Consider the following 57,671-nt stretch of genomic DNA (forward strand, 5'->3'; position numbering starts at 1 on the left):
CGTCGGCGACCGCACCCAGTCCTGACGGGTCGAGCAGCAGCGGGCGGCCGGTGCGGCGGAGTTCGGCGAGCCGCACCACCCCGTCCGTGGTGGTCACGGACATCTCCGGCGCCAGCCGCCCGACCAGCGGATGATCCGACTCGAAGTACCGGGTGTCGTTGCCGGACATGGTGTCCACGATGTGCTGCCGGACGTCGACGGACTCCAGGAGCTCCTCGAACAGGGTGCGCAGCGCGGTGACCTTGGTACCGGGGGCCAGCAGGGCGGACTGGGACTGGGTCTGCATGGCCACGCGAGAGGCCACCGGATGCCGCTCCGAGTGATACGTGTCGAGCAGGCCGGCCGGCGCCCAGCCCTGCACCGCCGCGCCGAGTTTCCACGCCAGGTTGGCGGCATCCTGCAACCCCATGTTCAACCCGGGCCCGCCGATGCCGGCGTGCACATGGGCGGCGTCGCCGGCCAGGAACACCCGGCCGCGCCGGAACTGCGAGGCGATGCGGGTGTTGTTGCCGGCGTTCCGGCGCATGACCAGCGGCCGGTCCAGCACCGCCAGCTCCATCGGCACGTCCACCCCCAGCACCCGTTTCACGCTGTCGGCGAGCTCGTCCAGCGTCAGGGGCACGTCCTCGCCCGGCGCGTCGCCCCACTCCATGGTGGTGACGGTGAGGGCGTCCTCGAGCCGTGCCCAGACGAACACCCCAGTTGTGGTGCGGTGGAAGAAGAACGGCTGGATGTCGCCGTGCCCGGGCACCGGCAGGCCGCCGGGGCCGGCGGTGGGCAGCACGACGTTGGCCGTGCGGGTGACGACGTCGTCGTCGGTGACGCCAGGGAAGTCGATGCCGGCGAGCTTCCGCACGGTGCTCCGGCCGCCGTCGCAGCCGACCAGGTACGCGGCGGTGATCTCGGAGCCGTCGTCGGTCGACACGGTGACATGCGTGCCGTGGTCGACGAAGCCGGTGAGGGTGACGCCGCGCCGGATCTCCGCCCCCAGCCCGAGGGCGTGCTCCTCGAGGATCGGCTCCAGCCGGGTCTGCGGCACCAGCACGGTGTGCATCGGGTTGTCGGGCACGTCCCGCAGGTCCAGCCGCAAGCCGCCGAACATGTAGAACGGCGTCGGCGCAGGCGGCCCGGACCGGCCGCTGACCTTCTCGTACAGCCCGCGGGCGTCCATCAGCCGGGCCACCACGCCGGCCAGGCCGTTGGCCTTGGGCACGGTCGCCCGTTCGGGCAGCCGCTCCAGCACGAGCGGGCGTGCCCCGGCCAGCCGCAGCTCCGCGGTCAGCATCAGTCCGTTCGGTCCACCACCGGCGATCACCACGTCGAAGTCCATGCCGTCCACGGTACAGAAACTTGCGCGCCACGCAAAGATGCGCGGCACGCAAATTTGTGACCGTGTCATTGTCGATCGGTGCCGACCTTGTGGAAGGGTGGGCGGGTGAGTGATCTGCGGGTGACGACCCGCAACGCCCGGTTCCAGCAGTGGGAGTCGCTGCTGGGCAACCGGACCAAGCGACAGCGCACGGGCGAGTTCCTGGTGCACGGCGTCCGACCCATCACGCTGGCCGTCGAGCACGGCTGGCGGCTCTCGGCGCTGCTCTATCCGACCGGCCGCCGGCTGTCGAAGTGGGCGTCGGAGATGCTGGACACCGCCCGCGCGACCACCGTGGCGATGGACCCGGATCTGCTGGCCGAGCTGGGGGACCGCGACGACGACACGGCCCCGGAGATGATCGCCGTCGCCCAGCTGCCGCCCGACGACCTGGACCGCGTGCCGGTGCCGGACGACTTCCTGGGCGTGGTGTTCGACCGGCCGACCAGCCCCGGCAACATCGGCACGGTGATCCGCTCCGCCGACGCCTTCGGCGCGCACGGGGTGATCGTCGCCGGGCACGCCGCCGACGTCTACGACCCCCGCGCGGTGCGGGCCAGCACCGGGTCGCTGTTCGCGCTGCCGGTGGTCCGCGCCGACTCGGCGGCAAAAGTACTCGAATGGATTCGCGCCCAACCCGTAACGGTGCACCTCGTGGGGACCGATGAGAACGGCACAGCGGTGGTCGACCGGCACGATCTGACCGGACCGACGCTGCTCGTGGTCGGCAACGAGACCGCCGGCATGAGCAATGCCTGGCGCTCGGCCTGCGACGACGTGCTGAGCATCCCCATCGGCGGGGCGGCCAGCTCGCTCAACGTGGCCAACGCGGCGTCCATTGTTCTCTATGAGGTAGCACGACAGCGCAGACTGTGATGTATCTGCGGGTCCTCTCCATTCATCTTGGTTTACATTGGGTGTTCACCATGGGGAGGTCGAGAAGGTGGACGACGAGACGAGGCCGGCCGAACGCAGCACGGGGGCTGCGCGGAACCAGGTGCTCCGGGGCCGGCTGGGACGAGCCACGGAACTCGCCGCACAGGCGGTGGCATTAGCCCAGCAGTCACAAGCCCAACCGCAGGCAGGTGCTGGGGAGGACCTGCCCGCCGCGCTCGCCGTGCAGGCGTGGGCGGCCGCGTGGCGCGGCGACTCGCAGCTGGCCGACCAGGCGTCGGCCCGCGCCATGCAACAGCTGGACGCCGCGTGGAGCCGACGACTGCTGGTGGAGCTGCTGGGGGCGCGGCTGCACCTGGGCGACATCGACGGCTGCCTGCGGCTGGCGGCGGCCGCAGGCGTGGACGGCGACCCGGCCCGGATGGCCCCGGTGCTGCGGCCGTGGGTGTGCGAGTCGATGGTGAACGTGGAACTGGTCCGCAGCCGCCCGGCCCGGGCGGCGCTGTGGGCGGAGCACGCGGCGGAGGCCGCGGTGCCCAAGATGTGGGGCCACACCGCCGTGATGCACCTGGCCAACGGCCAGGTCGCGCTGGCCCGCAACGACCTCCAGGTCGCGCAGCTGCGGGCCGGCCGCGCCGCCGAGGCGTTCACCGAGGCCGGCATGCCGGGCTACGCGGCCCGCTCGCACGCCGTGGTCGGCGCCGCGCTGATCGGCATGGGGGAGCGCGACGCGGCGCTGCGCGAGCTGGGCGTGGCCCGCCGGCTGGCCGAGAGCTGCGGGGCCCGGGCCCTGGCCGCCGAGCTGGTCGACTCCCAGCTCAGCCTGTCGGTGCGCCGCACGCCGACGGTGCGCAGCATGGACACGCTGACCGTCCGCGAGCACGAGGTCGCCGAGCTGGCCGTGCGCGGCCTGACCAACCGGCAGATCGCGGAGAAGCTGGTGGTCAGCGTCAAGACGGTGGAGGGCCACCTGTCCCGGGTGTTCACCAAACTGGGCGTGCCGTGCCGCACCGCGCTGGCCGCGCCGCTGCGCAAGATGGACGCCGAACTGGTCGGCTGACCAGCGGGAATTAAATGGACAAAGGGAATATCGTGATCCGGCCGTGCCGGCGTTGATCTTGTCTTACGATCGCGCCGACCGGCCGTTCCACGACCCTGGAGTCCCACCGATGCCCAACCGAGTCGTCATGGCTACGGCGGCGAGCGCGCTGCTGCTGACCATGACCGCCGCCCCCGCGACCGCCTCCCCGCTGCCGGTGCCCTACTGGGGCCACGCCAGCCAGGTCATCACGGTGATCGCCGACAGCCCGACCGCCACCACGGCGACGTTCACCGCCTGGCAGCGCACCGGCGGGCTGTGGGACCACTGGCAGGCGGTGCGCGGGCCGATCACGGCCAACGTCGGCTCCGACGGCATCGGCCAGGCCAGCGAGACCACCTCCAAGACGCCCGCCGGCACCTGGACGCTCACCGAGGCGTTCGGCATCCAGGCCAACGACGGCACCCGGTTGCCCTACCGGCAGGTCGGCACCGCGGACTGGTGGGTGTCGGACGTCAAGTCCCCGCTGTACAACACCTATTACCACTGCGTGCCCGGCACCTGCCCGTTCAACGAGGGCGCCGGCGAGGACCTCGGCGAGGCCGGCCCGGTCTACAACCACGCCGTGGTCATCGACTACAACCGCAACCCGGTCGTGCCCGGCGCCGGCTCGGCGTTCTTCCTGCACATCTCCAGCGGCAAGCCGACCGCGGGCTGCGTGTCCATCCCCGCCGAGGACCTCAAGGCCGTCATGGCCTGGCTCGACCCGGCCCAGCAGCCGGTGATCGACATCGCTGTTCGCTGACCTGGGCACGTCCGCTAGACGCCGGACAGGAACCGGTCGAGGACCCGGACGCCGAACTCCAGGCCCTCGACCGGCACCCGCTCGTTCACACCGTGCGCCATCGCCCGGTAGTCGAAGCCTTCCGGCACCCACAAGGGGGAGAAGCCATAGCCGGGGATGCCGAGCCGGGCGAAAGCCTTGGCGTCCGTGCCGCCGCCCAGGCAGTACGGCACCACCACGGCCGCCGGGTCCGCCCACCGCAGCGCGTCCGCCATCGCGCCGAACCACGGCGAGTCCAGCGGCGCCTGCACCCCCGGCTGCGGGTTGATCAGCTCCCGGCGCACGTGCGGGCCGATCAGCTCGTCCACGGTGGCCAGCAGCTCCGCCTCGCCGCCCGGCAGCACGCGCGTGTCGATCAACGCCTCGGCCGTGCTCGGGATGACGTTGACCTTGTAGCCGGCGGTCAGCGCGGTCGGCGTGGTGCTGTTGCGGATCGTCGACTCCACCAGCGAGGCCGCGCCGCCCAGGCGCGCCACCGTGCCGTCCACATCGGACAGATCAACCTCGACGCCCAGCGCGGCGCCCACCTGCTCGATGTAGGCCTGGACGGACGGGATCAGCCGCACCGGCCAGCGGTGCTCGGCCAGCCGCTGCACCGCCTGCACCAGGCGGGTCACGGCGTTCTCGTCGTTGCGGCGCGAACCGTGACCGGCCCGACCGCGGGCGGTCAGCCGCAGGTGCGAGGAGCCGCGCTCGGCGGTGCCCACCGGATAGAAGTGGATGCCGTTCACGCGATGCGTGTGCCCGCCGGACTCACCGATCGCGGCCACGCAGTCCCGGAACAGGTCGGCGTGCTCGGCGACCAGCCAGTGGGCGCCGTAGTCGCCGGCGTCCTCCTCGTCCGCGACGAACGCCAGCACCACGTCCCGGCGCGGCCGGGAACCTCGTGCCTGCCAGCCGGCGACGACGGTCAGCAGGTTGGCGACCATGTCCTTCATGTCCACCGCGCCGCGGCCCCACAGGTAGCCGTCACGCAGCTCGCCCGAGAACGGGTGCACGTCCCAGTCCGCCGCCTGCGCCGGCACGACGTCCAGGTGGGCCTGGACGAGCAGCGGCGGCAGCGCCGGGTCGCTGCCCTCGACACGGGCGATCACGTTGGTACGACGGGGTTTGCGCTCCAGCAACGTCGGCTCGACACCGGCGGCCGACAGCTCGGCGGCGACGAACTCGGCCGCCTCGCGCTCACCCTCGCTGTCGCCGCCGCCCCGGTTGGTGGTGTCGAACCTGATCAGCCGGGCACACCGCTCGACGACGTCCATGCCACCTCACCCGTAGACCTTCTCCACCGCGCCGCTCGCGATCGCGGTCACGATCTTGAACGTCTTCATCGCCTCGGTCATCGTCGGCGCGTCGTAGCCGACCCGCAACAGCGACAGCCGTTCCACGGTCGGGATCACCTCGGCCGCCGCGGCCAGGTGCGCGGCGTCGAACGCGACCTCCATGCGGTGGCCGGACGCCACCGGCTCGACCCGGCCCGCACGGCCCATCGCCAGCCGCGCCTGCTCCTCGATGAGCTTCGAGCTGCGCGCCGGCGGCAGGCAGATCGCCGCGTACCGGCTCACGCACTCCTTCACTACGGCCTTGCGTGCGTCGGGGGTGTAGTCGTCGGCGTCCTCGCACGTCTTGTCGTCGCCGGTCACCAGCAGCACCGGCACGCCGTGCTCGGCGGCGACCGCGGCGTTGAGCCGGCCCTCGCTGGCCGGCACGCCGTCCAGCCACACCTTGGTCACGGAATTGCCGAGGTACGTGTGCGACAGAACGCCCTCGGCGCCGGCTCCGGTGTGGTACCCAAGGAACACCACGCCGTCCACGTCGGAGTCGATGCCCTGCATCATCGACAGCGGCTTGTGCTTGCCGGTGAGCATGCGCGCCCGCTCGTCGAGCTCCTCCAGCAGCAGGTTGCGCTGAGTGTCGTGAGCCTCGTTCACCAGCACGTCGTCGGCGCCGCCGTCGACCAGGCCGCGGACGCACGCGTTGACGTCGCCGTTGAACATGCGGCGGAACCGTTGCCACTGCTCGGTGCCGGGTTCGCAGTCGGCCGGCCACGTGACTCCGGTCGCGCCTTCCATGTCCGCCGAGATGAGGATTCGCACGCTCGGTACGTTACGGCTTGGCGGCCGTTGTCGACAATTGTTGACATATTGCCTTACCGGGTGGTTACTTCTTGCCAAACATGGGGAAGGGGAGGTGCGCGGACATGCGCATCAGACGTCTCGGCATCGGCGTGATCGCGATGGGGGTCGCGATCCTCAGCGCGCCGGTGGTGCACGCACAGGACACGGCCCAGCCGAAGATCCTACGCGTCGGGGTGACCGGCACGTACGCGACCATGAACCCGTTCACCGCCTACCACCTCGGCGACACCGAGGTGGGCCGGGTGATGTACGCGTTCCTCACGTCCTACTCGCAGCAGGACTACAGCCCCGCGCCGGGCCTGGCCGACAAGTGGCAGGTCTCCTCGGACAAGCTGACCTGGACCTATCACATCCGGTCGGGCATGAAGTGGTCGGACGGCCAGCCGATCACCGCCAAGGACGTCGCCTGGACGTTCAACAAGATCATGACGGACAAGACGGCGGCGACCGCCAACGGGAATTTCGTGACCGATTTCGACACTGTCACGGCCCCCGACGACAGCGACGTCGTCATCAAGACCAAGGCGCCGCAGGCGACCATGCTCGCGCTGGACATCCCGATCGTGCCCGAGCACGTCTGGTCGAAGGTCACCGACGTCGGCAAGTACGACAACCTCCAGTACCCGGTGGTCGGCAGCGGGCCGTTCACGCTGACCAACTTCACCCAGGGCCAGTCCATCACGCTCAAGGCCAACCCGGACTACTACGGCGACAAGCCGGCCTACGACCAGCTCGAGTTCCGCCACTACGACAACGAGGACGCCGCCGTCCAGGGCCTCAAGAACGGCGACGTGGACGTGGTCAGCGGCCTGACCCCGACCCAGTACGCGGCGCTCCAGAACACGCCGAACATCACCGTGAACAAGGCGCGCGGCGGGCGGCAGAACGACCTGCTGGTCAACTACCAGGCGCAGACCAACACCAACCAGCCGGTCGGCGACGCCAACCCGGTGCTCAAGGACCCGAAGGTGCGGCTGGCCATCGCCCAGTCGATCGACGTCAAGACGTTGGTGGACAAGGCCTACGGCGGCCTGGCCGAGCCCGGCTCGGGAATGGTGCCGGCGGTGTTCGGCACCTGGCACTGGAGCCCGGACGCGAGCCAGGAGCAGAAGTTCGACCTGACCGCGGCGGCCAAGACGCTGGACGACGCCGGCTACCAGAAGGGCGCGGACGGCGTCCGGCTGGACAAGTCCGGCAAGCCGATCACCCTGCGGCTGGTCATCGACAGCGGTGTCCCGAACGAGAACGCCAGCGCCCAGTTCATCAAGGGCTGGCTCGGCCAGGTCGGCATCGGCGTCACCGTGCAGGCGCTCAGCTCGGACGCGGTCACCGACGCCGGCAGCAAGGGCCAGTACGACCTCCAGCTCAACGGCTGGACCGGCAACCCCGACCCGGACGCGCTGCTGTCCATCCAGATCTGCGCCAACCGGCCCGACGCCGACGGCAACGGCAACACCGAGAACTTCATGTGCGACCCGCAGATCGACGCCCTGTACAAGCAGCAGCTGTCGGAGACCGACCAGGCCAAGCGGGTCAAGGACGTCAAGGACCTCCAGGCACGGCTGTACTCCCTGGACAGCTCGATCGTGATCGCCTACCCGAACGTCCTGGAGGCCTATCGCTCCGACCGCTGGGCCAGCTTCGGCCTCCAGCCGGCGCAGGGCGGCTCGATCACGCACCAGAACGGCTACTACGGCTACCTGCTGGCCAAGCCCGTGGACTCCGCCGCCGCCGGCGGCGGCAACACCGGCCTGATCGTCGGCATCGTGGTCGTGGTGGTGATCGTGCTGGGCGGCGGCGCGTTCCTGCTGTCCCGCCGGCGCCGGGCGAGCGCCGACGAGCGGGAGTAGCGCATGACGACGCCGGCAACGGCGCCCGAGCTGGCCGAGCCGGGCACGGCCGCGCGCGCAGGCGGCGCGCGGTACGTGCTCGGCAAGGTCGGTGGTGCGGTGGTGAGCCTGTTCGTGGTCGTGGTGCTGGGCTTCTTCCTGTTCCGGGTGCTGCCCGGCGACCCGATCCGGCTGATGTCGCGGAACACGTCGGTCGGCACCAAGCAGGTCGCCGAGCTGCGGCACCAGTTCGGGCTGGACAAGCCGCTGCCGGCGCAGTTCGCGGACTACGTGGTCGCGCTCGCGCACGGCGACCTCGGCGTGTCGCTGAAGTTCAGCCGGCCGGTGTCCGACCTGATCCTCCAGGCGCTGTGGCCGACCCTGCTGCTGGTCGGCGTGGCCACGCTGATCTCCATCCTGCTGGGCCTGTGGCAGGGCACGCGGGCCGGGTGGCGGCGCGGCACCGGCTTCGACCGGTTCTCCACCGGTACCGCGCTGGCGCTGTGGTCCGCGCCGACGTTCTGGCTGGGCATGATCTTCCTGGTGGTGCTCGGCTCGTGGTTCCCCACCCAGGGCATCGTCGACCCGGACACCCCGGCGGGTTTCCTGCCGCAGTTCCTCGACGTCCTGCACCACCTGACGCTGCCGTGCCTGACTCTGGTGGCGGTGCTGTACGCCCAGTACCTGCTGGTGATGCGGTCGTCGGTGGTGGAGGAGATGGACGCCGACTACCTGACCACCGCGCGCGCCAAGGGCCTGCGTGACGACGTGGTCCGCAGCCGGCACGCGGTGCCCAACGCGCTGCTGCCGACCGTGACCCTGATCTTCATCAACCTCGGGTTCGTGGTCGGCGGCGCGGTGTCGGTGGAGGCCGTGTACTCCTGGCCGGGCCTGGGACTGCTGCTGTACCAGTCGATCGCCGACCACGACGGCCCACTGCTGCAGGGGCTGCTGCTCGTGTTGGCCGGCGCGGTGCTGGTGATGAACCTGATCGGCGACCTGCTGCTGCGGGTCATCGACCCGAGGGTGCGTGCCGCATGACCTCTGCCATCGTCTGGCGCCGCCGGCGCGCCGCGGCCGGCCGGCTCTGGGACCAGTTCCGCAGCCAGCGCGGCGGTCTGTTCGGGCTGGTCATCCTCGCCGTGATCGTGCTGCTGGCCCTGCTGGCCCCGGTGATCACGGACCCGTCCGGGCTCGACGTCACGCACGCCACCGGCGGCGCGCTGAAGCCGCCCGGCGACGGGTTCCTGCTCGGCACCGACGAGACCGGCCGGTCGGTGTTGTTGTTGCTGCTGTGGGGATCCCGGGTGTCGCTGCTGGTCGGCTTCGCCGCCACGCTGCTGTGCGTGGGCATCGGCACCATCGTCGGCATCGTGATGGCGCACTTCGGCGGCTGGGTGCAGGCCGTGCTGATGCGCGTCACGGACTTCTTCCTGGTGCTGCCGTCGCTGGTCCTCGCGGCGGTGCTGTCCACCGTGCTCACGCCCGGCATCGGCTCGATCATCATCGCCATCGCGGCGACGGCGTGGCCGACGACCGCCCGGCTGGTCCGGTCGCAGACCCTCGCGGTGGAGTCGCGACCGTACATCGAGCGCTCGTGGGCGCTGGGCGCCGGGCACTGGCACGTGATCGGCAAGCACGTGCTGCCGGCGGTGCTGCCGCTGGTGTTCGCCAACACGACGCTGACCGTCGGCCAGTCCATCATCACCGAGTCCACGCTGGCATTCCTCGGGCTCGGCGACCCGAACTCGGCGTCGTGGGGCGAGATGCTGCACAACGCGCTGCAGGTCGGGGCGGTCACCGCCCGGGCCTGGTGGTACCTGCTGCCGCCGGGCCTGGCGATCGGCGTGGTGGTGCTGGCGTTCATGATGTGCGGGCGGGCCCTGGAGGCCGTGCTCAACCCGCGGCTGAGGGAGCGGTGATGGGCGAGCCGTTGCTGGAGATGCGGTCCGCGACCGTCGACTACCGCACCGCGGGCGGGCTCGTGCCGGCCGTGCGCGGGGTCGACCTGCGCATCGACGCCGGTCAGACGCTCGGGCTGGCCGGGGAGTCGGGCTGCGGCAAGTCGACGTTGGCGATGTCGGTGCTGCGGCTGCTGCCGCGCAACGCCGTCGTCGGCGGCGAGATCCTGTTGGGCGGCGAGAACGTCACCGAGATGGGCTGGGGCCGGCTGCGGGCGGTGCGCTGGGCCGAGGCGTCGGTGGTGTTCCAGGGCGCGATGCACGCCCTGAACCCGGTGCAGCGCGTCGGCGAGCAGATCGCCGAGCCGATTCGCGTGCACGGCAAGGGGCCCGTCGAGCGGCGGGTCGGGGAGCTGTTGGAGCAGGTGGGCCTGCCGGCGCGGCGGGCCCGGGCGTACCCGCACGAGCTGTCCGGCGGGCAGCGGCAGCGGGTGATGATCGCCATGGCGCTGGCCTGCTCGCCGGGCCTGATCATCGCCGACGAGCCGACCACGGCCCTGGACGTGATGGTTCAGGCGCAGGTGTTGGCCCTGCTGTCGAAGCTGGTGGACGAGTTGGACATCGGGCTGCTGATGATCAGTCACGACCTGTCCGTGCTGGCGTCCACCTGTCAGCGGCTGGCCGTGATGTACGCGGGGCGGATCGTGGAGCAGGGGCGGTCGGCCGAGGTGCTGCGGCAGCCGGCGCACCCGTACACCAAGGCCCTGGCCGCGGCGTTCCCGACCATCGGCGATCCCGCGTCCCGGCTGGCGCCGCGCGGGCTGGCCGGCGACCCGCCGGACCCCGCCCAGTTGCCCGCCGGATGCCCGTTCCACCCGCGCTGCCCGTCGGCGATGGCCGAGTGCTCGGTGACGGATGTGCTGCTGCGGCCGGCCGGCGAGGACCGGGTGTCGGCGTGTCTGCTGGAGGTTGAGCCGTGACCCTGCTGCGTGCCGACGACGTGACCGTGCACTTCGGGGCGGCGCGGGCGGTGGACGGTGTCGAGCTGGACATCCGGGCCGGAGAGATCATCGCGCTGGTCGGGGAGTCCGGCTGCGGCAAGACCACCCTGGCCCGGACCCTGTTGGGCTTGCAGACGCCCACGTCCGGGCAGGTGCTGTACGAGGGCGAGCCGCTGCCGTCCGGGATCCGCGGGCTGCGCGAGTACCGGCGGCACGCGCAGTTGGTGTTGCAGGACCCCACCGGCGCGCTGAACCCCCGGCACAGCGTGTACGAGGCCGTCGCCGAAGGCCTGCGCATCCACCGCGTGCCCGGCGACGAGCGGGAGCTGGTCGCTTCCGCCTTGTCCCGCGCCGGATTGCGGCCGCCGGACCGGTTCTTCGGGCGCATGCCGCACGAGCTGTCCGGCGGCCAGCGGCAGCGGGTCGTCATCGCCGGTGCGCTGGCGCTGGACCCCAGCGTGCTCATCGCCGACGAACCGGTGGCCTCCCTGGACGCCTCCGTCCGTGGCGAGATCTTGGCTCTGCTGCTGCGGTTGCGCGACGAGCTGGGGCTGGCGGCCCTCGTCGTCACGCACGATCTGGGCCTGGCGTGGAACATCGCCGACCGGGTCGCGGTGATGTACCTGGGGCGGATCGTGGAGAGCGGGCCCGTGGAGCAGGTCCTCACCGCGCCCCGGCACCCGTACACCCAGGCGCTGCTGTCGGTGCTGCCGGAGTCGGAGACGCCGGCGACCGTGCTGGCGGGGGAGACACCCGATCCCAGCCGCGTGCCCGCCGGCTGCCGGTTCCACCCGCGCTGCCCGCTGCTGGCCGCCGGCCTGCCCGTCGAGGTGGCGACGCGGTGCCGGACCGTGGATCTGCCCATTGTGGACGGTGCCGCCGCCGGCGTCGCCTGTCACGCCGTGAGCGTGGCATCCAGCGCGAAGTAGGAGCCCGAGCCGGCAACGACCCGCTTGAGCGCGAAGCCGCCGTCGGTGAGCAGTTGGCGCCACTCCGACTCGCTGCGCTGGCAGCCGCCCAGCATGCCGAGCATCGTGACGTCGATCGACTTGGTTGGGTGCGGCTCGTCGCTCTCGGGCACCACCATGTCGATGATCACCAGGCGGGCGTCAGGCCAACCGGCCTTCCAGATGTTGCGCAGGATGCGCAGGCTGTCGGCGTTGTTCCAGTCCTGGAGCACCGCCGACAGCACATAGACGTTCGCAGTCGGCACCGTGTCGAAGAAGTCGCCGGCGACGACCTCCATCCGATCCGCCGGTGGTTCGGTGGGCACCACGCTCGGCAGGTCGAAGAGGATGCCGCGGCGGTCGGGATACCTGGCGAGCAGCTCCGTCAGCAGTGTGCCGTCCGCGCCGCCGGTGTCGGCGACCGTGGCTCCCCGGGGCAGGTCGAAGACGTCGAGCAGGTCGCCGCGGGCATCCTGCGTGAACGCGGCCATCGCCTCGTTCTGCAGCGCCGCCATGTCCGGGTGCTCGTTGACCCAGTCGAAGAACGGCTTGCCGTAGTAGATGCTCGCCGCCGGCTCGCCCGTCCGGACCGTGTCGAGCAGGTTCCCGAACGGCGCGTAGTGCGTCTGCCGGAAGTACCGGGCGACGCTGCGCAGCGGGCCGTCCGCCAGCGTGCGACCCAGCTCCGTCAGCTCGATCGTGCCGTCCTTCGTGCGGAAAACCCCGTGCTGCGCGAGGAAACGGATGATCCGCCCCAGCGCGTCCGGATCCGCGCCGACCTCCTTCGCCACGTCCTCCACGCCGCGCGGGCCACTGACCAGCGCCGTCGCCACGTCCAGTTCGGCCACCGCGAACAGCGACTGGGAGAGCTGGAATCCACTGAGCAGCCCGAGCATCACCGCGACCGGGGGCAGTTCCATGGTGCTTCGTCCTTCCGTGAGGTTCACGACCATCACGTATGACCTGGCCCCTCGGCTCTGCCGCTGTTCGTTCGTTGCCGTTAGTGCTCCTGATCGAACACGCCTTTCGGATTACCGGTCGCGCACTACCGTTCGGGCCGTGACGTCACCCCACCACGCCGATCCCGCGCCGCGCCGGCCGTCTGCTCAGCCCCTGTACTTCGAGGCCCCCGACTACTACCGCCCCCAGGCCGTCGACGGTCCCGCCGTCTTTCTCGCCGGCGGCATCACCGGCGCCGGCCGCTGGCAGGACCATGCCGTCACCGTGCTGCACTCGCGGCCCGTGGTCGTCCTCAACCCCAACCGCGCCGCCTTCCCCATCTCCGATCCCGGCGCCGCGTGGGAGCAGGTCAGTTGGGAGCAGCACCACCTGCACCTGCCCACCGTGCTCACCCTTTTCTGGTTCCCCGCCAGCGTCACCGTCCAGCCCATCGCCATGTTCGAGCTGGGCCAGGCCCTCGGCGAAGGCCACCGCCTCGTCGTCGGCGCCCACCCCGGCTTTCCGCGCGAACCCGACGTCCACATGCTCTGCCAACTGGCCCGCCCCGGCCTGCCGGTCTATTCCGACCTCGACGACGTCCTAGCCGCCGCGCTCGCTCAGTTGACGTGAAACCGGGTTCATTTGTCCTTGCCGGAGAAAATGCCGACGAGGTTCTTCGCCACGTCGAGGTGGTCCTTCACCCGCGGATCGAGAATGGTGAGCAGCGTGACCGGCAGATCGGCCAGAAACTCTTTGACCGCCTGAACCGCTTGGGCGAATCGTCGGTCACACATCCGCCGTGTGACCGGATCGGCCGGCCCGCACGACGAACGTAGCCGGTACACGGGGTGGTTGCGACCGCGTCCAAACGGCGGATCAATGTGCGCTTGGACGCCCCGTCGTCGACCGCCTTCAGCGCGACAGACTCCGAACGTGCTGTCAGTGGCGTCCTCGTCGTCGGGCATGCGGAGAGCATCGGGTCGGCCGGAAACAGTGTTGTCCCGGCCGACCCTCCGTCAATCAGCCCGTGCAGCAGGAGTGGCGGCTGCCTGCCACGTAGTGCGGATCGTGCCACCAGAACTCGGCGTTGGACGGGTGGGCGGGCACCGGGGGCAGCATGCGGCTGGTGGCGATGCCGGTGGCGGGCGAGGTGAACGGCTTGAGCAGATCGTCCACAGTGAACAGTCGGCCGTTGCTGACGACGCTGCGGACGTTGGCGGCCTGTTTGATGTCGGAGAGGGGATCGCCGCCGAGGACGGACAAGTCGGCGTACGTGCCGGGGGCGATGCGGCCGAGGGGCTCACCCAGCAGCTCGGCGGAGTTGCGGGTGGCGGTCAGCAGGGCCTCGTACGGGGTGAGCCCGTACCGAACCATCGCCCGCAGGTTCATGTGCGTGCTGACGGCGGTGTGGTCGATGGGCGAATCGGTGCCGGTGACGATGCGGCCGCCGCCACGGACGGTGGTGGCGATCTGTGCGACCTGTTTGGCCAGGTCGGCCAGGGTGGCGGTCTGGTCGGTGGTGGCCGCGGTGTGGGCGGCGGCCGCGAGGGAGGCGTACTCCCAGGCGGGGTAGAGGGTGGTGACCCGCCGGTCGGTGACGAGGCTGGGGTCCTCGCCGAACAGGGCACTGGACACGAACAGCGTCGGCGTTCGGCCGGCGCCGGTCCGGTTGAACAAGTCGATGACGTCCTGGTAGCCGGCGCCGAGCGCGCTGACGGTGCGGGAGTAGCCGAGCCGGTTGGTGGCGCCGATGTGCTCCATGCCGTCGCCACCGAAGGCCAGCGCGGGATAGTGGTAGTGCGACGTCGCCAGCACGCCGCGCTGGTGCGCCCACTCGATCACCTGCCGCTGCCACTCGGGCCGCAGCCGCACGTAGCACTTCATCAGGTCGTAGTCGAGCGCCCCGGCGCGTTCTAGTTCCAGCGCGAGCTGACGTTCGTCGTAGGTGGGCCGCATGAAGTTGTAGAAGATCCGGGAACCGTCGATGGCCTCGCCGGTGGCGAAGTAGCGCGGCCCGATCCGCTTGCCGGACTGGACGGACTCGCGTTCCTCGACCATGTGGTACGCGGGGCTGGCCGGCGACCGGGTGGTGGTGATGCCCAGCGACAGCCACAGCCGACCCTGCCGAGCGCCGTAGCTGTACCCCTGCATCTCACGGTGGTTGTGGATGTCGACGATGCCGGGCATCACGACGCCGTCGCGGGCGTCGATCACCTCGCCGTCGACGCCCGGGCCGCTGGGACGGACGGCGGTGATGCGGTGCCCCTCCACGATGACGTCCACATTGGACTGGAGGGTGGGGCTCTGGCCGTCCCAGAGCCTGCCGGCGCGGATCACCAGCCGCCCGCGCGGCTGGGAGTTGGTCCAGCTCAGCCCCACCGGAACGGTCCGCGGCGCGCCGCCGTCGACGCCGATCAGCCGCAGCCGCCCGTTGTTCAGGTACAGCAGGTGCTGCGAGTCGCCGTGCCAGGTGGGGGCGTCGGTGACCTCGTCGTTGATCGGCTTCGGAGTCCCGGCGAAGGTCCCGTCCGGGTGCACATCGACGACGTGCAGCAGGCTGCCGAGGACGAAGGCCATCTTGGTGCCGTCGGGCGACCAGACCGGGCCGTCGTCGCCGCGGGTCTGTAGCGACCGCTGCGGCAGCGGGTCGACGTATCTGGCGGCGCCGGTGGCCCGGTTGACGAGCAGGATCTTGCTCAGGCCCTCGCGGAAGCGGGCCGAGTGCGGCACGACCGCAGCCAGCGCGATCACGCTGCCGTCGGGCGACCACGTGGGCTTGCCCGGCTCGAACGTCGCGGCGAACACGTTCTGCACCGCGCCGGTGGCGACCTCGACGGTGTGCAACGCGCCGGTCTGGTCCAGGAACGCCAGGAACTTGCCGTCACGGGACCAGGACCCGGAGACGGCGGCCGCGCCGGGCAGGTTGGTCAGCTGCCGGTCCTGGCCGGTGGCCAGGTCGCGCAGCCAGATGTCGAGCTTGCCGGCCCGGTCGGTGGAGTACGACAGGTACCGGCCGTCCGGCGACCAGGCCGGATCCGACTTCCACCAGTCGTCGCCGGTGAGCGGCTTCGGCGGCTGGCCGATGGTCATGGTGTAGATGTCGTTGAGCGCGCGGAAGGCGACCTGCCGGCCGTCCGGCGACAGCACCGGGCTCCCGATGCCGACGACCGGCTTCGGCCGCGGCGAGTCGAAGTCACGCCGGCGCTTGACGTACCGAGCCGGCTCGACGTCGACCGGCGCGGTGAACGCGATGGCGGCGGCCGCCCCGCCGGCCAGCGACCGCCGCCGCAAGGCGCCGTCCGCGCTGTACACGAAGTCGTTGCCGTGGAAGGAAACCCGGAACGGGAACACGTCCTCGCCGGTGACCAGCGGCTTTCCCGACACGTACAGCTCGGTGGTGGCCGGCGGGTTCGGGGGCGGGGGACCGGTGACCAGGTTGTAGACGAGGTCCTTGCCGTCAGGCGTCCACGTCGGGCCGTGCAGCAGCTGAGTGCCCGGCACGGTGATCGCGGTGCTGCGGCTGCCGTCGGCGACCGTGACGACGTCGATGCGGGTGCCGGCGGCCACGAAGGCGACCTTGGCGCCGTCGGGCGACCAGGCCGGCTCGTACTCCTCGACGGGAGTGTCGGTCAGCTGGGTGATCTTGTTGGTGGCCAGGTCGAGCAGGTGGATGCCGTAGCTGCCGGTGAGATCGGACGAGAAGACGATCGTGCGGCCGTCGGGCGAGAACCGCGGCTCGCGGTGGTCGAACGGCCCCTGCGTGAGCTGGCGTAACCCGGTGCCGTCGCGGCGGATCGTCCAGATGTTGAAGTTGCCGTCACGGTAGGACTGGAACGCCAGCGTCCGGCCGTCCGGCGACCAGTCCGGCTGGGCGATGTCCATCAGGTCGTCGGTGAGCCGCTTGGCCGCGCCGCCCGCGGCCGGCAGCAGCCACAGCACGCCGAGCAGGTCCATCGCGATCGTGGCGCCGTCCGGGGAGACCTGCCCGGCGACGTTGGTGCCCTGCCGGACCGCCAGCGGCGTCCCAGCTCGATCGGGCGCGCCGGCCGCGACCGGCGGACTGGGCAGTTCGATGCCGGTCAACGCGGCGGCGCCGGCGACGCCGGCCAGGAATTCCCGCCTGTTCACAGCGGACATGACGTTCCCACCCCCAAGTGAGCCGTTTCCGCCAGGCTAGATCAACTGGTGGAGGGTTCACCGGGCTTTGGCCCATCGGGCGGGCAAAGGCGACCTGATCGATCCTCAGCCGCGGCGTTCGTGGCGTTCGGTCGCCCGCTGCATCCGGGCGACGTGATCACGGAGGTAGTCGACGAGCTCCATCGGCTCCAGCACCTCGAACTCGAAGCCGAGCATGCTGATGAACACCGTCATGCCGACGAGCGAGTCCGCGCCCGCGTGCAGGATGCAGCTGCTGTCGTCGACCGGCTCCAGCTGGCCGGAGGTGGGCGTCACCTTCTCGGCGACCTCGTCGATCGGTGCGTGGATCAGGAACTTGCCCTCGAACTTGTACGCCCGGTTGGTCACGCCACGGGACACGTAGGTGGCGGCGTCGGCCGGCGGTGTGCGGGGCTGGAACCGAGGCCCGGTCGGTGTTTTCGGTTGGACCCGGTCCAGCCTGAAGGTCCGCCAGTCGGCGCGGTCGAGATCCCACGCCAGCACGTACCAGCGCCGCCCCATGTTGACGAGACTGTGCGGCTCGACCTGCCGACGGCTGTCGGCGCCGTCGTGGGTGCGGTAGTCGAAGCGCAGCCGCATGTGCTCCCGGCACGCGCCGGCGACGAGTGCCAGCACCTCGGCGTCCACGCTCGGCCCGTACGAGGACGTGCTGACCACGACCGCTTGCAGCGCCGACACCCGGTGCCGCAACCGTGACGGCAGCATGTGCTCCAGCTTGGTCAGCGCGCGGATTGACGTCTCCTCGATGCCGGTGACGCTGCCGGCCGCGGCGGTGCGCAGGCTGATGGCGACGGCGACCGCCTCCTCGTCGTCCAACAGCAGCGGCGGCAGGGTGACGCCGACGCCGAGCCGGTAGCCGCCGGCGACGCCGGGGGAGGCGTCGACCGGATAGCCGAGGTTGCGCAGCCGGTCCACGTCGCGGCGGACGGTGCGGACGTCCACCTCGAGCCGGGTCGCGAGCTCGGCGCCGGTCCAGTCCTGACGGGCCTGGAGCAGCGACAGGAGGCGCAGCAGCCGCGCGGAGGTCTCCAACACGAACGCCAGTCTGCCACCCATTCCGGACTGACTCTGTCCGCAATGCCGCCTAGGCTGCCGCCATGACCGTGCTGACCCGTCGAGCCCTCAACCGGGCCCTGCTGCACCGCCAACTCCTGCTGCGGCGGTGGAAGCTGTCCCCGGCCAGGGCGATCGAGCGGCTCGCCGGCCTCCAGGCGCAGGCGACGAACCCGCCGTACTACGCGCTGTGGACCCGGCTGGAGGGTTTCCGCCGCGATCAGCTCACTCGGCTGCTTACTGACCGGCGGGTCGTCCGGATCGCGTTGATGCGCTCGACCCTGCACATGGTCACCGCCGACGACTGCCTGGCCTTCCGGCCCACACTCCAGTCCGTGCTGGACCTGTCCTACGCCCGCAGCGTGCACAGCCGGCACGTGCAGGGCATCGACCTCGACGATCTGGCGAAGTTCGCCCGAGACCTCATCGAGGCCGACCCGATGACCAACGCCGACCTCGGCCGCGCGCTGAGCGACCGCTGGCCGGATCGGGACGTGACGGCGCTGCTCAACGCCGTGCGCACGAAGCTCGCGGTCGTTCAGCTGCCGCCGCGCGGCGTGTGGGGCGTCGGCGGCCAGCCGACCGGCACCACAGCGGAAACCTGGCTCGGGCGGTCCCTCGCGCCCATCTCTCCGGACGATCTCGTGCTGCGCTATTTGGCGGCATTCGGTCCCGCCGGCGTGATCGACACCCAGACGTGGTCGGGCCTGACCCGGCTGCGGGAGGTCTTCGACCGGCTGCGCCCGCGGCTGCGGACCTTCACCGACGAGTCCGGCACGGAGCTGTTCGACCTCCCGGACGCGCGCCGCCCGCACCCGGACACCCCGGCGCCGGTGCGGTTCCTGCCGGAGTTCGACAACTCGCTGCTGTCCTATGCCGATCGGACGCGGATCATCGCCACCGAGCACAAGCCGCACGTGTTCACCGTCAACGGCATCATCCGGGGCACGGTGCTGGTGGACGGATTCGTCGCCGCCACCTGGAAGCTCGCGCCGGACGCCCTGACGGTCACGCCGCTGGTACCCCTCAAAGAACGCGACGACGTCGAGGCGGAGGCCCACCGGCTGGCCGCCTTCGCCGACGCCGAGGTGCCGATCCGAGTCCTTGCCAAACCGGCAACATAGTTTGCCGGCGAGCCCGGCCGCGTCGCACGGTGTACGACTGAGACACCGAGGAGGGACGCGATGGCACACGGACACGGCCACGGACATCGGGACGACGACTACGACTGGGCGTCGATCGGCGAGGAGATCGAGCGCAACGCCGAGGTCCACCACGACTACCTGGACCAGGCCATGGACTGGCTGCGGGCACAGGTGGACGAGCCGGCGCGGATCGTCGACGTCGGCAGCGGCCCCGGTGTCGCGGCGTGCGCGCTGGCCGAGACGTTCCCCGGCGCCGAGGTGGTGGCGGCCGACCGCGCACCGGAACTGTTGGCCCGCGCGGCGAAGCGGGCCGAGCGGCTCGGCGTGAAGATCTCGACGCAGGAGGCGGACCTGCCGGCCGCGTTCCCGGAACTCGGCGCGGCGGACCTGATCTGGACCAGCGGGGTGATGCACCACATCGGCGACCAGCAGGACGCGCTGAACCAGCTCGCCGCCCTGCTCCGGCCCGGCGGCGTGCTGGCCGTCGTGGAGGGCGGCCTGCCGCTGAGGTTCCTGCCGCGCGACATCGGCATCGGCCGGCCGGGCCTCCAGTCCCGGTTGGACGCGGCCAACGACGCCTGGTTCACGGACATGCGCAACGGCCTGCCCGGATCGACGCCGATCGTGGAGGACTGGACGGCGATGCTGGCCCGCGCCGGCCTGATGCCCAGCGCCAGCCGCACCTTCCTGGTCGACCTGCCGGCGCCGCTGGACACCGAGCCGCGGCTGCTGCTGCGGGACATGCTTGTGCGGCAACGGGAAATGCTCGGCGACCGGATCGACGCCGAGGACCACGAGGTGATCGACCGGCTGGTGCACGACGAGGACCGGGCGAGCCTGCTGTGGCGGCCGGACGTGTTCCTGCTCAACGCCCGCACGGTGCACTCGGCGCGGCGACTCGGCGGCTGATCAGCTGCACATTGCAGAATGCGAGAGCTGTATCGTTCTCGTAGTGGCGCGCCACTATTTCGGCGACGGCAAGCAATTGTTTTCTGACAGCGTTGTCACCGCCACTGGGCCAATTCCGGCCGGGCGTGCGCCGGGCACGATTCTCGCCCCCGCACCCCGGCCGGCGCCAGTGCCCTGGCGTGACCACTGGCGACGCGCCCGTTTGTGTCCAGACTGGACACTGCTCTATCGGAACTCCTAGTCCGCCGAGGTTAGGCTTCGCGCACCAGTCGTCCTGGACAGAGGGGATCCGCTGGTGGGACGAGTCCTTTCCACACGCTACGAGCGCCGTGCCGGCATCAAACGGGTGACATCGCCGCCCGTACCGACGCGCGCCGAACCGATCACGCCGCCCCGGCCGGCGCCGCCCAGCGGCGGCAAACACCGTGTTCGGGCCGACCGCCCCGGTCCGTCCACACCGGACATACAAGCGTTCATCGACCGCAGAGTTAAATGTCTCGTAACGTCTGGCCACTGGAATTGGTCATGAGAACGAGCCAAGGTAGACGCATCCCGGGAGAGATCTCAGCCATCGGCGCCAGGAGGATGGTCATGGCGCAAGCGCACGCCGCCGCCACGCTCAACGCACCAGTAGTCACCCGAACCACAATCGTCACCACGGTCGCCGCCGCACCCGTCGTGACCAAACGGATAGCGGTCGGCACGGACGGTTCGTACTGGGGTGACGCGGCGCTGGGCTGGGCCGCGCGGCACGCCTGCGTCGTCGGCGCCGAACTCGATGTGCACCAGGCCGACCGGCGATATGTCGACATCCCGGCCGACATCCCCAGTGACGCCGGCATCGGCGCCACGCTGCGCTCCATGCCCATGCTGCCGGTGCGGATCCTGCGCAGCGGCCCCGATCCGGTCGGCACGCTGGTCGGCGCCAGCAAGGACGCCGACCTGCTGGTGCTGGGCTGCCGCGGCCACCACCACGGCACGCTCGGCGTCGGCCGCAGCGTGGTGCCGGTAGTCGCCCGCGCCCGCTGCGACACGGTGGTCGTGCGCGGCCTGCCGTCCTCGCTGCACGGCCGGACCCGCTGGATCACGGCCATGATCCGTGGCGGCCAGGAGGACGTGGACCTGCTGGCCAAGGTGGCGAAGCTGGCCACCTCGCTGCAGGCCAAGGTGCGCGTCGTGCACGTGACCCCGCCGGCCGGGCCGCGCTGGCTGCCCGAGCAGATGGGGTCGGCCACCGTGCTGGAGCGCGCCGCCGCACAGCTGGTGAAGCTGGCGCCGAAGCTCACCCCGGAGCTCCGCTCGTTCGCCTGCCAGCCGCCGGAGGCCGCGGTCGCCTGCCCCGACACCGATCTGCTGGTGCTCGGCCAGGGCGACGCGAATGGGGACCGGACCCGGCTGGATCCCATGACCAAGGCCGCCCTGTACCATTCCCGATCGCCCGTCCTGGTGATCCGGAACTGAACCAATCCCGCCCGGCCCCTGGCGATTTCGATTGTCTGGGTGCAGAGTGTTCCAGGTATCCCAGTACGTGCGAGAATCCCTGTGCCGCCAGGAGGGTCGCATGCCGAGAGTGCTGCCGAGCGCGTCGACTCGTCCAGACCATGTTGCCCCGGAAGGATTCGACCCCGCCGTCGTGGTCGGCGCGGACGGCTCGCCATGGGGCTCGGCCGCGCTCGGCTGGGCGGCCCGGTACGCCTGGCTGCGCGGCGAGGCGCTCACCGTCTACGCGGACGCCCCCCATCCGGGTGAACCCACGGCAGCAGACCAATTGGCGACCATGCAGCCGTTGCCGGTGCACATCGAGGAGAGCAGTGGCGACCCGCTGCGCACGCTGGTGCCGGCCAGCGAAGGCGCGGACCTGGTGGTGCTGGGCTGCCGCGGCCGGCAGCACACCACCATCGGGCTCAGCCGGTGGGTGGTCCCCGTCGTCGCCGCCGCGCACTGCGACACCGTCGTGGTGCGCGGCCTGGACGCCGCCGTGCACGGCCTGCACTCGGTGATCACCGCGCTGGTCGACGGGGGCGAGGAGGACCGGCCGGTGCTGCGCCGCGCCGCCCAACTCGCCGCCACCTTCCACGCCAAGCTGCACGTCGCCCACGCCTGGCCGACCCCGTCCGGCCGGCAGGCCAGCCCGTCCGGCGACGCCCACGGCGAGGTGCTCGACCTGGCCAAGGACTACCTCGCGGCGGTGAACCGCCAGCTGTCGGCCAACTTCGAGGCGGTGCGGGCGCAGCCGTACGAGCTCGTCGCCACCCGTACCCACACCGACCTGATCGTCGTCGGCTCGGGCGGCCCCGGCCGGCTCGGCAGTGTCACCCGGGACGCCCTGCACCACGCGCTGTGCCCGGTGCTGGTCGTCCGGCCCTGAACCTCCGCGTCACAGGGACGAGTCGCCATACGTCAGGTAGACAGTGGGCAGATGCCCGCGTCCGCCGGACCCGTATGGAGACCCGATGAGCAAGGCCAGCACCCCGAAGAAGCCGGCGGCCGCCGACAGCCACGACCTGATCCGGGTGATCGGCGCGCGCGAGAACAACCTGCGCGACGTCAGCGTCGAGCTGCCCAAACGGCGGCTGACGGTGTTCACCGGGGTGTCCGGCTCGGGCAAGAGCTCGCTGGTGTTCTCCACCATCGCGGCCGAGTCGCAGCGGATGATCAACGAGACGTACAGCGCGTTCGTGCAGGGCTTCATGCCGACGCAGAACCGCCCGGACGTGGACGTGCTGGACGGCCTGACCACCGCGATCATCGTGGACCAGCAGCGGATGGGCTCCGACCCGCGCTCCACGGTCGGCACCGCCACCGACGCCAACGCGCTGCTGCGCATCCTGTTCAGCCGGCTGGGCAAGCCGCACATCGGCTCGCCGCAGGCCTACTCCTTCAACGTCGCCTCGGTCAGCGGCGCCGGTGCCGTCAGCTTCGAGAAGGGCGGCCGGCAGGTCCGGGAGAAGCGCACCTTCAGCGTCACCGGCGGCATGTGCCCGCGCTGCGAGGGCCGCGGCTCGGTCACCGACATCGACCTCACCCAGCTCTATGACGACAGCAAGTCGCTGTCCGAGGGCGCGCTCACCATTCCGGGCTACACGGCGGGCGGCTGGAATTACCGTCTGTACGCGTCCTCCGGTTTCGTCGACCCGGCCAAGCCCATTCGCAAGTACACCAAGAAGGAGCTCAACGACTTCCTGTACAAGGAACCGACCCGGATGAAGATCGAGGGGATCAACATGACCTATGAGGGTCTGATTCCCCGGATCCAGAAGTCCTACCTGTCCAAGGACAAGGAGGGCATGCAGCCGCACATCCGGGCGTTCGCCGACCGCGCGGTCACGTTCATGACCTGTCCCGACTGCGGCGGCACCCGGCTGAGCGAGGGCGCGCGCTCGTCGAAGATCAAGAAGATCAGCATCGCGGACGCCTGCCGGATGCAGATCAGCGACCTGGCCGAGTGGGTGCGCGGCCTGGACGAGCCGTCGGTGGGCCCGCTGCTGGAGACGCTGGGCCAGACCCTGGACTCGTTCGTGGAGATCGGCCTCGGCTACCTGTCGCTGGAGCGGCCGGCGGCGACGCTGTCCGGCGGCGAGGCGCAGCGCGTGAAGATGATCCGTCAGCTGGGTTCCTCGCTGACCGACGTCACCTACGTCTTCGACGAGCCGACGATCGGCCTGCACCCGCACGACATCCAGCGGATGAACGAGCTGCTGCTCCGCTTGCGGGACAAGGGCAACACCGTCCTCGTCGTGGAGCACAAGCCCGGCACCATCGCCATCGCCGACCACGTCGTCGACCTCGGCCCCGGCGCGGGCGCCGCCGGCGGCACCGTCTGCTTCGAGGGCACGGTGGAGGGCCTGCGCAAGAGTGGCACCGTCACCGGCCGGCACTTCGACGACCGTTCCAAGCTGAAGGCGGCCGTCCGCAAGCCGACCGGCGCGCTGGAGATCCGCGGCGCTACGACCCACAACCTGCGCAAGGTCGACGTCGACATCCCGCTGGGCGTGCTGGTGGTCGTCACGGGTGTGGCCGGTTCGGGCAAGAGCTCCCTGGTGCACGGTTCGATCCCGGCGGAGCTGGACGTGGTGTCGGTGGACCAGACACCGGTGCGGGGCTCGCGGCGCAGCAACCCGGCGACCTACACCAGCCTGCTGGAGCCGATCCGCAAGGCGTTCGCCAAGGCCAACAACGTGAAGCCGGCGCTGTTCAGCGCCAATTCCGAGGGGGCCTGCCCGGTCTGCAACGGCGTCGGCGTCATCTACTCCGACCTGGGGCTGATGGCCGGCGTGGCGACCACGTGCGAGGTCTGCGAGGGCAAGCGGTTCGAGGCGTCGGTGCTGGAGTACAAGCTGGGCGGCAAGGACATCAGCGAGGTGCTGGCGCTGTCGGTGACCGACGCCGAGGAATTCTTCGGCGCGGGCGAGGCCCACCTGCCGGCCGCGCACGCGATCGTGGAGCGGCTCGCCGACGTCGGCCTGGGCTACCTCAGCCTGGGCCAGCCGCTGACCACGCTGTCCGGCGGTGAGCAGCAGCGCCTCAAGCTGGCCACGCACATGGGGGAGAAGGGCGGCGTGTACGTCCTCGACGAGCCGACCAGCGGCCTGCACCTCGCCGATGTCGAGCAGCTGCTGGGTCTGCTGGACCGGCTGGTGGACGCGGGCAAGTCGGTGATCGTCGTCGAGCACCACCAGGCGGTGATGGCCCACGCGGACTGGATCATCGACCTCGGCCCCGGGGCCGGCCACGACGGCGGCAAGGTCGTCTTCGAGGGCACGCCGGCCGAGCTGGTGAAGAAGAAGTCCACGCTGACCGGCGAGCACCTGGCGGCCTACGTGGGCGCCTGACCTGCGGCGGCACAACGTGAGACACACTTTCGGTGTGTCTCACGTTGTCCACATACCGACTGGTCGGTACTATCGCCACCGTGCCTGACAACCGTGTGGTGGACGCCGTGGTCTTCGACTACGGCGGCGTGCTGACCACGCCCCTGAGCGCGACGACCGGCGGCTGGCTGGCCGCCGACGGCATCGACCCGGCCGGCTTCGCCGCCCTGATGCAGGCCTGGCTGGGCCGGGACGCCGAGCCCGACAACCCGATCCACCTGCTGGAGACCGGCGCGCTCCCGGTGGCGGAGTTCGAGCGGCAGTTCGCGGCCCGGCTGGTCAGCACCACCGGTGCCCCGGTCGTCGCCGAGGGCGTGCTGGGGCGGCTGTTCGCCGCGATGTCGCCCAGCGAAGAGATGAACCAGCTGGTCCGCGACCTGCGCGAGCGGGGTCAACGCATCGGGCTGCTGTCCAACAGCTGGGGCAACGACTACCCGCACGACGTGCTCGACGAGCTGTGCGACGTGGTCGTGATCAGCGGCGAGGTCGGCCTGCGCAAGCCGGACGAGCCGATCTACCGGCTGCTGCTGGACCGCCTCGACCTGCCCGCCGAGCGGGTGGTGTTCGTCGACGACTTCACCGCCAACGTCCGCGCGGCGCAGGCGATCGGCATGCACGGCATTCGACACGTCGATCCCGCCAGCACCCGCGCGGCGCTGGCCGAACTGTTGGGGGAGGACCTGTGACCGGCGAGCTGCCCGGCCTGGACACCGAGACCCTGGCCAAGCACCTGGACGCCGCCGGCCTGCTGGCCGGGCCGCTGGCGGCGGAGCTGATCCCGGGCGGCCGGTCCAACCTGACCTACCGGGTCAGCGATGGCACGCACAACTGGGTGCTGCGCCGGCCGCCGCTGGGCCACGTGCTGGCCACCGCGCACGACATGGGCCGAGAGTTCCGGGTGATCTCCGCGCTGGCCCCGACCAAGGTGCCGGTGCCGAAGACCGAGCTGTTCTGCGGCGACGACTCCGTCATCGGTGCGCCGTTCTATTTGATGGAACGGGTCGACGGCACGCCGATGCGGTCCCGCGCCGACACCACAGGCCTGTCCGAGGCGCAGGCGGCGCAGGTCGCCGACGACCTGATCGACGTGCTCGCCGAGCTGCACGAGGTCGACCCGAACGCGGTGGGGCTGGGCGACTTCGGCCGTCCCGAGGGCTTCATGAACCGGCAGGTCGCCCGCTGGCGCAAGCAGTTGGACGCCTCCCGCAGCCGGGACCTGCCCGGCATCGACGACCTGCACGCCCGGCTGGCCGCGACCGTGCCGACCGCGCCACGGACCACGATCGTGCACGGCGACTACCGGCTGGACAACGTGCTCGTGACGACCGAGCCGCTGGGTATCAGCGCCGTGCTGGACTGGGAGATGTCCACGCTCGGCGACCCGCTCTCGGACCTGGGCCTGTTCGTCGTCTACTGGGAGGGCGTCAGCCAGGCCGACGACCCGATCACCAACGGGGTCAGTCTCACTCCGGGCTTCCCGACCATCGACACGCTGGTCGAGCGCTACACGCGGCGCACCGGCCTGGACGTCACCGGCCTCGGCTGGTACGTCGCCTTCGCCTACTTCAAGCTCGCGGTGATCTTGGAAGGCATCCACTACCGGTTCGTGCAGGGCGGCACGGTCGGCGCCGGCTTCGAGCGGATCGGCGCCCTCGTCGGCCCGCTCGTCGAGCACGGCGCCGCCGCCGTCGCCGCAGTCAAGGAGGACTGATGGAGTTCGAGTACGACCAGCGCACCCAGGAACTCGTCGGGCAGTTGACCGAGTTCATGGACTCGCACGTCTACCCGGCCGAGGCCGCGCACGAGCAGTGGGTGCTGGACAACCCGACCTCGTGGGACGCGCCGCCGGTCATCGAGGAGCTCAAGGCCGAGGCCCGCAGGCGTGGCCTGTGGAACCTGTTCCTGCCGGACAAGGAGCACGGCGCCGGCCTGACCAACCTCCAGTACGCGCCGCTGGCCGAGATCACCGGCCGCAGCCCGGCGCTGGCCCCGGAGGCCACCAACTGCGCCGCGCCGGACACCGGCAACATGGAAGTGCTGGCCATGTTCGGCAGCGCGCAGCAGCAGGAGCAGTGGCTCAAGCCGCTGCTGGCCGGCGAGATCCGCTCCGCGTTCTGCATGACCGAGCCGGACGTGGCCTCCTCGGACGCCACCAACATCGCCACCCGCATCGAGCGGGACGGCGACGAGTACGTGATCAACGGGCGGAAGTGGTTCGCCTCCGGCGCGATGAGCCCGCGCGCCAAGATCTTCATCGTGATGGGGCAGACCGATCCGGAGAACCAGGATCGGCACCGCCGGCAGAGCCAGGTGCTGGTGCCCCGTGACACGCCCGGCGTGAACGTCAAGCGAGGCATGCACGTCTTCGGCTTCACCGACGGCGCGCACGGCGGCCACGCGGAGATCGAGTTCTCCGACGTCCGCGTGCCGGTGAGCAATGTGATCGCCGGCGAGGGCGAGGGCTTCGCCATCGCGCAGGCCCGGCTCGGCCCCGGCCGCATCCACCACTGCATGCGGCTGATCGGCATGGCCGAGCGCGCGGTGGAGCTGATGTGCCGCCGGACCGTCAACCGGGTGGCGTTCGGCAAGCCGATCGCCGACCAGGGTGTGATCCAGGAGTGGATCGCCGAGGCGCGGGTGGCCATCGAGCAGGCCCGGCTGCTGGTGCTGAAGACCGCGTGGCTGATGGACACCGTCGGCAACCGCGGCGCGCACACCGAGATCCAGGCCATCAAGATCGCCACGCCGGCGATGGCCGAGAAGATCATCGACCGGGCCATCCAGGCCCACGGCGGCGGTGGCGTCAGTCAGGACTTCCCGCTGACCACGCTGTGGGCGTCGGCCCGCATGCTGCGCCTGGCCGACGGCCCCGACGAGGTGCACAAGATGTCGCTGGCCCGCCGGGAACTCCGCCCGTACCGTCCGTCCCGCTGAGATAGTCGATGGGCGCTCACCCCGCAGAGGTGAGCGCCCATCTCGCCATCAGAGCTTGTCCAGCACCGTCGAGGTCAGCCGGTAGGCCTTGGCGGTGCCGTTGGTCGCGGTGGCGCAGCCGCCCGGCTTCACCGTCACGTACACCGGGTCGCCCTTGGGGTACGCGAAGATCACCAGGTCGGTGAGCCCCTGATCCATCGGGCACATGGTGCCGCGCGGCGGCGGTGCGGTGTCCGAGGAGTTGAGGGCCACGGCCAGCGCCTTGGCGTCGGCGACCTTCACCGACTTGGCCAGGCGCGCCGACCCGGACCCGCCGTAGTTGCAGGCCACTGCCACCGCCGGATCGCCGGGCACCATCGGCGAGGCAGGCCCCGCCATCGGGTGCGGCGGCAACGTGTCGGGGCACACCGGCGCGGCGGTGCCGCTCGCCGGCGGTGCTTGCTGGGGTGAGGCACAGGCAGCGACCGACAGCAACACGCCTGCCAGCAGTAACGGCGCCGAACGCATGATCGTCGACCTCCCAGTGTCCGATATCGGGAAGACGGAACCGGTCAGCCCTGGGGTTGCATGGCCGTGACCACGTGCCGGCGCACGGCGTCGATCCCGAACAGCGCCAACCACTCCTCGACGACGGCGGCGGTCGGGCTGATCACCGCGATGTACCCGTCGGGCCGCACCAGGACGTGAGTGCCGGCGGCGACGTCGTACCCCTCGAACGCGTCGCCGATCGTCAGCCAGGTCAGGTGCGGCCCGCGGAACAGGTCGAACAGCCGGGTCCCATCGGGCAGGGAGCCGTCGGGCGCGCGGTCGCCGGCCCGCAGCGCGCCCGGCCGTTCGCGGTCGTCGATGGCCAGCGGCCCGCCGCGGTGGGTGATGTCGAGCTGGTGGATCGCCGGCGCCGGACCCGTCGTCGGCCGGAAGTTCCGCTCGTGCATCGCGCTGGACAGCCCCAGCACCTGCGCGGCGACCGGCAACCGCTCGGCCTCGTAGCTGTCGAGCAGTTCGTCCGGGGCCCCGCGCAGGACGGCGGCCAGCTTCCAGCCGAGGTTGTACGCGTCCTGCACGCTCGTGTTCAGGCCCTGCCCGCTGGCCGAGGAGTGCACGTGGGCGGCGTCTCCGGCCAGCAGCACTCGGCCGGTCCGGAAGCGGCTCACCATGCGCACATTGATTCGGTACACCGAGATCCACCGCAGGTCGTGCAGGGTGATGTCGGTGCGGCCGGTCCTGGTTTCCAGCAGCCGCTGGACTGTTTCCAGCGTGGGATTCTCGGCGTCCTCCGGCGTCACCGACGCGACGAGTTGGTAGTAGTCGCTGTTGGGCAGGTTCCACAGGGAGAACCGCTTCGTCACGTCGCCGGCGTTGGTGATCATGTGGCAGGCGACGCCGGCGAGGCCGTCCGCTTTGACGTCGCCGACGAGCGTCCGCTCCCTCTCGTACGTCTCGCCCTCGAAGCCGACGCCGATCAGCTTGCGGACGGCGCTGCGGCCGCCGTCCGTGCCGACCAGGTAGTCGCCGGTGATCACCTCGTCGACGCCGTTGCGTCGGACCGTGATTCGCACGTCCTCGTCCTGGTCGACGTCGAGGACCTCGCAGTTGTACTCGATCCGGCCGCCCAGTTCCTCGAACCGGTCGCGCAGGATGGAGTCGGTGCGCCACTGGGGGATCAGCCAGGGCAGTGGGTAGGGGACGTCGGGGGAGACCTGCGGCTCCTCGATGCCCAGCATCTCGTGCAGCGCCCGTTCCCAGACGATCTCCGTGCCGGCGTACATGCGGAACTTCGGGAACGGCATGCCGCCTTCGCGGATCGTGTCGAGCACGCCGAGGTCGTCGAACACCTCCAGGGTCCGCGGCTGGAGGCCCTTGCCGCGCGAGCCCGGGAACAGGCTTTCCTCGCGTTCCAGCAGCCGGCACGGGATGCCGCGCCGGGCCAGTTCGATGCCCAGCGTGAGGCCGGTGGGGCCGGCCCCGGCGATCACTACCGTCATTTCTCTCCCCCTTGTCTCAGCAGGACCAGCAGGACGTCGTCGACGACCCGTTGGATGAAGGCCTCGTCGAACACGCCGTTGGCGAGCTGGCGCATGACCATCGCCTCGGCGACGTCGTGCACCAGCTCGCTGTCCGCGTCGGGCGGCAGCTCGCCTCGGTCGACCGCGCGCTGGAGGCTCACCAGGAACGGCGACAGCTCCTCGTTTGCCACGTGCTCGTCCAGCGCCGCTGCGAGCTCAAGGTCGTGCTTGGACGCCGCGATCAGGCCGGTGATCATGGCCAGGTAGCTCTCGCTGGCCCGTTCGCGCAACGCCCGCATCACCGCGAACAGGTCCGAGCGCAGCTCGCCGGTGTCGGGGATTGCCGCGTTCTGGTTCGCGTCGTAGGCGTCCAGGGCGGCCTTGACCAGCTGGGCCTTGTTCCGCCAGCGGCGATAGATCGTTGCCTTGCTGGCCTGCGCCCGCGCCGCGACGGCGTCCATGGTCAGCGCCTGGTAGCCGACCTCGCCGATCAGCTCGATGGTCGCAGCCAGGATGGCGTCCTCGCGTTCCTTGCCTCTCACCACGGGTCGAAGTGTACGAAACGGTTTCGTACACTTCAAGCGGATTTGCTCTGTACCTAGTGGTATGTACAGTGGCGGCATGCACGCGATGCAGTACGAGATCACCCTGCCCGCCGACTACGACATGGCGATCATCCGGCGCCGGGTCGACACCCTGGGGCCGCTGCTCGACGACTTCCCCGGACTGGGGCTGAAGGCCTACTGCGTGCGGGACCGCGCCGACGGCTCGCCGGTGAACCAGTACTCGCCGTTCTACCTGTGGCAGACCGTCGCCGGCATGAACTCTTTCCTCTGGGGAGAGGGGTTCCGGCGGTTGTGCGATTCGTTCGGGCGGCCGGTGGTGCAGCAGTGGACGGCGTTGGCGTATCTGCGTGGGCCTCGATTCGGGGTCGTGCCGACCCGAGCCAGCAAGGTCGTCACGAGCGTGTCGCCCGATGAGGTGCCGGACGCCGTCGCCGGGCTGAAGGTCGAGGACGGCGTGCATTCGGTCGCGCTTGCCATCGACACCCGGGGCTGGGAGCTCGTGCGATTCACGCTGTACGAGGACAATCCCGACGCCGAGTACGCGGTGCGGCATCTGTCCGCGCCCGGTGTGGAGGCATTGCCGCTGGGGAGGCACTGGTGATCCGCACGGTGCTCGGTGACGTCGACCGGCTTGGTGTGACCAACTCGCACGACCACCTGTTCTTCGCCAGCAAGGCGCTACCGGGTCAGGAACTCGACGACGTTGGGGCGGCTTTGGTTGAGCTGCAACGGTTTTGCCGTGCCGGCGGGCGGGCGGTGGTGCAGTGGACGCCGTACGGGCTGAACCGGCGGCTCGACGCGCTGCCGGACCTGTCGCGGCGGTCCGGTGTCTCGATCGTCGCCGCCACGGGATTCCATCAGGTGCAGCACTACTCGGCGGACTTCGTGGCGGAATCGTTGCCGCGTCTGGAAGAACTGTTCGTCAACGATATCCGTCACCATCGCGCTGGTCTTGTGAAGATCGCCGGCGGGTTTCACGGTCTGGATGCGCATGCCGTGCGGACCATGGAGGCCGCGGCTGCTGCGCACCACGAGACCGGGGCGCCGGTGAGCGTCCATCTGGAGCTGGGCACCGGGGCGCTGGACGTGCTGGATCTGCTGTGCGGGCGGCTGGAGATGCCGCCGGAGCGGGTGATTCTGGGGCACCTCAACCGGTTTCCGGACGTGTGGGCGCAGCGGAGGGCGGCGGAAGCGGGGGCGTGGTTGGCGTTGGACGGGCCGTCGCGGGCGAATCATGCGACGGACTGGATGATGCCGACGCTGCTCGTCGACCTTGCCGACGCCGGGTTCGCCGGGCAGTTGCTGGTGGGTGGGGATACGACGACCGCTGGGGCGCGGGGGATGCCGGGGATGGCCTACCTGCTGAAGCGGCTCCGTCCGCGGCTGGAGGCCGAGCTGGCGGAGCAGGTGTTCGTGGTGAATCCGGGGCGGGCGTTTGACGCGTTTTAGGGTGCTTTTGTTGGTGGGATCTGGGCGCTTTGTTTTGGTTGCCTGCGCGGGGGTTGTTCGTTGCCTACGCGGGGATTTTGTGCGGAGCCTCTGAACGACGGCTTTGAGGGGCATCTCCGGGGCAGGCTACGCCCGCCCCTCACGCCGACAAGCTTAAGCCATCGTCCCCCTCCACACAAAATCCCCACTCAAGCCGTTCGTTGCCGGTCGCGTTGTTCACGGCGGTCGCCGACGATTATGCATGAAACTCGATTCACCCGATGGTGATTCGAGTTGGATCTTGTAGGCGAGTATTCTTAGAGGTATGGAACTCACCCGAGAGTTGGAGAGAGCGGAGCCCAGTGGGGCCCTGTTCGACCTTCTCGCGGGGCTCGATCTGGACGCCCTTTCCGCCGACGAGCGGGTCACCGTCACCATTCTCGCCCGTAAGATCCGGGCCTTCGCCGACTACGTGGAGTTGGCTGTGCTGCGGGGTGTCGAGGACACCGCCGAGTTGGCGATGGCCATCACCGAACCCGAGCAGACCGTGGCCCGCCGCAAGGAGTTGACCGAGGATCTGCGGACCCTGCCCCGCCTGATGGACCAGTTGCGGCAGGGGCGCCTGGACCTGCGGCGGCTCGAAGCGGTCCGTGATCGGGTCCGGAACCTGCCGTCCGTGGCGCTCATCGCCGAGGTCGAAGACGCCCTGCTTGAGGTGGCTCCCGGCTTGACCCACTCGCAGTTGGGCCGGCGGACCACCGCCCTGGTCGCGCAAGCCGACCCCACCGGCTACGAACAACGCCACCAGAAAGCCAAAGCCGACCGTCGCGTGGAGATCCGGCCCCTGCCCGATGGCATGGCCCACCTCACCGCCATACTGCCCGCCGTCGAGGCCCGCATGATCCACGACCTGCTCTGCGCCGACGCCAAAGACCTCCCGAAGGACGAGCGCACCACCGACCAGAAACGCGCCGACGCCTTCCTCGACCGCTTCCTGGGCAACGTTGGGAAGCGCGATGTCCAGGTCCACGTCACCATCTCCATGGAAACCTTGATGGGGTTGACCGAAGACCCCGCCCTACTCGAGGGCTACGGCCCCATCTCCGCCGACACCGCCCGAGAGTTGGCCATGGACGGCATCTGGCGCGCCATCCTCCTCGACGAACACGACCACGCCGACACCATCGGCAAACACACCTACCGCCCCGGCCGCCGCCTCAAAGAACTCGTCGGCGTCCGCGCCGGCAGTGTGTGCTCCGCACCGGGCTGCACCCGCCCCATCCAAGAAGGCGACCACGTCACCCCCTGGCCAAAGGCCACACCACACTCGCCAACGTCAAAGGCCTCTGCACCCGCCACCACCACCTCAAACACGACACCCACAAGGTCACCGTCGACAACGACGGCACCCTGCACTGGACCACCCCACTCGACCGCACCTACACCACCACACCCCACCAATACTGACCACCCCGGCGGCCCACAGACCCACACACCGACCAGTCATCCCCATCGCCCCACCAGACCTCCGCCCCACCGGGCCACAGACCCACACACCGGCCAGCCGCCCCAATCGGGGCCGCCCCCTCGGGCCACCCCTATCGCCCCACCGGGGGCCACCACCCCGCCCGACCACCGCCCAGCCGGACCCCACCCAGCCGGACCCCAGCCAGCCGGACCCCAGCCAGCCGGACCCCAGTCCGCCGGACCACCGCGCCACCCAACCTCCGCCAGCCGCACCTCAGCCCGCCGGACCACCGCGCCACCGCGCCACCGCCCCGCCGGACGACCGCACCACCCGACCACCGCCCCGCCAAGCCACCGGCCAGCCACCCCACCGCCAAACCGGGCCACCCCCACGACCCATTCCCACCACCCAACCACCCCAATACCACCCCCACGTTCCTCAACAATTCCACAGCGAACCAAAAACCCGCCAAAACACCACCGACAACCACCGCCTCGGGTCGATTTTGTGTGGAGGTGGACGATGGCCTAAGCTTTCCGCGCGAGGGGCAGGCGTAGCCTGCCCCGGAAAGGCTCCTCGAGGCCATCGTCCAGAGGCTCCACACAAAATCGACCCGAACCACGCCACCCAAAACCCACACCACCACCAGCCTCAAACAACCCCAGAACGCGCCACCCTAAAAACCATGCCACCCCACCCTGAAACCACCCAGCCGTCCTAAACCACATAACCCGCACCCCAAACCACCCAGCACCACATAGCCCCAAAACCGCCCCCACCCGTACCACGGGCTACCGGCAGACAACGGCAGGCCCCTAATACGGCAGTCGGACTTCGCGACCTGACGCTGTGACCTGTTGTGTGCTGCTGGGGTGGTCGCGTACCAAAGTTCGCGGGGCCTTCGTCGCGTGGCGTGCACCGCCCGGCACCGCCAGGGACCGGGCAGTGCACGCAATCGGATTCTCGGCTATCCCGGGAGGCAGGCCGTCCCGGCCGCGATGGCTACCGCCGCGAGCACGAGCGCACTTGGCCGGAGGCCGGCGATGGCTACCAGGGCGCCCGCCACCGGCATGCTGATGCTCTCCGTCGTGGATTCGGCCGCGGAGATCACGCCCGCGACCCGGCCCAGCTTCCCCGCGGGGGCAAGCACCTGCAGGGTCGTGTTCGCAGCCGCGTAGAAGACGGTGCTGCAGACGCCCCAGACGAACGCGCCGATGTAGGCAACGAGCAGCCACGGCGTGCCCGTGAGTAGCGCTGCTGCCAGTCCGCAGCTGATCGCACCCGCCGCCAGGAGCCGTGCCGGCGACCGGCTGCCCGGCACGCGGCGGCGGATGACCGGGAGTATCAGGCCGGTTGCGATTGCCCCGATCCCGGTCGCTGCCTGGAACAGCGCGAACTGGGACGACGCCCGGCCGAGTACGTGCTGGGCGTACAGCGGTTCGATGACCAGGAACGCCCCGGACGTGAAGATCACTCCCATCCGGGCCAGCGCGATAGCGCGCAGTGCGGGTACCCGGGCTACCGCTGCTGCGCCCGCCGTGGCCGTGCGCAGCCACCTCACCCCGTTCGCAGTGCGCCTGGCTGTCTGTGTGTCGGTGCCTCGTGGTTGATCCGGCTGCGGGAGCAGCGGTAGCGCAAGGACGGCCAGCACGTTGACCAGGTACATGGCGGCGTCGGCGGCGAAAGCGACCCGGAATCCGGTGGCGGCCATCAGGACGCTGGCCGCCAGTGGCCCCGCTACCTGCCCGATCGAGGCGGTGACCCCGAGGAGCGAGTTCGCGGCGAGCAGGTCGTCGGGCTCCACGACCCGCACCAGGAGCGCGCTGCTCGCCGGACTGCACAGTGACCGGGCGGCACCGCAGGCGAGCGCCGCGACGTCCAGAAACATCAGCGATCCTGAGGTGGCCATCCCCAGCGACGTGGCTGCGGAGCAGGTGTAGCCGATGATCAGCATGGTCCGAGGGTCGAAGCGGTCGGTGAGAGCACCGGTGAATGCGGTGAGCACTATGGGCGGACCCGACCAGCACAGGGCGGTGACCGAGATGGCCGCGGGGCCGGCGCCGAAGTGGTAGGCGGCGAAGCCCCACAGGACGATGGACGCTGCCCAGCTGCACACCCAGCCGGTCGACTGGCCGACCAGGAGGAGGGCGAAGCGCGGATCATGGAACGAAGGACGGACCGGGCGCGCGGGAACACGGCGCCCAGCACAGAAAACAGGCATGACGAAAGGCCTCCACGCGAAGCTGCGACGATGGGACGTTGCAGCCGCGGCGTCGTGCGCGCGAAGGCCCTGAAGGAACCCGTCCGCCTGCGTTCAGCCCTTTCTGCGGGCTGTCACTTCGGACTGGATGTGAAAAAGAAGATCCAGGCTCAGGCGAATCGTGCGGATGACGCGGCGGCGTGGATGGCCTTGGTAATGATCGCTCTACCTCCATGGTCGGTGCGTGCACCCCGCATCATGCGGCCGCCAGACACTCGGTGCACCCGAATTAGCGGCGGCCCGCCTTGCACTCGGGCACAGCGATCTTGGACAGTTTGCCCGTAGCGCGTTGTGAGCTGCGAGGACGGCCGCATATCAGAGTCCGTCGGGTGCTCGGCGCGCGAGCAGACAGCTCCGTGATCATCATGGTGTGGCGCACGTCGAATACAGGGCGGTCTGCGCCGCCAGTGTAGAAGTGGATGGGTTCGAGGCGCACTTGGCGGAGCTGACCGGACTGATCGCGCCGTGCTTCGCGCGGCGTGACCTGCGCTCGAACGCAAGCGCGCACATCCGTGGTCTGCTGTGTCCGGGGACAGCCGGCAACTGCTGGTCGCTCGCGCAGGCGGCCGGGCACGCCCGGCCCTACCGGCTCCAGCACCTGCTGTCCGGTGCGGTGTCGGACGAGGACGAGGTACGCGACCGGGTGCGCTGCTTCGTCGCCCGCCACCTAGGCGAAGGCGGAGTGCTGATCTTCGATGAGACCGGCGATCTGAAGAAGGGAACCTGCAAGCACTACGTCTGTTCCCTGACCGACCTGGTCAAGGCCGCCGGCGTGAGGTAGGCGGTGGAAGACGATTTCCACGACTCGAAGCAGGCTACGGCCCTCGATGGCACCCAGGTGCGCGGCTATCGGGCTTGGAAACGCCACGTAACCGTCGTGATGGCGGCCTACGCTCTGCTGGCCGTCACCGCCGCCAAGGCTAGGGCCGCGTACCCGGCCCCCGTCCTGCCCGAGCACGACGAAAGCACGCACCAGATGACTGCGGCATGATCGCGCTGACCGTCCCGGAACTCCAGCGGCTCCTACCCATCGTGCTGCCCAGACACCAGCCCAAGAGCGTGGACGTGGATGCCCATCTCGCCTGGTCCGTCCGGCGCCGACGCCACCAGGCCCGGGCCCGCTGGTACCACTACCGCCGACGCCTCGCACTCATCACGTAAACCGATGTCAGATCACGAAGTCCGACTACCGTACTGACCTCTACCCCAGCAACCCCCTACAGGAAGTCCCGCCAGAACGGCACGGTTGCCACCGGCTGCCACCGCGGATCGCTCCGCTCCAGCCCCGGCCCGCCGAACTCCTGATGGATGTAGTCGGACAGGTCGACGCCGTAGTAGATGATGTCCGTCTGGTACACCGACAACACCGGGTGTCCACACGATCCGCGCCCGGCGGGCAGGTACCGGTGCCCGTACACCGGCACCAACCGCGGTACCCCGGCGAGCCGAGAGCGGGCGATCGCCAGCCGCTCGTCCACCGTATGCGGCTGCGGCCCCCACCCCTCGTCCCACATGACGTTGTGCTCCACATCGAAGAGCACCCCTTCGACCGGCCAGTCCAGCATCTGCCGCAGCACGGCCGGATCGCCGTCGCGCCAGTCGGGCCAGCCCCGCACGCGGTCGTCGTCAACGGGCAGGGCGGCGGCCAGGAACTCGCGGTGGTCGTCGGCGAACGTGAAGCCGTACATGTCCTCCACCGCAGCGAATTCCGCGTCGGTGAGGCCGGGCGCGAGCCGGCAGCAGTCCAGCGCGGCCAGCCGGGCCGCGGCATCCCTCAAACGGGGCATCCCGTCCTACCCTCCGACATCTTTATCGATCCGTAATCGTTGAGGCCGACAACATATGCCACCTTATGAGAGCGCTTCCAGCCGCCACTGTGCGCGTGCCTCGTGTGCTCAGTGAGGAGATGCCGTGTCCGGACGTCGATGGCTGGGGTTAGCCGCAGCCGCGTGTCTTGCCGTCACCGCGTTGACCCCATCCGTCTCCGCCCAATCCCTGGCCCCGAACGCCACCTGCCCGTGGGTCGGGTCCACCGCCCCCGTGCCGCAGCGTGTGGCCCAGGTCCTGGCCCAGATGACCCTCGCCCAGAAGATCAGTCTGGTGCACGGCACCGGCGGCGGCTACGTCGGGAACACACCGGCCATCCCCGCGCTGTGCATCCCGGCCCTGGGCCTGGAGGACGGCCCGGCCGGCGTCGGCGAGAACCTCGGCGGCGTCACCCAGTTGCCCGCCCCGGTCGCCGCAGCGGCGACCTGGGACGTCGACGCCGAGACCCAGTACGGTCAGCTCGTCGGCAGTGAAGAGGCCGGCAAGGGGGCCAACGTCGACCTCGGCCCGACCGTGAACATCGTCCGCGACCCCAGATGGGGGCGGGCCTTCGAGTCGCTGTCGGAGGACCCGTACCTGGCCGGGCAGCTCGGCGCGGCCGAGATCCGCGGCGTGCAGGGCACCGGAGTGATGGCCCAGATCAAGCACCTGGGCGTCTACAACCAGGAGACGAACCGGAACTCGCCGTCGGACAACGCCGTCATCGACACCCGCACGCTCCAGGAGATCTACCTGCCGCAGTTCCAGGCCGGCACCCAGCAGGGCGCCGCGTCGTCGGCGATGTGCTCCTACAGCTACGTCAACGGCACCGACGCCTGCCAGAACCCGACCCTGCTCAACAACGCGCTGAAGACGGAGTTCGGCTTCCCCGGCTTCGTGACGTCGGACTGGGGCGGCACCCACTCCACCGCCGCGGCCGTGAACTCCGGCCTGGACCAGGAGATGCCCGGCGGCGACTTCCTCGGCGGCGCGCTCCAGACGGCCGTGCAGAACGGCCAGGTGTCGCAGGCGACGGTCGACAACATGGTGAGCCGGATCCTGACCGAGATGTTCACCTTCGGCCTGTTCGACAAGCCGCACACCGGCGGCACGGGCGTCACCGTCACGTCCACCGCGCACAAGACGGCCGCACGCCAGATCGCCGCCGAGGGCACGGTTCTCCTGCGTAACAACAACAATGCCCTGCCGCTGAACACCTCGTCGGTGCACTCCATCGCGGTGATCGGCGCGGACGCCAGCACCTCGCCGCAGACCGTCGGCGGCGGCAGCGCCGCCGTCACCTCCTCCGGCACGGTCACGCCCCTGCAAGGCATCACCAGCCGCGCCGGCTCCGGCATCAGCGTCCAGTTCGCGGCCGGCAACACCTCCGGCAACATCGGCCAGGCCGTCACGCTGGCGCAGAACTCGTCGGTGGCGATCGTGTTCGCCAACTACAACGAGTCCGAGGGCAGCGACATCGGCAGCATCGACCTGCCCGGCGTACAGAACCAGCTGATCACGCAGGTCGCGGCGGCCAACCCCAACACCATCGTCGTGCTCAACACCGGCTCCGCGGTGACGATGCCGTGGGTGAACAACGTCGCAGGCATCCTGGAGGCCTGGTACCCGGGGCAGGAGGACGGCAACGCCATCGCCTCGGTGCTGTTCGGCGACACCAACCCGTCCGGCAAGCTGCCGGTCAGCTTCCCCAAGAGTCTCAGCGACGTGCCGGCGCACACCCAGGCGCAGTGGCCCGGCAGCAACGGCAACGTGCAGTACTCGGAGGGTATCCAGGTCGGCTACCGCTGGTACCAGGCGCAGAACATCGCGCCGCAGTTCCCCTTCGGGTTCGGGCTCTCCTACACCTCCTTCGCCTTCAGCAACCTCCAGGTCGGCGCGCTCGACGCGCACGGCAAGGCGACGGTGACCGCCACCGTGACCAACACCGGCAGCCGCGCCGGCTCCGAGGTCGCGCAGCTCTACGTCGGCGACCCCGCCAGCACGGGCGAGCCGCCCTTGCAGCTCAAGGGATTCACGCGGGTGACACTGCAACCCGGCGCCAGCACGACCGTCAGCTTCCCGGTGACGCTGCACGATCTGGCGTTCTGGAACAACAACGGGTGGACCACCGCCCTCGGCCCGTACCGGATCGCGGTCGGCGACACGTCCGCCAACCCGCAGCTGTCCGGCACGCTCACGGTCAGCAGCACCAACGCCGGCAACGCCGTCACCGTGACGAATCCGCAGGGCATGAGCAGCCCGGTGGGAACCGCCGTCAGCCTGCCCATCCAGGCCTCCGACTCGGCGTCCGGCCAGGCTCTGACGTTCACCGCCACCGGCCTGCCCGACGGGTTGTCCATCGCCGGCAACGGCACCATCTCCGGCACCGCGACGACCGCCGGCACCTCCACCGTCACCGTCACGGCCACCGACGGCACCGGGGCATCCGGCACGACGACGTTCGTCTGGACGACCACCACCGGCAGCAGCGGGGGCGGCGGCCACACCGGCGCGATCGTCGCCGGCGTGTCGCCCAACCTCTGCGTGGACGTTCGTTCTGCCAACAACGCCAACGGAACTCCCGTGCAGATCTACGCCTGCAACGGCACCGGCGCGCAGACCTGGACCGTCGGCACGGACGGCACTGTGCAGGCGCTGGGCAAGTGCATGGACGTCGCCAGCGCCGGCACCGCCAACGGCACCAAGATCCAGCTCTACGACTGCAACGGGACCGGCGCCCAGCAGTGGCAGGCGCAGGCCGACGGCTCGCTGGTGAACCCGAATTCCGGGCGCTGCCTGGACGATCCCTCGGCGTCCACCGCGAACAGCACGCAGTTGCAGATCTGGGACTGCAACGGTCAGGTGCAGCAGCGCTGGCAGCTGCCGTCCTGACGACAGGCCCCGGGCCGGCGGTCGAAGACGCCCGCCGGCCCGGCCCCCTGCCGCTACGGTGTCGTACGTGATCGAATCCGACTACCTCGACAGCACAAGGACTTCGTACGACACCGCGGCGGCGTCCTACGCCGACATGCTCCGCGACGCGATCGACGCCATGCCGTTCGACCGGGCGATGCTCGGGGTGTTCGCGGAGCACGTCGGCGACGGCCCGGTGGCCGATCTCGGCTGCGGCCCCGGCCGCATCGCGATCCACCTGCACAAGCTCGGCGTGGACGTGTTCGGCGTCGACCTGTCGCCGGGCATGATCGAAGTCGCCCGGCGGGACTACCCGCAGCTGCGGTTCGAGGTGGGATCCCTGCTGGACCTGGACATTCCCGACGGCAGCCTGGCCGGCGCGATGGCGTACTACTCGCTGGTGCACACGCCCGCCGCGCTGCTGCCGAAGGCGTTCGCGGAGTTCCACCGGGTGCTGCGACCGGGCGGTCATCTGTTGGTGGCGTTCAAGGCCGGTGAGCGACAGAACCACGTTTCCCATGCGTACGGCCATGATCTGTCGCTGGAGGTGTACTGGCATCCGACGGCGCTCATGAGCAGGCTGGCCGCCGAGGCCGGCCTCACCGAGGTGGCGATGCTGACCCGCGCGCCGAGCGGCACGGAGCTGGGGCCGCAGGGTTACCTGCTCGCCCGGAAGTGATGCCGCCGTCTGGGTGATCACCAGCGAATCCGCCACGGGGTCACGGGCGGGGTCGTAAGGTGCGCAGACGGTGAGCATCGAAGCTGAACACCCATTCAGGCGATCTCCCGACGCTGATCCGTGGCGGGTCCGCCTGAGGGACCGCGACGGCAACATTCTGGGCGCCGGCATCGCCTTGGCCCCTGATGCCGTCCTCACCTGCGCTCACGTGATCACCCGGGCGGCCGGCTACACCGCCGGCGGCGACGTACCCGACGTCACCGTCACCGTGGAGTGGGTGGGGCAGCGGGACACGCCGTCCACCAGCGCCCGCGTCGACGGCTGGGCCCCGACCCTGCCCGGCGGCGGCGCGGACATCGCGCTACTCAGGACCACGGAGCCGAGCGACCGGCCGGGCGCGGAGCTGCGCCGCCTGCGGTGCCCCCGCGACCGGCGGGTGCACGCGTTCGGTTTCCCGCCGCCCCACGACTTCGGCGTCTCCGCGTCGGCGACGCTGGCCGGCCGCGGCGGTCCGGAGGGCGAGTGGCTCCAGCTCGACCCGTCGGAGAACGGCGACCGCATCCGCAAGGGCTTCAGCGGCGCGGGCGTGGTCGACGACCGCACCGGCGCCGTCGTCGGCATGGTGGTCACCACCTTCCAGGACAACGAGTCCCGGCTCGCCTGGGGCATCCCGGTCGACGTCCTCCAGCAGCACGTGCCGGCGATCGCCGAGTGGATCGGCCCCGACGTCCTGTGCGGCAACTGGGAGCCGGTCATCGGCGTGATCATCATCGTCTACGGGAACGTGGTGCAGGCGACCCAGGTCGTCGACGCCTCCGGCAGGTCGGCGGCGGAGCTGTCCCGGGTGATGAGCACCCCGCCGGCGACCGGGTCGGTCGGCTTCGCCGGGCTGGAGCACGCCGAGCACCCGGAGGAGGTGCTGGACGACGTCGTCGCGCCGCTGGTCCGGCGCGGCGCGACGGTGGTGCTCCAGTTCGCCGACGAGTCCTCGCCGTCGGCCCAGCTGGCCCGGCAGTGGCAGCGCAATGCCCTGCAGGACAGGGTGGACGCCTTCGGCGAGGGCGTCGCACAGCTCGCCGAGCAGGAGCTTCTCGCCGGCCGGCGCCGCCGGCGGATCCGGAACCGCTTCACGCCCCAGCCGCAACTGCCCGACCTGCCCGCGTTGGCCGCCGAGCTGGAGCTCCCGCTGGCCGTGCTGCGCTCCGGCGTCCGGGACCAGGACCCGGCCCGGCTGGCCCGCGCGCTGCGGAACTACGAGCGGCGGCTGGTCGCCGGCCTGAACGCGGTCAACCAGGCCAATGAGGAGAACGACGCCGCGGTGATGCTCCACGAGCGGCTGCGGGGTCTGCTGATCAGCTACAACGCCAAGACTGTGCAGCACGGGCTGATGGAGGACGAGCGGCTGTCCGAGCTGTTCCGGGACGCGCGGCTGGCGCTGGACGCCGACCCGTGCGATCTGGAAGCCGCCCGCCGTCTCGTCGAGGACTACGTCGCCGAGGCGCGGAGGCGGACATGACCGACACCATCTGCTGCGGGCAGCCGGTCAGTGCCACCGGTTTCTGCGACGTCTGCGGCACGCGGCGCCTCGCCCGGCAGCCGGCGGAGCCGAGCTCGGCCACCAGCTCGTGGGCCGGCGAGAACGTCTACTCGCTGCCGGAGATCGAGGCCCGCGAGCCGAGCCTGCTCACCGACCCCACCTACCCGGAGCGCCGCCAGCACTGCGGCTCCTGCGGCCGGGCCGTGGGGCGCCGGATCGGCCGGCAGCCGCCGATCGTCGAGGGGTTCTGCCCACACTGCGCTACGCCGTTCTCCTTCCTGCCCAAGCTGAACACCGACGACGTGGTGGCGGACCGCTACACCGTGCTCGGCTGGCTGGCCATCGGCGGCCTGGGCTGGCTGTACCTGGCCCAGGACCGGCTCCTGCCGGACATGCGCGTGGTGCTCAAGGGCGTGCACAACCCCACCGACGAGCTGGCGCTGCGGCTGGCCCGCAAGGAGCGGGACACGCTGTCCCGGCTGGACCACCCGAACATCGTCCGGATCATCACCTACGTCGAGCACCCCAACCCGCGCACCGGCCGCCCCGACGAGTTCATCGTCATGGAGTACGTGCCCGGGCAGTCGCTCCAGAACCTCCTGGACACCGGCGAGAAGCTGCGCCTGGAGGACGTCACCGCGTACGGCCGCTACATCCTGGCCGCGCTGGACCACCTGCACGGCGAGGGCCTGCTCTATTGCGACATGAAGCCGGACAACGTGATGCACACCGGCGGCCGGGTCAAGGTGATCGACCTGGGCGGCACGCGTGCCGTCGGGGACCGGGACAGCGCCAAGGTCGGGACCCAGGGCTTCCAGGTCGACGACAAGGAGATCGCCGAGCGCGGCCTGACCGTGCGGTCCGACGTGCACACCGTCGGCGTCACCCTGCGACACCTGTTCAAGGCGGCCCGAAAGCACGAGGAACAGCCCGACGACGTCGCGTTCGCGGTGCAGTCGATGGAGCTGGTGCTCGCCCGCGCGACCGCCCCGTACGAGCAGCGTTTCGCCTCGGCGACGGAGATGTCCGAGCAGCTCGACGGCGTGCACCGCGAGATCCTTTCGCTGCGCGACGACAAGCCGCGGCGGATGCCGGCGACTCGGTTCGCCATCACCCACCAGCGCTTGGACACCAGCCTCGGCACGGTCCCCGCGGTGGACCGGTGGACGCGGACCGAGAAGCCGGACGGGAGCATCGAGGACGGCCGCCCGTCCGCGCCGGTCGCCGCGGCCCGGCTGCCCGTGCCCCGGCCGGCGGAGTTCGACCCGGCGGCCGAGTTCCTGGCGACGCGCTCGATCACCGCGCCGCGCCAGCTGCTGCGTGAGTACGAGAAGGCCCCCGCGGAGTCGGTCGAGCTCGATCTGGCTCGCGCCCGCGCGCACCTGGAGCTCGGCGAGCCCGCAGGGGCTCGGCGCTGCATCGACCGCGCCGCCGCCATGCTGGGCGAGTGGTCCGAGCATGACTGGCGGATCGCCTGGCACGACGGCCTGCACGCGCTGGCCTCGGACGACGTCGAGGCCGCGCTCGCGGCGTTCAAGCAGGTCTACGCCGACGTGCCCGGCGAGGTGGCGCCGAAGCTCGCCATCGGGTTCTGCCTTGAGCTGCAAGGGAAGTACGCCGACGCGCGCCGGCACTACGAGGTGGTGTGGAGCCGCGAGGAGCAGGCCAGTGCCGCATTCGGCCTGGCCCGCCTGTGCCTGCGGGCCGGCGACCGGGCCGAGGCCGTGCGGCACCTCGACAAGGTTCCTCGGGTGTCGCGGCACTACGACGCGGCCCGGATCGCCGCCGTGCGGGTGTTGCTGGCCACGCTCGGCGACCGGCGGCCGAAGGCGTCCGACATCGACGAGGCGGCCCGGCGGCTCCCACAGCTGTACCTCGACGGCGGCGAGCCGGACGGCGAGGGGCGGCAGCGGCTGATGGCCACGCTGCACGAGGTCGCGCTGGCCCACGTGCTCAGGACGAAGACCCGGACGCTGTTCGGCGAGGTCGTCACGGAGAACCACCTGCGTGAACGGCTGGAGGCGTCCTTCCGCGTGCTGGCGGATCACGCCGCCGACGACGGGCAGCGGCACGTGCTGATCGATGTGGCGAACGAGTGGCGGCCGCGGACGAAGAGGTGACGGTGACCAAGTTCTCCCTGGAGCTGAGCCAGAACAAGTACCTGTCCACTTCGGACCACCACATGCACGCCGTGCTGACCGTACGGGCCGAGGACCTCAGGGCGCGGCCGCGCCGGCCGGCCGCCGAGGTCCTCGTGGTGGACTGCTCGAGCTCGATGGACTGGCCGCCGACGAAGATCGCCAACGCCCGGCGGGCCGCCGCCGCGGCCATCGACGCGCTGCCCGACGGCACCTGGTTCGCGGTGGTGGAGGGGACCCACAAGGCCACGGTCCGGTTCCCGGACACGGGCACGCTGGTGCAGGCCGACGCCGACACCCGGGCCCGCGCGCACGCGGTGGCGGCGCGGCTGATCGCCAGCGGCGGCACCGCGATGAGCACCTGGCTGGCCAACGCCCGTGAGCTCCTCGACCAGCATCCGGACACCGTCCGGCACGCGCTGCTGCTCACCGACGGCCGCAACGAGAGCGAGACGATCGCCGAGTTGCAGCGGGTGCTCGATTCCTGCGCGGGCCGGTTCGTCTGCGACACCAGGGGAATCGGCGACGACTGGGAGCCGGCGGAGTTGCGCCGCATCGCCGGGGCCCTGCGCGGGACCGCCGACGCGGTGCTGGACGACACCGACCTTCCCGCGGAGTTCCGCCGGATCATCGAGTCCGTCACGGAGAAGACCGTGCCGGGCCTCGGGCTGCGGATCTACACGCCGGCATTCGCGCGGGTGGAGTTCCTGCGGCAGGTCGCGCCGACGGAGATCGACCTGACCGACCGCGCCGAGGGTGGCGTGCTGGACGTCGCCACCGGCGCGTGGGGCGAAGAGGTTCGGGAGTACCACCTGTGCCTGGCGATCGACCTGCACGGCCGTCCCCGCTACGAGGACGTGCAGCTGGGCCGGGTTGAGCTGGTGCCGCCGGACCATTCCGTCGAGGTTCCGGCCGCGCCTATGCCGATCCGTGGGCACATCACCGAGGACGAGCGGCTGTCCACTCACATCGACGAGATGGTGGAGCGCTACACGGTGCAGGCCGACCTGGGCCGGCATCTGCGCGCCGGGTGGGCCCGGTTCGGCGAGGACGACACCGCTGGCGCCGCCGCTGAGTGGGCCAAGGCGGTGGAGCTGGCGCGGCGGCTCGGCAACGACGAGGTGCTGCGTCGCCTCGGCCGCCTGGTCGACATCGACCCGGACACCGGCGAGGTCGCCGTCAAGGACTCGATCCGTCCCCGTGATGGCTTTTCCGCGGTGCTGAGCTTCGCCAGCGACATGACCTCCAACCCGTCCGTGACACCAGCCGCCGGACCGCCACGCAAGTGCCCGAACTGCGGCAAACTTTCGCCGCCGGACGCCGTGGTCTGCATGACCTGTGGACATCGGCTGGGCGAGGTCGCGCCGTGACGGAGCGCGTCAGCACGACCCGCCGCACGCTGCTCCGTCTGCGGCTGGCGCTGCTCGCGTTGACGGTGGTCGTGTTGGCGATGTCGGCGTGGTCGTTCGCCGCCACCCAGGACGTGCTGAGCACCGTGCGGGACCGGACCGCGCCGGCCGTATTGGACATCGCCTCCGCGCGGGCGGCGCTGATGCAGGCCCACGCCGCCGCCGTGAGCAGCTTCGTCAACGGCGGCGCGGGGCTGGTCGGCCCCGGCGAGCAGTACGCGACCTCCCTGTCGGTGGCCGAGCAGGACCTGGCCCGGGCCGCCGAGGACAACTCCGCCGGCGCGGCCGCCAGCAACGAACTCCAACTGCTCGCCGGCCTGCTCACCACGTACAGCGGCTGGATGAGCCAGGCCGACTCGCACTACCGGGACAAGCCGGTCGACTCCCTCTACCTGAGCGACCTCTGGTACGCGGCGCGGGCGCTGGACGGCGGCGACCAGACCCTCGCCCACCTGGAGGTGCTCGCACAGGACCAGCAACAGGAACTGGACCAGGAGCTGACCGCCGACTGGCTCGACCCGTCACTGGCGTTGGCCTGGCTGGTTCCGGCACTCGTCCTGCTGGCGCTGCTCGTCTACACGCAGGTCTACCTGCGGCGGCGCTTCCGGCGGCGGTACAGCCCGTGGATGATCGGGGCCACGGTCGTGCTGCTGGCGCTGATGGGAGCCACCGCGACCGAGCTCATGCTGGCCGACCGGGCCCACAGCGCGAATGCCGCGCTGACCGCTTACGTCGACGGCACCGACCAGCAGTCCGACGCCGTCTCCGCCGGCGCGCAGCACCAGCTGATCCTGCTCATACGCCAGGTATGCGCTCCCAGCGGCAAGCCCGACGGCTGCGGCGACACCATGCCCGCCACCCCTCCGGCCGTCCCGCTGACCACGGCCGCTCCGCCCGCCACCTCCGCCGCATCGGCGACCGCCCAGTTCGCCAGCGCCACCGACCTCGGCTGGTTGCTGGTGCTGATTCCCGTGCTGGCGCTGGCCGTCGCCGGGCTCGTGCTGGCCGGCCTGCAACCCCGGATCGACGAGTACAGGAACCGCTCATGAGGCGACCGACGATCCTGCTGGCGGTGGCGGCGCTCGTCGCCGGCTCGCTCACCGCCTGCTCGGCCGCCGCCGCCGAGCTCACCGTCCTCGGGCCGTGGACCGGCGGCGAGGAGCAGGCGTTCCGGGCCATGTTCCACGGCTTCGAGACCGAGGAGAACGTCCACATCGACTACACCGGAACGCCGGCGGTGAACGAGGTCCTCCAGGCCGACGTCCAAAAGGGACAGCCGCCGGACGTCGCGGTGCTGTCCAGCCCCGGCGAACTCGCCCGCTACGCCGCGTCCGGCGACCTGCGCAAGATCACCGGTTCGGTGGACGTCTCCGACGGTGAGTACAGCCAGCAGTGGCGGACACTGCTGAAGCTGGGCACGAACGACCTGTACGCGGTGCCGGTGAAGGCGGACCTCAAGAGCATCGTATGGTTCGACCCCAAGGTGTCGTCCAAAATGGACAGTTGGCAGCAGCTGCTCGACTTCACCGCCAAGTCGGCGGCCGGCGGGCCGCGGACCTGGTGCCTGGGCATGGAGGCGTACTCCACCTCGGGTTGGCCCGGCACGGACTGGATCGAGGACATCCTGCTGCACCAGTCGGGACCGTCCGTCTACCAGGACTGGGCGACCGGCCAGCTGGCGTGGAACTCGGATCCGGTGCGCGCCGCATGGCAGACCTGGGGCCAACTGCTGGATGCGCAGGACAAACCCGGGGACCAGCAGGCCATGCGCAACGCCGCCCTGCTCACGTACTTCGGCGACGCCGGCGGGAAGATGTTCGACCAGCACCCGGGTTGCCTGCTCGAACACCAGGGCTCGTTCACCACCGGCACGTATCCGACGACGGCCGAGCGCGGCCGGGACTACGACTTCTTCCCGTTCCCGACGATCGCCTCGCAGGTCCCGCAGTCCTACGAGGTCTCGGTGAACCTGGCCGGGCTGTTCACCGACAATCCGTTGGCGCGCAAGCTGATGGCCTACCTGGCCGGCGCCCGCGCGCAGGGCGTCTGGCCGGCCCGTCCCGGCGGCACCGCGTTCTCGGTGAACCGCGAGGTGCTCAACGCCGGCGTCTACCGGGATCCGGTGAGCACGCGCATCGCCGGCGTGCTGGCCCAGGCCGACCACCTCTGCCTCGATGCCTCGGACGTGATGCCGGCGGAGATGTCGGACGCCTTCTCGCGGGCGATCCTGGAGTATCTCGGCGATCCGGGGCGGCTCGACGCCATCCTGACCGGGCTCGACGACGTGCGGAGCGGGCTGAGCGCCAAGGGCCGATTGTCCGTGCCATGCGGCTGACAGGGGAGAGACAGATGACCGAGCTGATGCGGATTCCGTTGGACGCCGGGGGATCGGTGCTCGTCGAGGCGGAGCCGGTGCCGGGCCTGGAACGCGCCGGCCGCACCGCCGACATGCTGCGCGACGCCTCGCAGTCGTTGGAGCAGGCCCTGGCTCAGGTGCGCGACGCCGCCGCGGCCGCGGTGACGCAGTTCGTCGAGATGCAGCGGCGGCCGGACGAGGTGGAGCTGAAGTTCGGGTTGAAACTCGACGCCCAGGCCGGTGCGGTGATCGCCCGCACCGGCCTCCAGGGGCACTTCGAGGTCAAGCTCAAGTGGACGCGCACCGAGTGAGTCAGCGGCGCTTGGCCAGGATGTCCACGCCCAGCGCGGCGCGCACGGCGGCGTTGCGCAGGTACAGGCCGGCCCACACCAGGATCGCGACGTAGACGGGGAACAGCAGGGTGGAGAACAGCGGCGCCTCGATCCGCAGGTTGGAACAGAACGCGCCGCCCAGGTAGGCGGTCTGGAGAATCGCGCCCAGCATCGCGGTCTTCGGGATCACGTACAGCACCAGGCAGCCCAGCTCCAGCAGGCCGATCAGCACGGCCAGGTGCACCGGGAAACCGGCCTGCTGGAAGGCCTGTTCGACAAAAACCGGGTGCAGCGTGTGCATCGTGGCGTCCATCAGCAGGAACAGCACGACGGCGGTGCTGAGGCCACGGCCGATCTTGGTGGCCAGCGGGGCCTTCGCCTTGACGGCGGCGACGGCGGTGGTGTTGGCGGGGGTGGCGATCGCGGTCATCTCGGTGCTCCGTTTCAGGGGATCTCTCGTGCTCTCACCCCTGCGTCGAACGGCGCCCGCCCCGGATCGACAACCCCTCACAACTTTTTCAGCGGATTTTTCCGAACGTCTCCAGCAGGCTCGCCTTGATCTCCGGTCTACCCGCCGCCACCAGCAGGAACGCCGCCTCGCGGACCAGCCGCTGGCCGTGCTCGCCGGCCAGGATCGCCCGACTGCCGCCCGCCGCCACCACCGCGCCGGCCGCGCGGTAGGCCAGTTCCGAGGCGGCCGCCCGGGCCGCCGGCATCGAGGCGGCGTCGATCAGGCCGCCGTCGAGCCGGTCCCGCGCGTCGCCGATCTCCTTGCGCAGCCGGTCCGCCACGTCCGCGCGCCCCGCCTCCTCGATCAGCCGCGCCGCGCGGTCGGCGAGCCCGAGCGGCGCGCAGCCGTTGAGCCGTGAGGAGAAGGCGTTGCCGGCGACGAAGTCCGCGTGCGGGATCGTCGCGTAGATGCGCTCGTCCGGCACGAAGTAGCCGTCGAAGACCAGCCGCACCGTCGCCGTGCCCTGCGCGGCGACCAGCGTCAGCGGCTGCACCGTCAGGTGCGGGGCCTCGACCGGGTCGATCACGCCGCTGACGATCATGTCGCCGTCCCGGCCGGCCAGCTGGAGCAGGTCCACCATGCCCCAGCCGCTGACGAACGGCGCCTCGCCGTCGAAGACGTAGCCGCCGTCCACGCGGGTGGCGCGGGTGCGAGGCGGGACCGGGATCACGCCGGCGTAGGCCACGCCGCCGCGCAGGCGACCGGCGGCCAGGTCGTCCAGGTACCGCTCGCGCAGCGCCTCGTTGGACGTCCCGTACAGGCCGCGGGTCAGGCCGTGGTGCTGGACCCAGGTGAACATCGTGCTCAGGCAGCCGCCGGCGACCGCCTCCAGGATCGCCACCGTCTCCGGCAGGCCCAGCGCGTCGTCCACGGCGATGCCGTAGAAGCCCTCCGCGGCGAGCAGGTCGAAGTGGGCGCGCGGCACCACGCCCGCCGCGTCCACCTCGGCGGCCGCCGGGAACAGCACCTCGTCAGCGATGGCCCGCGCGCGGGCGACCAGGTCACTCACACCGTCAACTTAGGTCGGCGCGGTGAACCGCGCAGCAAAACCGCTGGACGGCGTGACCAGAATCGACGCCATGGGGTCGGTTCTGGTCAATTTCGTCTATGCCCACGCGGTCGGCCACGCCGTCGAGGCGTTGCAGTACTGCCGGGGCTATCACGCGGCCGACCCGTCGCGGCGGATCGGGCTCGTGCTCAACGCCGACACGCCGGCGGAGCTCGCGACCTGGTGCCCGTTCATCGACGAGGTGCACACGATCGAGCTCGACCTGTTCGACCCGGCCACCGACACCCGCGACCAGCTCGCGAAGATCACCAAGGACTGGGACCACGTGGTCGGCGACCACCGCATGTCGCTGCCGGAGCAGCGCGCGTTCTTCCCAGGCCTCGCGGCGTACTACGACCAGGCCGACGCGTACTTCACCGGGATCAAGGGCTCGGCCGGCGGCCAGCCGCCGTCCTACCTGCCGAAGCAGCCGCTGCGGCTGAACCTGCCCGAACAGCCACGCGACGGATTCGCGGTGCTGCTCGGCGGCAGCGCGAAGCGCGAGATGTACCCGTCGGTGTCGTCGTGGCGGCTGATCCTGGCCGCCCTCGCCGATCGCTTCCCGGGCGCGGCGATAACCCTGCTCGGCAAGCTTGCCAAGGACGGCCGCACCAGCACGACCTACACCCGTGACGAGTACGAGCGCCTCGCGGCCGCCGTTCCCGGTGCGCGACTGGCGCTGGACCTGCCGCTGCGGGACCAGTTGTCCCTGGTCGGCGCCTCCAGGGTCTTCCTGTCGCCGCACACCGGGTTCGGCATGGTCGCGCTGGCCACCGGCACGCCGTGGCTGTGCCTGGCCGGCAACCGCTGGCCCGAGTTCTACTTCAACGACGGCGTGCCGTTCTACTCCGTGCTGCCGGACCGCGCCCGCTTCCCCTGTTACACCATGTTCGGTTCGGACCCGGAGCCCGTGGACGACGAGGGACCGCGCGCGCCGAGCATGTCGGCCGCCCGCATCCGGGCGGACCTGCCGGAACTGCTCGACGCCGCGGCGCTCCTGGTCGCCGGCGACCTGGGCTACGCCGCCGCGCTGGCCGGCCACCGCGACCGGCTGGCCCGGTGCTGGGGCGGGGACCGCTCGATGATGTGGTCGCTGGACAACGTGCTCAGCTGACCGCCGCCAGCAGGGCGGTGCGCTGCGCGGAGCCGACGCCGCCCACCCGGCGCGAGTCGGCGATTTCGCAGCCACGCATCAGCTCGGCCGCGCGCACCGGGCCGACACCCGGTAACGCCTTGATGACGGCGATGATCCGTGTCTTGCGGACCACCTCGTCGGTTTCGGCGCGTTCGAACACTTCCGGCAGCTGCACGGTCCCCGCCTTGAGGCCGGCCAGCAGCTCGGCACGGGCCTTGCGGGCGCGCTGAGCCTTGGCCAGCGCTTCGGCACGCTGCTGGGCCGTGAGTGCGGGCAGAGCCATGGTGATCCCTTCGACGTCGATGCTGTGTGCTGTGCGTTTGCGGCGAGTTCCGATAATGGCCTCGAGCACGCGATTCACACGGGCATTCGACGATCTGCGCAAGAAACCACCCGGTCAGCGCAACGCGTTTGACCGGACCGTGAGAGTTCCGGCCACGGCGTCCAGGTCTGCGACCAGTCCAATTGGCACAGTCAGTGCCGCCGAACAGTGCCCGAAGCCGAGTTCCCACGCTACGGGCACGCCGAGCCCGCCGAGCCGATCGGCGAGCATCGCGCGCACGTGCACGGGGTCGCCGCAGCCGGTCCACGACCCCAGCGCGATGCCGTTGACCCCGTCGAACCAGCCGGCACGCAGCAGTTTCGTGACGATGCCGTCCAATCGGTACGGATCCTCGTTGACGTCTTCGAGAAGCGCGATCGCGCCATCGGGCGGCGGCGGGGCGGTCCGCGCGGCGAGCCCGGCGGCCAGCAGGCTGGCGTTGCCGCCGACGACCACACCCGACGCCCGGCCCGCAACCAGTGCTCCGGCGCCGGGTCGCGTCAACACCCGAACGGCGGCAGGATCGAACACCGTCGAGTGAAAGTGCTGCTGCGCCTGCTCGTCCTCGGTGAACGCAAGGGTGGCCAGCATGGGCGCGAACAGCGTCACCAGGTTCAACCGCGCGCCGATGTAGTCGTGCAGCGTGGTCACGTCGCTGGAGCCGGCGAACACCTTCGGCCCGGCGGCGGCCATCGCCGACCAGTCCAGCAGGTCCACCATGCGCATGCAGCCGTAGCCGCCGCGGACACAGAACACCGCCGCCACCTCGGGATCGCACCAGGCGTCCTGGAGGTCGGCGGCGCGGTCCGCGTCGGTGCCGGCGAGGTAGCCGAGGTGCCGGTCCAGCACGTGCTTGCCGAGTCGTACCCGCAGGCCCCACGACTCCACGATCTCGATACCGGCCCTGAGCACCTCCTCCGGCACGCGCCCGGCCGGTGCCACGAGCGCCACCAGGTCACCGGGTTTGAGCCGGTCCGGTCGGGTCCGTTCGATCACGTGTGCAGCGCCAGTCGCGGCACGTCCACCGGCTCGAAGCCCAGCACCTGCCCGTAGAACGACAGCTCCGCCTCCAGCGCCGCCTTGATCGTCTCGGCCCGCCGGAAGCCGTGCTGCTCGCCGGCGAAGCCGAGGTACGCGTGCCGGATGCCGCTGCCGTCGATCGCCCGCGCGAACGCCTCGGTGTGCGCCGGCGGGCAGACCTCGTCCTCAAGGCCCTGCAACAGCAGGATGGGCCCGGTGAGCTTGTCCGGCCGCTCGCTGGGGGACCGCTCCAGGTACACCTCGCGGGCGGTGTCCAGCGGCCCGATCAGGCCGTCCAGGTAGCGGGACTCGAAGTCGTGCGTCTCGCCGCTGGCGAAGGCGATCATGTCGACGGCCGGGTACATCGCGTTGCCGCACGCGAACGGCGACGGCATGGTCAGCGCGGCGGCGGTGGTGAAGCCGCCGGCGCTGCCACCGCGGATCGCCAGCCGCGCCCGGTCGGCGATGCCCTCATCGGCCAGGGCGGTCGCCACCGCGCCGCAGTCCTGCACGTCGACGACGCCCCACTGGCCGTTCAGGCGCTCGCGGAACCGCCGGCCGTAGCCGGTGGAACCGCCGTAGTTGACGGCCACGACGCCGATGCCGCGGCTGGTGAAGTAGGTCACCGTCAGGCTCAGGGTGCCGGACACGCTGCCGGTCGGGCCGCCGTGGACGTGCACGACGTACGGCGGCAGCTCGCCCTCGGGCGCCACGAAGTCCGGGTTGGTCGGCGGGTACACGAAAGCGGGGATCTTCTCCCCGTCCGGGCTGGTGAAGACCTGCTCGTACGGGGTCGGCAGGTACACCGGGTCCAGCGGCAGCGGCTCGCCGACCGTCAGCACGCTCGCCTCGCCGGTGGACAGGTCCAGCCGCACGACGGCCTCCTCGTCCCGCGGGCCGCCAGCTATGCCGACGACCACGCCGTCCGCCGCCGAGATCTGTCCCAGCCACACCGGCAGATCCGTCTCGACGTCGGTGACGGTGCCGCTGCGCTCGTCCAGCACCGCCAGCGCGGTGCCGCGGATCACCGCGTGCCGGCCGTTGCCCAGCGGCGCGAACCAGCTGCTGCCCAGCCGCCACAGCGGGCCGCCGAGCTCCTCCTCGCACGGCGCGAGGTTGGTCGCCGTGCCGTCCAGGGTGATGCGGTGCAGGTTCCACCAGCCCTGCGGGTCGGTCAGCGCGAGCAGCGTCTCCGGGCTCTCCCACCGGAACTGGCACACCGCCTCGGCCGGCCCGCCGGCGATCACCCGGTGCTCGCCGACCTTGCCGTCCTCGGTCAGCTCGGCCACGCACAGCTCGGTGCCGTCCCACGGCATCGCCGGGTGGTTCCAGCCCAGCCACGCCACGTGCCGACCGTCCGGCGACGGCTGCGGGGCGGACATGAAGTGGTGGCTCGCGACCAGCACCCGTGCCTGCTGCGTGCCGTCCAGCGGCAGCGCGACCAGGTCGCGGCGGACGTCCACGTTCGCGGCGCTGAGCTGGGTCTCCCGCACGCACCACACCTCGGCGCCGTCCGGGCTGGCCGTCAGGTCCGTGTAGCGGTACCAGTGCTCGTGCGGCGGCTCCGGGCTGATCGGCCGGGGCTCGGCGGCCGGGTCGTCCCCGTCCACGAGGTACACCCGCTGGTCGTTCCAGTGCGTGAACGCGATCCGGCCGCCGACGAAGGCCCACGGCTTGCCGCCGTACTCGTGCACGCGGTTGCGGGCGTTCCACGGCGCGGCCAGCACCTGTCGGGGCTGCTCACCCGGTTTCCCGGCCCGCATGAGCACCACTCGGCCGCCCTCCTCGGGACGGCTCTCGGCCCACCACGTCTCCCCGTCGTGCTGGTCGACCCACTGGATCGACCCGCCCGCCCCGGCCACGTCCTGCGCGGCCAGCGGGGACACCCACGTTCCGTACGGCGCGATCGTCACCACGGCAAGACCCTATCCCCACTGATCACCCGCCGACGCCACGCGGGGCGTGCCCACCGCGGCGGCGGTTCGACACAAAGAACCCAGCCCGCCGAATATCTGTGGACAGTGGAATGCGGTCCCGTGACGGGTATGACGAATTCACAGGCCGGCTCGGGAGGCGAGCACCATCGTCAGCCCCCGGGTCACTTGAAGACTTGGCATCACGTTGAACCGTCTTCAGACACGAGAGGGAACCATGAACCTGATCGCCGGCGACACGATGTTTTTAGTGATCCACCAGCCGGATGGCCTGGCCGGGGGCGGCTTCGACGGGGTGGTGGCGCCCCCGGTGTGCGGTATCTCGGCGTCAGCCGCAGACGACGCGACCGCCCGGTAGTTCATCTTCTCGTGCTGTTCTGCCGAACGGTGCTCCATATGTCGGGACCGCGTGACCATTTCCCTGACGGCATGGTGGCCTCGCCGCGTATGCGGTACGCGGCGAGGCTGGTCGAATGCGAGGAACACCCGTCTCGCCGGCGGGACCGGCTCGCCTGTTCGCTTATCGCCGAACCGGTTGACCCATTGCTGCGACTATGGCCCGTCGGTACGCTCCACATCGTCTGACCTGCACTTATGCCACACCTGCACGTTCCTCGAGGCGGTTTGCGAATCGCCCGTTTCGAGTCCCGCGCGCATCGTCACCACGCACCTGGGGAGGATTTCAGCGTGAAGGATCGGACCGTGCTGCGCACCATCACCCTCGGCCTGGCGGGACCGCACCCGCTGTCCGAGGACCGCGTCGAGCAGGCCGCCATGCTGCTGCGCGACGCGGCGGCCGCCTGCGACGCCGTGGGCTTCGAGGTGCAGACGCTCCGCATCAGCACCGGCGGCGCGCTCGACGACCTGAGCGACCCGGACCTGGTCCGCTACGCGGAACGCCTCCAGTGGGTGCTCGACGACGTCGCCATCGACCACTTCTCGCTCGGAGCCGTGCCCGCCGCGGACCCGAGCGTGCCGATCGACCGCCTCTCCGTGCTGGAGGACGTGCTAGTTGGCAATCCCGCGCTCAACTGCGCGGTGCAACTGGCCACCGTCGAGCACGGCATCCGCGTGGAGGCCGCGTTGCCGGTCGCCCGGGTGATGCGCGGCCTGGCCGAACGCACCGACGGAGGCGTGGGCAACTTCCGCTTCGCCGCCCTGGCCTGCGTCGGCCCGGGGCACCCGTTCTTCCCAGCCGCCCACCACGCGGGACCCGACGCCATCAGCGTCGGCCTCCAATCCGCCGACGTCGCCAGCGCGGCGCTGGCCGGCGTGCGACCGCTGGACCTCCCGGCGATCACCGGCCGCGTGCGTGACGCCATCACCGCGCAGGCCAAGCCCGTCGTGGACGTCCTCGACGCTTTCGCACGGGAGGCCGGACTGGAGTTCGGCGGCATCGACGTGTCGCCGGCGCCGTCGATCGAGGCGGGCATCGCGGCCGCTGTGCAGGCGGGCGTCGGCGGCCCGATCGGCTCCGCCGGCACGATCGCCGTGGTCGGCGCGATCACCACCGCACTGCGCACGACCGGCCTGCCGACCTGTGGTTACAACGGCCTGATGCTGCCGGTGCTGGAAGACGTCGACCTGGCGTCCCACTGGGAGGCGGGCCGGCTCGTCGCCCACCAACTGCTCGCCTACTCCGCGATCTGCGGCACCGGGCTGGACACCGTGCCGCTGCCCGGCGACGCCTCCGAGACGGAGATCGCCGGCCTGCTGCTCGACACCGCAACCCTGGCCACGAGGCTCGTCAAACCGCTGTCCGCGCGCCTTTTCCCGGTTCCCGGCCTGCGCGCTGGTGACCGCACGGCGTTCGGCTCGCCGCACCTGACCGACATCACGCTGCCTGGGGACTGACTTTCGACGCGCGTTCGGTGGGGACCCGAACAGCGCCGACGCACAGATATTGGGGGAGTACCGATGGACACGACAGGCTTACCGGCGGTGACCGACCGCCGCCCGGTGCTCCTGCGCATCGGCGACCTGGTGATCGGCGGATCGCCGCGGCTCGGCGGCGTCGATGACGAACACGTGCGGCTGCTCGCCGAGCTGACGCAGCAACTGCCGCCGATCCTCGTGCACCGCAGGACGATGCGCGTGCTCGACGGCGTGCACCGGGTTCGTGCCGCGCAGCTCAAGGGACACGGCATGATCGAGGCCGAGTTCCACGACGGCAACGAGCAGGAGGCATTCCTGCTGGCGGTGGAGCGCAACATCGCGCACGGCTTGCCGCTGTCGCTGGCCGACCGCAAGGCCGCGGCGGCCCGTATCCTCGCCGCCTGGCCGCACCGGTCCGACCGGGCCATCGCGGCCAGCACGGGTCTTTCCGACCGCACCGTGCGGACGATCCGGCAGCGTTCGAGTGCGGGTTCCTCGCAGTCGAACGCCCGGGTCGGCCAGGACGGCCGCGTCCGTCCGATGAGCACGGTCGAGGGACGGCTGCGCGCCTGGGAGATCATGCGCGCCCGACCCGAGACCGCGCTGCGGGCCGTGGCCGAGTCCGCCGGGGTGTCCCTGGGCACCGTGCACGACGTGCGGGAGCGGATGCGCCGCGGCGAGAGCCCGGTGCCAGCCCGGCAGGCCACCGCCGCGGCGGCGCCGAGTGCGCCGCCCAGACAACCGGCGAAGCCAGCCACGCCGGCTCGCACCCGCGACGTCCGGACCACGCTGGACCGACTGCGCCGCGACCCGTCGCTGCGGTTCACCGAGAACGGCCGCTCGATGCTGCGCTGGCTCGGCATGCACACCATCGCCGTCGAGGACTGGCAGGACCTGCTCGCCGGCACGCCCGCACACTGCACGGAGATGATCGCCGAGCTG

50 protein-coding genes and 1 pseudogene (2 of these 51 cut by a window edge) are annotated in these 57,671 nt (G+C 70.8%); 34 read left to right on the top strand and 17 right to left on the bottom strand.

Annotated elements, in window-relative coordinates; genetic code table 11:
- On the bottom strand, positions 1-1,330 hold the 5' portion of the coding sequence (locus tag BCF44_RS19685; protein ID WP_116175773.1) for an FAD-dependent monooxygenase. 143 nt of this gene lie to the left of the window's left edge; the window shows 1,330 of its 1,473 coding nt (coding positions 1-1,330); the start codon lies at positions 1,328-1,330; its stop codon lies off the left edge, out of view.
- Positions 1,331-1,435: 105 nt separating this feature from the next.
- Between BCF44_RS19685 and BCF44_RS19690 the strand changes: the two genes are divergently transcribed.
- From BCF44_RS19690 to BCF44_RS19700, 3 genes are all read left to right on the top strand, one after another.
- Positions 1,436-2,245, top strand: a complete 810-nt coding sequence (locus tag BCF44_RS19690; RefSeq protein WP_116175774.1) for a TrmH family RNA methyltransferase — start codon at positions 1,436-1,438, stop codon at positions 2,243-2,245.
- 67 nt (positions 2,246-2,312) lie between these two features.
- Positions 2,313-3,323 (top strand): helix-turn-helix domain-containing protein, encoded by a 1,011-nt coding sequence (locus tag BCF44_RS19695; protein ID WP_147328544.1) that lies wholly within the window; start codon positions 2,313-2,315, stop codon positions 3,321-3,323.
- A gap of 109 nt (positions 3,324-3,432) precedes the next feature.
- Positions 3,433-4,107, top strand: a complete 675-nt coding sequence (locus BCF44_RS19700) for a L,D-transpeptidase family protein (protein WP_246015290.1) — start codon at positions 3,433-3,435, stop codon at positions 4,105-4,107.
- A gap of 14 nt (positions 4,108-4,121) precedes the next feature.
- Here the strand turns inward: BCF44_RS19700 and BCF44_RS19705 are convergent, their stop codons facing one another.
- Together BCF44_RS19705 and BCF44_RS19710 are read right to left on the bottom strand one after the other, a co-directional pair.
- Positions 4,122-5,405 carry a M20/M25/M40 family metallo-hydrolase gene (locus BCF44_RS19705; RefSeq protein WP_116175776.1) on the bottom strand — a complete coding sequence of 428 codons (1,284 nt, stop codon included), beginning with the start codon at positions 5,403-5,405 and terminating at the stop codon, positions 4,122-4,124.
- 6 nt (positions 5,406-5,411) lie between these two features.
- On the bottom strand, positions 5,412-6,239 hold the full coding sequence (locus BCF44_RS19710) for a M55 family metallopeptidase (RefSeq protein WP_116175777.1): 828 nt from the start codon (positions 6,237-6,239) through the stop codon (positions 5,412-5,414).
- 104 nt (positions 6,240-6,343) lie between these two features.
- Here BCF44_RS19710 and BCF44_RS19715 point away from each other — a divergent pair, with 104 nt between their 5' ends.
- The 4 genes and pseudogenes from BCF44_RS19715 to BCF44_RS59205 all read left to right on the top strand — a co-directional run.
- Positions 6,344-8,131, top strand: a complete 1,788-nt coding sequence (locus BCF44_RS19715) for an ABC transporter substrate-binding protein (protein WP_246015292.1) — start codon at positions 6,344-6,346, stop codon at positions 8,129-8,131.
- 3 nt (positions 8,132-8,134) lie between these two features.
- On the top strand, positions 8,135-9,151 hold the full coding sequence (locus tag BCF44_RS19720) for an ABC transporter permease (RefSeq protein ID WP_116175778.1): 1,017 nt from the start codon (positions 8,135-8,137) through the stop codon (positions 9,149-9,151).
- A complete protein-coding gene (locus BCF44_RS19725; protein ID WP_116175779.1) occupies positions 9,148-10,032 on the top strand; it encodes an ABC transporter permease in 885 nt (294 codons plus the stop codon). The genes BCF44_RS19720 and BCF44_RS19725 overlap by 4 nt, the downstream gene beginning before the upstream one ends.
- Positions 10,032-11,764 (top strand): annotated as a pseudogene (locus BCF44_RS59205) (dipeptide ABC transporter ATP-binding protein); the annotation flags it as partial. The gene BCF44_RS19725 and the pseudogene BCF44_RS59205, both read left to right, overlap by 1 nt.
- Before the next feature lie 143 nt (positions 11,765-11,907).
- Here the strand turns inward: BCF44_RS59205 and BCF44_RS19740 are convergent.
- Positions 11,908-12,879, bottom strand: coding sequence for a methyltransferase (locus BCF44_RS19740; protein ID WP_170217622.1), 972 nt, complete (start codon positions 12,877-12,879; stop codon positions 11,908-11,910).
- Between the two features lie 139 nt (positions 12,880-13,018).
- Between BCF44_RS19740 and BCF44_RS19745 the strand changes: the two genes are divergently transcribed.
- Complete coding sequence (locus BCF44_RS19745) at positions 13,019-13,528, top strand: nucleoside 2-deoxyribosyltransferase domain-containing protein (RefSeq protein ID WP_170217623.1); 510 nt, start codon at positions 13,019-13,021, stop codon at positions 13,526-13,528.
- An 8-nt stretch (positions 13,529-13,536) separates the two neighbouring features.
- Here BCF44_RS19745 and BCF44_RS54750 read toward each other — a convergent pair whose 3' ends face one another.
- The 3 genes from BCF44_RS54750 to BCF44_RS19755 form a co-directional block, all read right to left on the bottom strand.
- The gene (locus tag BCF44_RS54750; RefSeq protein WP_147328545.1) at positions 13,537-13,863 is read right to left on the bottom strand and encodes a hypothetical protein; all 327 of its coding nucleotides are present in this window, start codon (positions 13,861-13,863) and stop codon (positions 13,537-13,539) included.
- A gap of 55 nt (positions 13,864-13,918) precedes the next feature.
- Entirely contained in the window at positions 13,919-17,035 is a 3,117-nt protein-coding gene (locus tag BCF44_RS19750) for an amidohydrolase family protein (RefSeq protein WP_116175783.1), read from the bottom strand.
- A gap of 105 nt (positions 17,036-17,140) precedes the next feature.
- A complete protein-coding gene (locus BCF44_RS19755; protein ID WP_116176022.1) occupies positions 17,141-18,109 on the bottom strand; it encodes a helix-turn-helix transcriptional regulator in 969 nt (322 codons plus the stop codon).
- A gap of 62 nt (positions 18,110-18,171) precedes the next feature.
- Between BCF44_RS19755 and BCF44_RS19760 the strand changes: the two genes are divergently transcribed.
- The 8 genes from BCF44_RS19760 (at position 18,172) to BCF44_RS19795 (ending at position 27,986) form a co-directional block, all read left to right on the top strand.
- Positions 18,172-19,251 carry a winged helix DNA-binding domain-containing protein gene (locus tag BCF44_RS19760; RefSeq protein WP_116175784.1) on the top strand — a complete coding sequence of 360 codons (1,080 nt, stop codon included), beginning with the start codon at positions 18,172-18,174 and terminating at the stop codon, positions 19,249-19,251.
- A gap of 60 nt (positions 19,252-19,311) precedes the next feature.
- The gene (locus BCF44_RS19765) at positions 19,312-20,181 is read left to right on the top strand and encodes a class I SAM-dependent methyltransferase (protein ID WP_116175785.1); all 870 of its coding nucleotides are present in this window, start codon (positions 19,312-19,314) and stop codon (positions 20,179-20,181) included.
- Positions 20,182-20,772: 591 nt separating this feature from the next.
- Positions 20,773-21,642: a universal stress protein gene (locus BCF44_RS19770; RefSeq protein ID WP_116175786.1), complete on the top strand. Its 870-nt coding sequence runs from the start codon at positions 20,773-20,775 to the stop codon at positions 21,640-21,642.
- A 100-nt stretch (positions 21,643-21,742) separates the two neighbouring features.
- Positions 21,743-22,549 (top strand): universal stress protein, encoded by an 807-nt coding sequence (locus BCF44_RS19775; RefSeq protein WP_116175787.1) that lies wholly within the window; start codon positions 21,743-21,745, stop codon positions 22,547-22,549.
- An 85-nt stretch (positions 22,550-22,634) separates the two neighbouring features.
- A complete protein-coding gene (locus BCF44_RS19780; RefSeq protein ID WP_116175788.1) occupies positions 22,635-25,013 on the top strand; it encodes an ATP-binding cassette domain-containing protein in 2,379 nt (792 codons plus the stop codon).
- An 80-nt stretch (positions 25,014-25,093) separates the two neighbouring features.
- Positions 25,094-25,738, top strand: a complete 645-nt coding sequence (locus BCF44_RS19785) for an HAD family hydrolase (protein WP_116175789.1) — start codon at positions 25,094-25,096, stop codon at positions 25,736-25,738.
- Entirely contained in the window at positions 25,735-26,763 is a 1,029-nt protein-coding gene (locus BCF44_RS19790; RefSeq protein ID WP_116175790.1) for a phosphotransferase family protein, read from the top strand. Before BCF44_RS19785 ends, BCF44_RS19790 begins: the two co-directional genes overlap by 4 nt.
- Positions 26,763-27,986 carry an acyl-CoA dehydrogenase family protein gene (locus tag BCF44_RS19795; RefSeq protein WP_116175791.1) on the top strand — a complete coding sequence of 408 codons (1,224 nt, stop codon included), beginning with the start codon at positions 26,763-26,765 and terminating at the stop codon, positions 27,984-27,986. Before BCF44_RS19790 ends, BCF44_RS19795 begins: the two co-directional genes overlap by 1 nt.
- A gap of 48 nt (positions 27,987-28,034) precedes the next feature.
- On the opposite strand, the gene BCF44_RS19800 is transcribed toward BCF44_RS19795, so the two are convergent.
- The 3 genes from BCF44_RS19800 to BCF44_RS19810 are packed head-to-tail and all read right to left on the bottom strand — an operon-like array spanning position 28,035 to position 30,537.
- Positions 28,035-28,493, bottom strand: coding sequence for a hypothetical protein (locus BCF44_RS19800; protein WP_147328546.1), 459 nt, complete (start codon positions 28,491-28,493; stop codon positions 28,035-28,037).
- Positions 28,494-28,537: 44 nt separating this feature from the next.
- Complete coding sequence (locus tag BCF44_RS19805) at positions 28,538-29,971, bottom strand: FAD-dependent monooxygenase (RefSeq protein WP_116175793.1); 1,434 nt, start codon at positions 29,969-29,971, stop codon at positions 28,538-28,540.
- Complete coding sequence (locus tag BCF44_RS19810) at positions 29,968-30,537, bottom strand: TetR/AcrR family transcriptional regulator (RefSeq protein WP_116175794.1); 570 nt, start codon at positions 30,535-30,537, stop codon at positions 29,968-29,970. The genes BCF44_RS19805 and BCF44_RS19810 overlap by 4 nt, the downstream gene beginning before the upstream one ends.
- Positions 30,538-30,613: 76 nt before the next feature.
- On the opposite strand from BCF44_RS19810, the gene BCF44_RS19815 reads away from it, so the two are divergent.
- The 3 genes from BCF44_RS19815 (at position 30,614) to BCF44_RS59210 (ending at position 33,985) form a co-directional block, all read left to right on the top strand.
- Positions 30,614-31,159 (top strand): DUF4865 family protein, encoded by a 546-nt coding sequence (locus BCF44_RS19815; RefSeq protein WP_116176023.1) that lies wholly within the window; start codon positions 30,614-30,616, stop codon positions 31,157-31,159.
- Positions 31,156-32,007, top strand: a complete 852-nt coding sequence (locus tag BCF44_RS19820) for a phosphotriesterase family protein (protein WP_211353110.1) — start codon at positions 31,156-31,158, stop codon at positions 32,005-32,007. The genes BCF44_RS19815 and BCF44_RS19820 overlap by 4 nt, the downstream gene beginning before the upstream one ends.
- Positions 32,008-32,584: 577 nt before the next feature.
- Positions 32,585-33,985 carry a DUF222 domain-containing protein gene (locus BCF44_RS59210; RefSeq protein WP_379801611.1) on the top strand — a complete coding sequence of 467 codons (1,401 nt, stop codon included), beginning with the start codon at positions 32,585-32,587 and terminating at the stop codon, positions 33,983-33,985.
- A gap of 436 nt (positions 33,986-34,421) precedes the next feature.
- Here BCF44_RS59210 and BCF44_RS19830 read toward each other — a convergent pair whose 3' ends face one another.
- Entirely contained in the window at positions 34,422-35,675 is a 1,254-nt protein-coding gene (locus BCF44_RS19830) for an MFS transporter (RefSeq protein ID WP_116175797.1), read from the bottom strand.
- Between the two features lie 409 nt (positions 35,676-36,084).
- Here BCF44_RS19830 and BCF44_RS19835 point away from each other — a divergent pair, with 409 nt between their 5' ends.
- From BCF44_RS19835 to BCF44_RS55555, 3 genes are read left to right on the top strand one after another with little or no spacing between them, the layout of a single operon-like run.
- Positions 36,085-36,495: a transposase gene (locus BCF44_RS19835; RefSeq protein ID WP_116175798.1), complete on the top strand. Its 411-nt coding sequence runs from the start codon at positions 36,085-36,087 to the stop codon at positions 36,493-36,495.
- A 3-nt stretch (positions 36,496-36,498) separates the two neighbouring features.
- Entirely contained in the window at positions 36,499-36,705 is a 207-nt protein-coding gene (locus BCF44_RS19840; protein WP_116175799.1) for a hypothetical protein, read from the top strand.
- On the top strand, positions 36,702-36,875 hold the full coding sequence (locus BCF44_RS55555) for a hypothetical protein (RefSeq protein ID WP_170217625.1): 174 nt from the start codon (positions 36,702-36,704) through the stop codon (positions 36,873-36,875). The genes BCF44_RS19840 and BCF44_RS55555 overlap by 4 nt, the downstream gene beginning before the upstream one ends.
- A gap of 56 nt (positions 36,876-36,931) precedes the next feature.
- Here the strand turns inward: BCF44_RS55555 and BCF44_RS19845 are convergent, their stop codons facing one another.
- Positions 36,932-37,501, bottom strand: coding sequence for a hypothetical protein (locus BCF44_RS19845; protein WP_116175800.1), 570 nt, complete (start codon positions 37,499-37,501; stop codon positions 36,932-36,934).
- A 124-nt stretch (positions 37,502-37,625) separates the two neighbouring features.
- On the opposite strand from BCF44_RS19845, the gene BCF44_RS19850 reads away from it, so the two are divergent.
- From BCF44_RS19850 to BCF44_RS19885, 8 genes are all read left to right on the top strand, one after another.
- Entirely contained in the window at positions 37,626-40,412 is a 2,787-nt protein-coding gene (locus BCF44_RS19850) for a glycoside hydrolase family 3 C-terminal domain-containing protein (protein WP_211353111.1), read from the top strand.
- Positions 40,413-40,479: 67 nt separating this feature from the next.
- Positions 40,480-41,112 (top strand): class I SAM-dependent methyltransferase, encoded by a 633-nt coding sequence (locus BCF44_RS19855; RefSeq protein WP_246015296.1) that lies wholly within the window; start codon positions 40,480-40,482, stop codon positions 41,110-41,112.
- Positions 41,113-41,182: 70 nt separating this feature from the next.
- Positions 41,183-42,628 carry a S1 family peptidase gene (locus tag BCF44_RS19860; protein WP_116175801.1) on the top strand — a complete coding sequence of 482 codons (1,446 nt, stop codon included), beginning with the start codon at positions 41,183-41,185 and terminating at the stop codon, positions 42,626-42,628.
- Positions 42,625-44,769 (top strand): serine/threonine-protein kinase, encoded by a 2,145-nt coding sequence (locus tag BCF44_RS19865; RefSeq protein WP_116175802.1) that lies wholly within the window; start codon positions 42,625-42,627, stop codon positions 44,767-44,769. The genes BCF44_RS19860 and BCF44_RS19865 overlap by 4 nt, the downstream gene beginning before the upstream one ends.
- 2 nt (positions 44,770-44,771) lie before the next feature.
- Positions 44,772-46,157, top strand: coding sequence for a VWA domain-containing protein (locus BCF44_RS19870; RefSeq protein WP_147328547.1), 1,386 nt, complete (start codon positions 44,772-44,774; stop codon positions 46,155-46,157).
- Entirely contained in the window at positions 46,154-47,245 is a 1,092-nt protein-coding gene (locus tag BCF44_RS19875) for a hypothetical protein (RefSeq protein ID WP_116175804.1), read from the top strand. Before BCF44_RS19870 ends, BCF44_RS19875 begins: the two co-directional genes overlap by 4 nt.
- Positions 47,242-48,531 (top strand): ABC transporter substrate-binding protein, encoded by a 1,290-nt coding sequence (locus BCF44_RS19880; RefSeq protein ID WP_116175805.1) that lies wholly within the window; start codon positions 47,242-47,244, stop codon positions 48,529-48,531. Before BCF44_RS19875 ends, BCF44_RS19880 begins: the two co-directional genes overlap by 4 nt.
- 14 nt (positions 48,532-48,545) lie before the next feature.
- On the top strand, positions 48,546-48,863 hold the full coding sequence (locus BCF44_RS19885) for a CU044_2847 family protein (protein WP_116175806.1): 318 nt from the start codon (positions 48,546-48,548) through the stop codon (positions 48,861-48,863).
- A 1-nt stretch (position 48,864) separates the two neighbouring features.
- Here the strand turns inward: BCF44_RS19885 and BCF44_RS19890 are convergent, their stop codons facing one another.
- Together BCF44_RS19890 and BCF44_RS19895 are read right to left on the bottom strand one after the other, a co-directional pair.
- Positions 48,865-49,314: a DoxX family protein gene (locus BCF44_RS19890; protein ID WP_116175807.1), complete on the bottom strand. Its 450-nt coding sequence runs from the start codon at positions 49,312-49,314 to the stop codon at positions 48,865-48,867.
- Between the two features lie 88 nt (positions 49,315-49,402).
- Positions 49,403-50,404, bottom strand: coding sequence for an acyl-CoA dehydrogenase family protein (locus BCF44_RS19895; protein WP_116175808.1), 1,002 nt, complete (start codon positions 50,402-50,404; stop codon positions 49,403-49,405).
- A 70-nt stretch (positions 50,405-50,474) separates the two neighbouring features.
- On the opposite strand from BCF44_RS19895, the gene BCF44_RS19900 reads away from it, so the two are divergent.
- Entirely contained in the window at positions 50,475-51,557 is a 1,083-nt protein-coding gene (locus BCF44_RS19900; RefSeq protein ID WP_116175809.1) for a glycosyltransferase family 9 protein, read from the top strand.
- Here BCF44_RS19900 and mihF read toward each other — a convergent pair.
- Genes mihF through BCF44_RS19915 form a run of 3 tightly spaced genes read right to left on the bottom strand, consistent with a single transcriptional unit; the run spans position 51,550 to position 54,836 of the window.
- Entirely contained in the window at positions 51,550-51,939 is a 390-nt protein-coding gene (gene mihF, locus BCF44_RS19905) for an integration host factor, actinobacterial type (protein ID WP_379801606.1), read from the bottom strand. The genes BCF44_RS19900 and mihF overlap by 8 nt on opposite strands.
- 36 nt (positions 51,940-51,975) lie before the next feature.
- A complete protein-coding gene (locus BCF44_RS19910; protein WP_116175810.1) occupies positions 51,976-52,896 on the bottom strand; it encodes a S66 peptidase family protein in 921 nt (306 codons plus the stop codon).
- On the bottom strand, positions 52,893-54,836 hold the full coding sequence (locus tag BCF44_RS19915; protein WP_116175811.1) for a prolyl oligopeptidase family serine peptidase: 1,944 nt from the start codon (positions 54,834-54,836) through the stop codon (positions 52,893-52,895). Before BCF44_RS19915 ends, BCF44_RS19910 begins: the two co-directional genes overlap by 4 nt.
- 235 nt (positions 54,837-55,071) lie before the next feature.
- On the opposite strand from BCF44_RS19915, the gene BCF44_RS55560 reads away from it, so the two are divergent.
- The 3 genes from BCF44_RS55560 to BCF44_RS19925 form a co-directional block, all read left to right on the top strand.
- Positions 55,072-55,212, top strand: a complete 141-nt coding sequence (locus BCF44_RS55560; RefSeq protein WP_170217626.1) for a hypothetical protein — start codon at positions 55,072-55,074, stop codon at positions 55,210-55,212.
- A 329-nt stretch (positions 55,213-55,541) separates the two neighbouring features.
- The gene (locus BCF44_RS19920; RefSeq protein WP_246015299.1) at positions 55,542-56,708 is read left to right on the top strand and encodes a DUF711 family protein; all 1,167 of its coding nucleotides are present in this window, start codon (positions 55,542-55,544) and stop codon (positions 56,706-56,708) included.
- Between the two features lie 63 nt (positions 56,709-56,771).
- On the top strand, positions 56,772-57,671 hold the 5' portion of the coding sequence (locus BCF44_RS19925; protein ID WP_116175813.1) for a ParB/RepB/Spo0J family partition protein. The gene runs 63 nt beyond the window's last position; only the first 900 of its 963 coding nucleotides appear in the window; it begins with the start codon at positions 56,772-56,774; its stop codon lies beyond the right edge, outside the window.

It is taken from the genome of Kutzneria buriramensis (assembly GCF_003387475.1).
Lineage (GTDB): Bacteria > Actinomycetota > Actinomycetes > Mycobacteriales > Pseudonocardiaceae > Kutzneria > Kutzneria buriramensis.

Excerpts from the sequence above, each read along its gene's own strand:
- BCF44_RS19700 (WP_246015290.1), top strand. The coding sequence starts at position 3,433 with ATGCCCAACCGAGTCGTCATGGCTACGGCGGCGAGCGCGCTGCTGCTG.
- BCF44_RS19705 (WP_116175776.1), bottom strand. The coding sequence starts at position 5,405 with ATGGACGTCGTCGAGCGGTGTGCCCGGCTGATCAGGTTCGACACCACC.
- BCF44_RS19715 (WP_246015292.1), top strand. The coding sequence starts at position 6,344 with ATGCGCATCAGACGTCTCGGCATCGGCGTGATCGCGATGGGGGTCGCG.
- BCF44_RS19720 (WP_116175778.1), top strand. The coding sequence starts at position 8,135 with ATGACGACGCCGGCAACGGCGCCCGAGCTGGCCGAGCCGGGCACGGCC.
- BCF44_RS19725 (WP_116175779.1), top strand. The coding sequence starts at position 9,148 with ATGACCTCTGCCATCGTCTGGCGCCGCCGGCGCGCCGCGGCCGGCCGG.
- BCF44_RS19740 (WP_170217622.1), bottom strand. The coding sequence starts at position 12,879 with ATGGAACTGCCCCCGGTCGCGGTGATGCTCGGGCTGCTCAGTGGATTC.
- BCF44_RS54750 (WP_147328545.1), bottom strand. The coding sequence starts at position 13,863 with ATGCCCGACGACGAGGACGCCACTGACAGCACGTTCGGAGTCTGTCGC.
- BCF44_RS19750 (WP_116175783.1), bottom strand. The coding sequence starts at position 17,035 with ATGTCCGCTGTGAACAGGCGGGAATTCCTGGCCGGCGTCGCCGGCGCC.
- BCF44_RS19760 (WP_116175784.1), top strand. The coding sequence starts at position 18,172 with ATGACCGTGCTGACCCGTCGAGCCCTCAACCGGGCCCTGCTGCACCGC.
- BCF44_RS19765 (WP_116175785.1), top strand. The coding sequence starts at position 19,312 with ATGGCACACGGACACGGCCACGGACATCGGGACGACGACTACGACTGG.
- BCF44_RS19770 (WP_116175786.1), top strand. The coding sequence starts at position 20,773 with ATGGCGCAAGCGCACGCCGCCGCCACGCTCAACGCACCAGTAGTCACC.
- BCF44_RS19775 (WP_116175787.1), top strand. The coding sequence starts at position 21,743 with ATGCCGAGAGTGCTGCCGAGCGCGTCGACTCGTCCAGACCATGTTGCC.
- BCF44_RS19780 (WP_116175788.1), top strand. The coding sequence starts at position 22,635 with ATGAGCAAGGCCAGCACCCCGAAGAAGCCGGCGGCCGCCGACAGCCAC.
- BCF44_RS19795 (WP_116175791.1), top strand. The coding sequence starts at position 26,763 with ATGGAGTTCGAGTACGACCAGCGCACCCAGGAACTCGTCGGGCAGTTG.
- BCF44_RS19800 (WP_147328546.1), bottom strand. The coding sequence starts at position 28,493 with ATGCGTTCGGCGCCGTTACTGCTGGCAGGCGTGTTGCTGTCGGTCGCT.
- BCF44_RS19805 (WP_116175793.1), bottom strand. The coding sequence starts at position 29,971 with ATGACGGTAGTGATCGCCGGGGCCGGCCCCACCGGCCTCACGCTGGGC.
- BCF44_RS19815 (WP_116176023.1), top strand. The coding sequence starts at position 30,614 with ATGCACGCGATGCAGTACGAGATCACCCTGCCCGCCGACTACGACATG.
- BCF44_RS59210 (WP_379801611.1), top strand. The coding sequence starts at position 32,585 with ATGGACCAGTTGCGGCAGGGGCGCCTGGACCTGCGGCGGCTCGAAGCG.
- BCF44_RS19830 (WP_116175797.1), bottom strand. The coding sequence starts at position 35,675 with ATGCCTGTTTTCTGTGCTGGGCGCCGTGTTCCCGCGCGCCCGGTCCGT.
- BCF44_RS55555 (WP_170217625.1), top strand. The coding sequence starts at position 36,702 with ATGATCGCGCTGACCGTCCCGGAACTCCAGCGGCTCCTACCCATCGTG.
- BCF44_RS19845 (WP_116175800.1), bottom strand. The coding sequence starts at position 37,501 with ATGCCCCGTTTGAGGGATGCCGCGGCCCGGCTGGCCGCGCTGGACTGC.
- BCF44_RS19865 (WP_116175802.1), top strand. The coding sequence starts at position 42,625 with ATGACCGACACCATCTGCTGCGGGCAGCCGGTCAGTGCCACCGGTTTC.
- BCF44_RS19880 (WP_116175805.1), top strand. The coding sequence starts at position 47,242 with ATGAGGCGACCGACGATCCTGCTGGCGGTGGCGGCGCTCGTCGCCGGC.
- BCF44_RS19885 (WP_116175806.1), top strand. The coding sequence starts at position 48,546 with ATGACCGAGCTGATGCGGATTCCGTTGGACGCCGGGGGATCGGTGCTC.
- BCF44_RS19890 (WP_116175807.1), bottom strand. The coding sequence starts at position 49,314 with ATGACCGCGATCGCCACCCCCGCCAACACCACCGCCGTCGCCGCCGTC.
- BCF44_RS19900 (WP_116175809.1), top strand. The coding sequence starts at position 50,475 with ATGGGGTCGGTTCTGGTCAATTTCGTCTATGCCCACGCGGTCGGCCAC.
- BCF44_RS55560 (WP_170217626.1), top strand. The coding sequence starts at position 55,072 with ATGAACCTGATCGCCGGCGACACGATGTTTTTAGTGATCCACCAGCCG.